This is a genomic window from Actinocrinis sp., assembly GCF_035650855.1.
In the GTDB taxonomy this organism is placed as follows: domain Bacteria; phylum Actinomycetota; class Actinomycetes; order Streptomycetales; family Catenulisporaceae; genus Actinocrinis.
Genome location: NZ_DASRGV010000168.1, coordinates 1 through 45,795, shown reverse-complemented (window position 1 = coordinate 45,795; position 45,795 = coordinate 1). Strand labels below are relative to the sequence as shown.

Sequence of the window (45,795 nt, the reverse complement as noted above, 5' to 3'; positions counted from 1 at the left end):
CGCAGGTCGGCCGCCTGCGCCGACGGGCTGCGCGCGGCGCTCGACGAGCTCGACTCAGCGGACTGCGACTTTCGCATCGCCCTGACGCACTACTCCCCGGTGCCGGAGACCCTGGCCGGCGAGCCGCCGGAGATCTTCCCGTTCCTCGGCAGCTACCTGCTGGCGCAGGCCATCGACGAGGGCGGCGCGGACCTGGCCGTGCACGGTCACGCGCATTCCGGCTCCGAGCAGGGCATGACGAACGGCGGCGTGCGGGTGCGCAACGTCGCGCAGCCGTTGATCCGGCGTGCGTTCGCGCTCTTCCACGTGAATGAGGGCTCGCACTTGGCGGAGCACTCACATTCGACCGAACACTCAGATTCGGCAGGGCGCTCACATTCGGCAGGGCACTCGCGCCCGACCGAGCACTCGCGCCTCGCTTAGCGGGTCAGCCCGTCAGCGAGCCCTGACACGCTCGCGGCCGGTCACACGTACTTCGTGATGTCCGCCACGGTGAAGCCCTGCGCCTGGATGTGCTTGTAGAGGTTGATCATCATCTGCACCATGGTCTCGCCCTTGAGCTGGGCGGGGCCGCGGAAGTGGGCCAGGATGATGTCGCCGGGCTGCAGCTGGTGCGCGGCGGTCTGGTACTGCATGTCGTGGATCTCCATCGACTCCTTCCAGTTCATCATCCCCCGCAGGCCCGCCTGCTTGACCGCGGTGAGCGTGGCGTTGCTGTAGTTGCCGCCCGGCGCCCGGAACAGGTACGGGGTCGTGCCGTACTCCTTCTGCAGCTTCTGCTGCTGACCGGCGATCTCGTCGAGCTGGCGCTGCGGAGAAAGGCTCGGCATGTTGAGCGGGTGGTTGACGGTGTGGTTCTGGATGGAGACGAAGCCGGTCTGGTACAGCTTCTCGAAGTAGGCGTAGTCGTCGCGGATGAGCGTGTCGGCGAGGCTGATGGTGATCGGGATCTGGAAGTCCTTGACCATCTGGATGTACGCCGGGTCCTTCTCGATCCCGTCGTCGACCGTGACGAAGACCACCTTGTCGGTGATCGGCACCTTGGCGAAGACCTGTGGATGGTCCACGCTCAGCGCGATCGGCTTGACCGCGGGCGGCGCCGGGGCCGGGGCGAACGGTTTGAGGCCCTGGTAGCGCTGCGCCAGCAGCTGCGGGTCGGGACCGGCGCCGGCCGTGGCGCTCGGGCTCGCGTCGGCGCCGCCGGTCTGGATCCCGATCGGTCTGGGGCTGGCCGCGGAGGTGCTGGCGGCCGGGCTCGTGTCGCCCTGGCAGGCCGCGGCGAAGGAGCCCAGCGCGGCCAGCCCCACGGCGCCGCCCATGAAGCGGCGGCGGGAGACCTGCGGCGGGCGGGCGTCAGTGTTCGTCACGACTTCTGAGACGCGCATTCCTGAAGATTAGTTGAATGCGCCGCGGAGATTTTCTTCAGGTTGCCCGGACCGGCCGTCTCATCCAGCGCTCCTCATCCAGCCGTCCCGGCTGACGCCGTCTCAGCCCTCGGCGAGGAAGGCCTCGATGGCGTCGGTCACCGCCTGCGGGTTCTCCACCGGGCACTCGTGGCCGGTGTCGATGATCTCGACCTTCGCGTTCGCGCAGTTCGCCGCGATGCGCCGGGCCTGGGCCGGCGGGAACTGGATGTCGTGCCGGCCGTGCAGGATGAGAATCGGGACCTGGATCTCGCGGACCCGGTCGAGCACGTCGAAGCCGCGCATCGCGTCGTAGCAGGACATCACCACGTGCCTCGGCGTGGCCTGGGAGGCGGCGATGTACTGCTTGATCAGTTCTTTCGGGTAGCCCGGCTTGAACGCGCGCTGGATGTTGATCGCGACGAACGTGTTGTACGGCACGCTCTTCGAGAGGGTCATCACCAGGCCGCGGGAGCGGCTGTACACCATCTGACTGACCGAGTCGACCAGCACCAGCCGCTCGACCCGCTCCGGGTGGGCGAGGGCGAGCGTCTGCGCGATCATCCCGCCCATCGAGTGGCCGACTGGGATGAACCGGTCGACGCCGCGGTCGTCGAGCAGGCGCAGCACGTCCGCGGCGAGCCCGTCGATGCTGTAGCGCTCGACCGGCTTGTCGCTCTCGCCGTGGCCGCGCAGGTCCAGCCGCAGCACCCGCCGGGACTTGGCGAAGTGCTCGAACTGGTGGTCCCAGCGGTGCCGGTTGGCGGTCCAGCCGTGGATGAAGACCAGCGGCGTGGCCGCGCCGGAGCCGGCGTCCTCGTACACCAGGCCGACGCCGTCCACGTCGAAGCGGGACGGCTGTGTGGTGCTGCCGGCGTCCGTCACAGCAGTCTCCTGACTCCCGGGCCCTGACTCTTCGCTCCGATGCGTGAGCGCGGCGCGATCATAGCGCTCATGGCCGGCGCCGACGATGGTTACGAGCGCGTCGCGATGGCGAGGAAGCGGTGCTCCGGGTCGTCGTAGTAGTCGAGCTTCCAGCCGGCGTCTGCCAGCGCGGCGCCGAGCACGTGTTCGGCGAGCGGTTCGTGCGGGCCGAGGACCCGGCCGTGGCGGGCGGCGAGCGCGGCTCGGCCAGTCGGGTGGAAGACGATCAGCTGGCCGCCCGGCCTGGTGACCCGGGTCAACTCGCGCAGGCCGGCCGCAAGATCGTCGAGGTGGTTGAGCAGGCCGGCGGCGAAGGTGGCGTCGAGGGAGCCGGCCGCGAACGGAAGGCGCTGCGCGTCGCCGAGCAGCAGCGCGGTGGCGTCGCGGTCGCGGCCGCTCGACCGCACCGCGTCGAGCATCTGCCGCGTCACGTCGAGGCCGATCACGCGCCCGGACGGCCCGACCGCGGCGCGCAGCGCGGGCAGCGCGCGACCGGTGCCGCAGCCGAGGTCGAGCGCGGTGCCGCCGAGCGCGGGGGCGGCTTCGGCGACGGCGGCGGCGTAGGCGGGCAGGTCGTCGCCGAACTTGGTGTCCCACGCGGCCGCGCGTACCGCGAAGAAGGCCTGGTTCTCGGCGACGTACCAGTATTCGGGCACTGCGACGGCGCCGGAGACGCGCCGGATCACCGGCCAGGCCGGATCGCCCAGGTCGAGCACGACCTCCCCTGCGGGCTTCGTGCGGGAGTCCGGATCCGCGCGCCTGGCCGCGTGGTCGCCGGGGGCGCGCAGCCACACGGCCAATTCCCAGCGGCCGGTCGGCGGATGCTCGCGCCAGCGCGGGCCGTCAGCGAGGGCGATGGTGGCCGGCGTGCCCTCGACGCGCCAGGCGTCCTCGTCGGCGAGCGGGGTGCGATCGGTCAGGCGAAGGCAGTGCCGTCCGGCCGAGCGCAGCACGAGCGCGAACCGGTCGGCGACGGCCGCCGCGTGTTCGCCGTCGATGACGACGCCTGCGGCGTGCGCGGGGAGGGCGGCGGTAAGGGTGCCGAGCACGGCTTCCCAGCGCTCGTGCTGTGCGTCCGTCAGGCTCTGCCAGTCAGGGAACATCTCTCCATCATGCAAGTACCAGGTGTGGCCCACGCAGCCGCAGTCACGTTCGTGCAGAATCGGTGCGGCTGAAAGGATGCACCCCATGAGTAGGACCAAGTGCACGGGCGCGCAAAGGTCCGGTACAACGCGCCGATGGCCTTACGCACTATGTGCGGCGGTGGCCGTTCTATCTGTCGCTGGCTGCGGGGGCGGCAGCTCGGGCCCCGGAACCGACGGCACCGGGGTGAACATCGCGCTCAGCTCGATCCCCTCGCCGCTAGCGCCGAGTCCGTCCCCCTCGCCTTCCCCGAGCCCCTCGCCATCGGTCGATCCCGGCACGCTGCCGCAGACGCACGTCCTGCCGCGGCCCGACGACCCGATGTTCCAAGCCGGGGTAAAGGATCTCTGGCAGGCGATCGTGCAGGACAACCCCTCGATCGCGCTGCCGTTCTTCTTCCCGAAGAGCGCGTACCTGCAGGTGAAGGCGATCTCCAATGCCTCGGCCGACTATCAGAACCGGCTGATCAACTGGTACGACCTCGACATCCACGCCGCGCACAAGCTGCTCGGGTCGCACGCCTCCGCGGCGCAGTTCGTGAAGGTGTCGGTGCCTACCAGCCAAGCCGTCTGGATCAAGCCGGGCGTCGAGTACAACAAGGGTTCGTACTACCGGCTGTACGGCACTCGGCTGACTTATCAGATCAACGGTGTGGCGAAGTCCTTCGGCATCTTCTCGCTGATCTCGTGGCGCGGAGAGTGGTACTGCGTGCACCTCGGTCCGAGTGTTCGATCGTCGAATATCGGCATCGTGTACAACGCTCAGTAAGACCGCGTGTTCTGTCCCTCCCAGCTGGACAACTCATACCGCGGCCCCGGATGCGTGAATGCATCCGGGGCCGCCGCTTTTCATGGCCGCTACGGCATCGAGTGCAGGTGCGTGCCGACCGTGTTCGCGATCTGGTTGCCCGCGCTGGCGTCCCAGTTCGTCGACCAGGTCATCGCGCCTCCGATACCGGGCCAGGTCGTCGACGGCTTGAAGCTGCCGCAGTTCGTCCCGGAGGCCAGGCAGTCCAGTGCCGCGTCGACCACCGACGGGCTCACGAAGCCGCCGCCGGCCGCGCTGGTCGAGGCCGGGACGCCGAGGCCGACCTGGCTCGGGTTCAGGCCGTTCTGCAGCTGGATGCAGGCGAGGGCGACCAGGAAGTTCTCGGTGCCCTCCGAGTAGACGTTGCCGTCGCAGCCGTTCATCGAGCCGGAGTTGTAGTACTGCATGTTGACGATGGTCAGGATGTCCTTGACGTTCAGCGCGAGCTGGAAGTAGGCCATCCCGGTGCTCTGCATGTCGATGGTCTGCGGGGCCATGGTCAGGATGAAGCCCGAGCCGAGCCCGCTCTGGCTGGCCAGGGAGTGCAGCGCCTGTCCCATGTAGGTGGCGTTGACCCCGTTCTCCAGGTCGATGTCGATGCCGTCGAAGCCGTAGCTCTTGATGATCGAGGCCGCGCTGCTGGCGAAGTTGCTCGCCGAGGCGGAGTCGCTCACCGAGATGGCGCCGTTCTGGCCGCCGACCGAGACGATGACCTTCTGGCCGCGGCCGTGCAGCGTCGCGATGTCGGCCCGGAACTGCGCGTCGGAGTAGCCGCCGAGCGAGCTGGACAGGCCCGAGTCGACCGCGAAGGAGATCTGGCCGGGCGTGCCGGTCGCGTTGGCGAAGGCCACCGCGACGATGTCGTACTGGCTGCTCACGTCGCTGAGCCGCTGCACGGTCGCGCCGTTGACGAAGTCCTGCCAGTAGCCGGTCAGCACGTGCTTGTGCGGGCCGCCGTTACCGCCGCCGGTGCTGCTCGGGCTGGGCGACGGGCTGGTGCTCGGGCTGCTCGAGGGCGAGGGGCTGCCGCCGCCGCTGCACGCGCCGTTGTCGGTCCAGACGTTCTGGGAGTTGTTGCCGGGGATGTCGCCCTGGGTCCACCAGTTCGCGGTCCACTGGTGGCCGTTGTAGCTGACCACCGCGCCGCCGTTGTACGCGGTCGTGGACACCCACGCCGGAGCGGAACACGTCCCGCCGCCGGTGCCGCCGGTCGGGCTCGAGCTCGGCGTGCTGGACGGAACGGTGGTGGGCGGCGTCGCGCCGGCGAACTGCGTCGTGTACTTGGTGAAGTCCCAGCTGGCCTGCGAAACGCTGCTACACGAACTGGAGGTGGCGCCGTTGTTGTCCGGCGGGCTGCACTGCCGGTCCCGGTTGACGTCCCAGAAGGTGTACCTGCCGAGGTGGTTGTTCTCGACGTAGCTCAGCACGGTCTGGAAGTCCGACTGGTAGAAGTACTCGCCGGTGTCCGAGCGGCCGTTCATCATCGAGATGCCCTCGTGCGCGTAGGCCGTCGCGCTGTCCCAGCCCATGTGCGTCTCCAGCAGGCTGTGGAAGGCGTCGAGCGCCGCCGTCTGCGAGGAGCCGCCGTTGAACCCGCCGTCGAACGGCATGATCGAGAAGCTGGCCGGGGTGAACCCGAGCGACTTCGACTCGTCGAGCAGCTGGGTGCCGAACCAACCGGTGCCCGAGGTGGTGCCCGGCATGGTCACGGTGACGATCAGGCCGGAGTTGTTGCGCTGCAGGATCTGCGCCGCGCCCAGCTCGTTGGCGATCGCCGTGCTGTTCTCGTACTCCGGCTCTTCCAGGTCGAAGTCCATCGCGTGGATCGAGTACTTGCTGACCACCTGCTGGTACGCGGCGGCGGTGGCGGCCGGGGTGCCGCAGTCCTGGCCGAGCTTCGTGCCGCCGTAGCCGCCGATGGAGACCGAGACGTCCCCGCCCTTGCCGCGGATCTCGTTGATCAGGTTGCCGACGGAGGTGTCGCCGGAGACGTTGTCGGTGCCGTTCCAGGACGGGGTGCAGCCGCCGGAGTCGAGGATGAAGGCGAGCTCGAAGGCCTTCTGCCCGGTCGCGTCCATGACGGTGCCGGGGTCGGGCGTGGCGGTGTCGTTGACGAAGAGGTACGGCGCGGAGGCGTACCAGTTGCTCGACAGCGCGGTCGTCGCCGCGTTGCTCGACGTGGCCAGCGCGAAGGTGGTGCCGGTGGCGATCCCGACCGCGGCCACCGCGCCCAGCGCCGCGAATTGCTTCCTTTTCAAGGACTACTCCTGTTCACGTTCGCGCCCGGGCTGCGCGACGTGGGTGCGGCGCAGGCGGGCGGAGGGGAGCGGGGCGGACCGGGGCGCCGTCCGGTCCGAGCCGCATCGCGGTCCGAGGGTGGAGCGGCCCGGGGCGCGCGGGGGAGGGGAGAGATACCGTCGCGTGCGGTCCGGGCGAATTCTTACAGTGGACTAGACCAATTCACAGGTCAAGAGCCCGGCGGGGGCGTTTTCCCGTCAATATCCGCGCCGGTATGTCGCCCACCTGCGCATCCTGCCGCGCCCTCGGCGCGCAGAGGTCTAGAGCGCCGCCCCGATAACGCCTCATTGAGCTTCGCTTAGGGCAACGGGCCCGCAGCTCAGGACGCGGTAGCTCCGCCGTCCACCGGCACGACGATTCCGCTGAGATGGCTCGCGCGGGCCGACGCCAGGAACACGACGACGTCCGCCACCTGATCCGACGTGCCCGGTGGAGTATCGGCGGGGATCATCTCCCGCCACCGCTCCGCATCGCCGAGCTTCGCGTTCGCGTAGAGCCGGGCCTGGGATATAAGCCGGTCGGTGAGAATCAGCCCCGGATGCACGCCGAGGACGCGCACGCCGCGCTTGAGCGAGTTGCTGCCGAGCGCGCGCGTGAACGCGTCGAGCGCTGCGTTACCGGATGACACGGCGATGAAGTCCGGTGTTGGGCGCAGCGCGGAGGTACCGATCACGTTGACGATCACGCCGCTTCCCTGCGCTTCTAGCCGCGGCAGGAGCAGTCGCGTGAGGTTGATGTACCCGAAGATCTTCAGATCCCAGGCGCGGCGCCAGCTTTCCTCGTCGACGCGGGAGACGTCCCCGGCCGGTACCGCGCCGGCGTTGTTCACGACGACGTCCACGGCGTCCAGCCGCTCGGCGAGCTCGCGCTGATCCGCCGACGAGCTCAGGTCGAGCGCATGGGTGCGCACCTTCGCCGCATGTGCTTCGCGCAGCTCGTCCGCGGCCCGCTCAAGATCCGCCGCGCTGCGGGCGACCAGGTCGAGCACGGCGCCCTCGGCAGCAAATACCTCGGCGCACGCGCGCCCGATCCCCTTGGAGGCGCCCGTGATCAGCACCGTGCGGCCGCGCAGTTCGAGGTCCATCGGCATGGTCGAATTCTGCTATGGCCGGCCAAGGCTCGGCTTAAGCAGGCGCCAAGACGTCCGGATCGCGCCGTACGGACCCGGGGTCAGGAGCCGCGCTTGACCGCCTCGGAGAGCCGCGCCGCGGCCTCGACCACGGCCTCGCCGTGCAACTTTCCGGGCTGGCGGGTCAGCCGCTCGATCGGCCCGGAGACGGACACCGCCGCGATCACCCGGTTGTTCGGGCCGCGCACCGGCGCCGAGACCGACGCGACACCCATCTCGCGTTCCGCGACCGACTGCGCCCAGCCGCGCCTGCGCACGCCGGCCAGCGTCGTGGCCGTGTACCGCGCACCCTGAAGGCCGCGGTGCATCCGGTCCGGCTCCTCCCAGGCCAGCAGCACCTGTGCGCCGGAACCCGCGGCCATGGGCAGCGCGGTGCCGACCGGGACCGTGTCGCGCAGGCCGGAGAGCCGCTCCGCGGCCGCGACGCACACGCGCATGTCGCCCTGCCGCCGGTAGAGCTGCGCCGACTCGCCGGTGATGTCGCGCAGATGGGTCAGCACCGGCCCGGCCGCCGCGAGCAGCCGGTCCTCGCCCGCCGCGACCGCCAGCTCGGACAGGCGCGGGCCGAGGATGAACCGGCCCTGCATGTCCCGCGAGACCAGGCGGTGGTGCTCGAGCGCCACCGCCAAGCGGTGCGCGGTCGGCCGGGCCAGGCCGGTCGCGGAGACCAGCGAGGCGAGGGTGGCCGGGCCGGCCTCCAGCGCGGAGAGCACGGCGGCGGCCTTGTCCAGCACTCCGACCCCGCTGGAACCGGAGTCGAGCGAGCGGGCACCCTCCATCGAGCGCAGGCTGTCCGCCGGTCGGGCGTGCGGGTCGGCGAGGCGGCCCGGGTCCCCGGCGCGGGGCGATTCCGCTGCTCTGGCAAGCGGATCGAGGGCGCGGGCCGGATCCACGGTGCGGAGGCTGTCCACGGAGCGGGCTGTGTCCATGGAACGATATTGCCATCTCAAATCACGAGACACAAATGCGATGGCCATTGAGACGGTGCCAGGCTCGTCCCACCGACCGAGTTCGACGAGCGCAGCGCCGGGCAGATGGTGTTGATCCGCCGAGCAGCCGGTGTGACTGTGCCTATCGCCCATCGCCGGAACAACCCCAACGGCGGGGCCGGCGAAGCCGAAGGAGAGAAAACCGATGGCAGCCAATGCCTCAGGGACCGCGGCCGACAAGGGCCGCACCCTGGCCGAGAAGGTCTGGGAGGCGCACCTGGTGCGCCGCGCCGAAGGCGAGCCCGACCTGCTCTACATCGACATGCACTTCGTGCACGAGGTCACCAGCGCGCAGGCCTTCGACGGGCTGCGGCTCGCCGGCCGCCGGGTGCGCCGGCCGGACCTGACGATCGCCACCGAGGACCACAACACCCCCACCCTCGAGATCGACAAGCCGATCGCCGATCCGGTCTCCCGCACCCAGATCGAGACGCTGCGCCGCAACTGCGCCGAGTTCGGCGTCCGGCTGCACTCCCTCGGTGACGCGAACCAGGGCGTCGTGCACGTGATCGGACCGCAGCTCGGCCTCACCCAGCCCGGCATGACGATCGTCTGCGGCGACTCGCACACCTCGACCCACGGCGCGTTCGGCGCGCTCGCCTTCGGCATCGGCACCAGCGAGGTCGAGCACGTGCTCGCCACCCAGACGCTGCCGCTCAAGCCGTTCAAGACCATGGCGATCAACGTCACCGGACGGCTGCGGCCCGGGGTGACCGCGAAGGACGTCATCCTGGCCGTGATCGCGAAGATCGGCACCGGCGGCGGACAGGGCTACGTGCTCGAATACCGCGGCGAGGCGATCCGCGAGCTGTCCATGGAAGGCCGGATGACGGTCTGCAACATGTCGATCGAGGCCGGCGCCCGCGCGGGCATGATCGCGCCCGACGACACCACCTTCGGCTACCTCAAGGACCGGCCGCACGCCCCGCAGGGCGCGGACTGGGAGGCGGCCGTCAACTACTGGTCGACGCTCAAGACCGACGAGGGCGCCGTCTTCGACGCCGAGGTCGAGATCGACGCCGACGCGCTGACCCCGTTCGTCACCTGGGGCACCAACCCCGGCCAGGGCGCGCCGCTCGGCGACCGCGTGCCGGACCCGGCCTCGTATGCCGACCCGAACGAGCGCACCGCGGCTGAGCGCGCGTTGGAATACATGGGCCTGACCGCTGGAACGCCGCTGCGCGAGATCGCCGTCGACACGGTCTTCGTGGGCTCATGCACCAACGGCCGGATCGAGGACCTGCGCGCGGCCGCCGAGGTGATCAAGGGCCGCAAGGTGGCCGAGGGCGTGCGGATGCTGGTCGTGCCCGGTTCGGCGCGGGTGCGCCTTGAGGCCGAGGCCGAAGGGCTGGACAAGGTCTTCGAGGCCGCGGGCGCGGAGTGGCGCTTCGCGGGCTGCTCGATGTGCCTCGGCATGAACCCGGACCAGCTGGCCCCGGGCGAGCGCTCCGCCTCCACCTCGAACCGCAACTTCGAGGGCCGGCAGGGCAAGGGCGGGCGCACCCACCTGGTCTCGCCGCTGGTCGCCGCGGCCACCGCGGTCACCGGCCACCTGTCCGCCCCGTCCGATCTGCTGGAGGTCTGAGAGCCGTGGAGAAGTTCATCAGCCACACCGGCACCGCGGTTCCGCTGCGCCGCTCGAACGTGGACACCGACCAGATCATCCCGGCCGTGTACCTGAAGCGGGTCACCCGCACCGGTTTCGAGGACGGGCTGTTCGCCGCGTGGCGCAACGACCCGGAGTTCGTGCTCAACAAGCCGGAGCGGGCTGGCGCCTCGGTCCTGGTCGCAGGGCCCGACTTCGGCACCGGCTCGTCCCGCGAGCACGCCGTCTGGGCCCTGCAGAACTACGGGTTCAAGGCGGTCATCTCCTCCCGCTTCGCCGACATCTTCCGCGGCAACTCGCTCAAGGGCGGGCTGCTGACCGTCGTGCTGCCGCAGCAGACCGTCGAGCAGATCTGGGAGCTGATCGAGGCGGACCCGAAGGCGGAGGTGACCGTCGACCTGGAGGCACGCGAGGTGCGCGCCGGCGAACTGGTCGCGGCCTTCGAGATCGACGATTACACGCGCTGGCGGCTGCTGGAAGGGCTCGACGACATCGGCCTGACCCTGCGGCACGTGGACGCGATCGACACCTTTGAGACGGAGCGCCCGTCGTTCAAGCCGGTTACGCAGCCCATTCCGGCCTAACCGATCAAGCAGATCACAAGCGGCGCGTCGTACCGGTCAGCACCGGTGCGACGCGCCGCTTCCGTGTTGGACGCGGCCGCGTGGATGTCTGTGCGCCGCGGCCAGCCCGTGGCTGGAGCATGCCCCAACTCGGGGCACAATGGACGAGTGCAGGTGGAGCAGCGCGGCGCGGATCAGGACGGTGACGAAACCGGCCATGGCGCCGCGTCCTCGGCCGAGCTGTTCGATTCCGAGGAACTGCGCCAGCTTTCCGGTTACGCGCGGCTGGCCGAGCTGCTGAAGGAAGCGCACGGCGTGTTGCGCGGAATGGATCTGGAACTGCCGGACCGGGCTGATTTCGTGAGGCGGCTGCTCGTCATCACCGCCGCTTCCCGACACGATCAGGATGACGCCATGCGCCGTCTCGAGCGATTTTTGAGCGCGGTAGACGAGAAGCGCGGCGCCGCGCCCGAGCTTTAACGGCCGCCACAGAACCCGGATAGCGCGCGGTTCGAAGCGGATAGTCCGACTTCCGGCGTTCCTCCCTCGGTGGAAACCATTGCGACACAAGGGTGATTAGGGCCGTCGGTGATTGATTCGTCCGATTCATCGCTCTACGGTGCGGAAAAGGTCGTTACGACCGGAGGGAAATCCGGGCGCGGCGGCCCAGGTTTCCACCCGTGCGGCGCGTACCGCGCACCGCACCCTCCCCAAAGGGAAGCAACGTGAACAAGGCGCAGCTCATCGACGCGGTTGCCGAGAAGCTCGAGGTGTCGCGGCGGGCGGCCGGCGAAGCGGTCGACGCGGTACTCGACGGGATCACCGGGGCGGTGGTGGCCGGTGAGAAGGTCTCGCTGACCGGGTTCGGCACCTTCGAGTCGGCGAGGCGGCCGGCCCGGATCGCGCGCAACCCGCGCACCGGCGAGCAGGTCAAGGTGGCGGCGGCGACCGTGCCGAAGTTCCGCGCCGGCCAGGCTTTCAAGGACGAGGTCAACGGCGCCAAGAAGACCGCCAAGAGCGCCGCGGCGAAGAAGGCCGCTGCCAAGCGCACCGGCGCGGCCGCCGCGAAGAAGACCGCGACCGCCTCGCGCGCCACCCCGGCCCCCGCCCGCGCCGCCGCCGCCAAGAAGGCCGCGCCGGCGAAGAAGGCAGCCGTACGCAAGACCACCGCCACCAAGGCGGCGGCCACCACCCGCGGCACCACCGCGAAGAAGGCGGCGGTGACCAAGGCCGCGGCGAAGAGCACCGCGAAGAGCACGGCGAAGAAGGCGGTCACCAAGAAGGCCGCAGCCCGGCCGGTCTCCCGCAAGACCGCGGCCGTCGCCCCGGCGACCAAGACCGCCGCGAAGAAGACCGCGGCCAAGAAGGCGACCGCTAAGAAGACCACCGCCAAGAAGCGCTAAGGCGCGGCGGCGCTGGTAGCAGCGCTGACAGAACTGCGGGGCTGGAGCACTGCAGGACTGAAGCCTGCGGCGCTGAAAGGCTGCAGGACTGGAGCACTGCGGGGCTGAAACACTGCGGGGCTGAAACAGCGTGGCGTTGAAAGGCTGCGGCGTTGAGAGGGCGCGGCTTCGAAAGCCAGCGACTCTGAGCGCCGCCACCACTAAGCCGGCGCACCGCCGGTAGACCGACGACAAGCGGCCCGGGTATCGCGCGATACCCGGGCCGCTGTCTGTCGTTTCCGCGGCCGGTTCCTGACTTTCTGTTAGTTCGACGGTGCGTCAGTTCCGGCGCCGGATATCAGAAATCGCCAAACGCGGATTTGCCGCCGGCGATTCGCAATCGCGCCGGGCTAATTCGGCAGCGGCAAAGTGGCCAGAGTCAGCGCCGTGATGCGCCCTTCCGCATCGACGCGCAGCGCGACGCGCTGTCCGGGACGCGCGAGACGCAGTCCGCCGGCGTTGAAAGCGGCGGCGTCATAAGCCAACTCGGTTCCGTCGTCGAGCACTACGGAGCCGGCTCTGGTCTCGGGGTCGAAAACGCGAACGGTCCCTTGCATACGATCAGCGTAGTGCCCGGTCGGAGGTCAGCGTAGGGCGCAGTCGCCCAGCCGAGGCACGCAGTCCAGAAGCTTGAGCGCGGCTGTTGTGTGCGCGCCGACGCCGAGTCCGATCGCGTCTGCCAGGTCTTCCATGGTGTCCACGTCGCGCCGCAGCGAGCGACCCGCGCCGGCCAGCAACAGCGCGCCGCTCGCCTCGTGCGCGTAGCGGGAGTCGACCCCGAAACGCGCGGCGAGCGTGCCGTGCGCGTCCGAGAGCAACAAGGTCGTTCCGCTTCCCGGGGCGTCGGCGACGAACGCCCGGCCGTCCGGAGCGGAGACCAGAGCCTCGGTCAGATCCACGGTACGCAGGCCCGGCAGATCGGCGGTGAGAGCGGCTACGCGGCGCCGCGGATCGTCCGCGAGCGCGCGGATCCGCCCCGCCTCGATCGCGCCGTTGAGTCCGCCCGAAGCGTCATCGGGCACGATGCGCGCACCGAGTGCACGGAGCCGCCGTGCCACCCGCCGGTCATCGGTGACCACGAAAACCGCCGCCACCGCCGGCGAGGCGACGGCCGCGACGACCGTGTCGCTGGCGAAGGCCAGGGCCAGCGCGGCGCGGTGCTCGCCGGAAAGCGGCGCCAGCCGGGACTTGGCCTCCGGCAGCCGCTTGACGGGAATCACCACGGACCACACCCGAAGATCTTCCCACGCCCCGGCGGCGCAGTGCGCGGGAACCGGTCGAGCTTGGCACCCGAGCACCTGGCGCGGGACACTGAAGCGCTGTGCTCCGGCCGGTCCGTGCGATCAACCGCCGAGCACCACTCCACTGGCCAGCACAACGGAAGAAGGATCGACGGTGGCCCGCGCATCGCGCCGCAATCCCCGGCCCGGGGCAGCGTTCAAGTTCATCGAGGCGATCTGCCGGCCGCTGCTGGTGGTCCTGGTCAAACGGGACTGGCGCGGAATGCAGAACGTGCCGCGCGAGGGCGGGGTCATCGTGGTGGCGAACCACTATTCGTTCTTCGACCCGATCTCGGTGGGCCACTTCCTGGTCGCCGCGGGCCGCACGCCGCGCTTCCTGGCCAAGGCCGGGGTGTTCAAGCAGCCGACGCTCGGCAAGCTGTTCCGCGCGGCCGGCCAGATCCCGGTGTACCGCGAGTCCCGCGACGCGGCGCTGGCGTTCAAGGACGCGCTGGCGGCGGTCGAACGCGGCGAGACGATCATCGTGTATCCGGAAGGCACGATGACCAAGGACCCGAACCTGTGGCCGATGGTCGGCAAGACCGGAGCGGCCCGCATCGCGCTGCGCACCGGGGCTCCGGTGCTGCCGATCGCGCAGTGGGGCGCCCAGGAGGTCTTCGCCCACTACTCGAAGAAGCCGGACTTCTTCCCGCGCAAAACCTTGAAGGTGACCGCCGGCAAGCCGATCGACCTGCGCGCCGAGTTCGGTCCCGAAGTCACCAGTGAGGCGCTGCGCACCGCGACCGAGCACATCATGGACGTGATCACCGGGATGCTGGCCGAACTGCGCGGCGAACAGCCCCCGGCGGAGCGCTTCGATCCGGACGCGAAGCCGAAGCCGAGCACTGAGACGAGCGCTCAGAACACCGCGAAGTCGGCTGCGACCGCCACGGACCCCGGGGCGCAGGCGTGACCCGAGCCGCCATCTTCGGAACCGGCAACTGGGGGACCGCCTTCTCCCTCGTGCTCGCCGACGCGGGCACCGACACCGTGCTGTGCGGACGGCGCGCCGAGGTGGTCGACCGGATCGAGCGCGAGCACCACAATCCCGAGTATCTGCCCGGGATCACGCTGCCCGAGGCGGTGCACGCGACCACCGATCCGGCCGCCGCGCTCGACGGCGCCGACTTCCTCGTGCTCACCATCCCGGCGCAGAGCCTGCGCGAGAGCCTGACCCGCTGGGCGCCGCTCATCCCCCCGCAGACCGTTCTCGTCTCGCTCATGAAGGGCATCGAGCTGGGCACCTGCATGCGGATGAGCCAGGTCATCGCGGAGGTGACCGGGGCGGCGCCGGACCGGATCGCAGTGGTCAGCGGGCCGAACCTGGCCCAGGAGATCGCCGAGCGGCACCCGGCGGCCTGCGTGGTGGCCTGCGCGGACCAGTCGGTGGCCGAGCGGCTCCAGAAGGCCTGCCACAGCCCTTACTTCCGGCCGTACACCAACACCGACGTGATCGGCTGCGAACTCGGCGGCGCGGTCAAGAACGTGATCGGCCTGGCCGCCGGAAACGCCGACGGCATGGGCCTCGGCGACAACACCAAGGCGTCGCTGATCACCCGGGGCCTGGCCGAGACCACGCGGCTCGGCCTCGCGCTCGGCGCGGACCCGTACACCTTCTCCGGGCTGGCCGGCCTCGGCGACCTGGTGGCCACCTGCGCCTCCCAGCTCTCCCGCAACCACCGCTTCGGCAGCCTGCTCGGCAGCGGGCGCACGGTGGCCGAGGCGCAGCAGGAGGTGCGGCAGACCACCGAGGGCGTCAAGTCCTGCGCGTCAGTGCTCGAACTCGCGCGGCGGCACGGCGTGGAGATGCCGCTGGTGGAAACCGTGGTGGCGGTCGTGCACGACGGCCGCTCGCCGCGCGAGATGCTGGCCGCGCTGATGGCGCGCTCTGCCAAGTCCGAGTCGCTCTACTGAGGAGTCCGTACGGCGAAGACGGTAAGGTCTCGTTGCTATGAGCGAGTCCCTGCCTTCCGTGCCGCCGACGCAGCAGCGCAAGATCCGGATCGCCGTCGTGTTCGGCGGCCGTTCCTCCGAACACGCGATCTCCTGCGTCACCGCGGGCAGCGTGCTGCGCGTCCTGGATCCGGAGCGCTACGAGGTGCTGCCGATCGGCATCTCCACCGACGGGCGCTGGGTGCTGATGGCGGGGGAGGAGACCGCGCAGCTGGCGATCACCGGCGGGAACCTGCCGGCCAGGATCGACGAGACCAGCGGCGCGCTGGTCACCATGGCCGCCGACCCGACCGCCCGCGAGCTGACCGTGCACGAGCCCGGTTCGGTGCCCAAGGCGCTGGGCGAGGTGGACGTCGTCTTCCCGCTGCTGCACGGCCCTTACGGCGAGGACGGCACGTTGCAGGGCCTGCTGGACCTGGCGGGCGTGGCCTATGTCGGCTCCGGGGTGCTTTCCTCCGCGGTCAGCATGGACAAGGAGTTCATGAAGCGGCTGCTGGCCTCCGCGGGCCTGCCGGTCGGGCCGTACGTGGCGGTGCGCCGCGGCGAGTGGCTCCGGAACCCGGGGGGCGTCGCGGCGGCGGTCGCGGAATTGGGCTTCCCGGTGTTCGTGAAGCCCGCCCGCGCGGGCTCCTCGATGGGTATTTCGAAGGTGCACGGTCCCGAGGAGCTCGCCGCCGCGATGGAGGTCGCGCAGCAGCACGATCCGAAGGTCATCGTCGAGGCGATGGTGCGGGGCCGGGAGATCGAGATCGGCGTGCTGGCCGGGCCCGGCGAGGGCCCGCGCACCTCGGTTCCGGCCGAGATCAAGGTGCGCGGCAGCCACGAGTTCTACGACTTCCAAGCCAAATATCTGGACGACTCCACGGACATCGGCCTGCCCGCTGAGCTGACCGACGAGCAGTCGGCCGAGCTGCGCCGGCTTGCCCTGGCCGCCTTTGAGGCGCTGGAGTGCGAGGGCCTGGCCCGCGTCGACTTCTTCCTGGCCGACGAGGGCCCGGACCAGCCGGCGCGCTGGCTGGTCAACGAGGTCAACACGATGCCCGGTTTCACGCCGACCTCGATGTTCCCGCAAATGTGGGCCGCGTCAGGGGTCTCCTATGCGCAGCTGGTGGACCGGCTCATCAGCGAGGCGCTGTCCCGCCCGACCGGCCTGCGCTAGCGCTACCGGGAAGCCGACGGCGACGGGTCGGGAGACGCGGAAGCCGAAGCGGACGCGGAAGCGGAAGCCGTCGCGGAAGCCGAAGGAGAAGCCGTCGAACTCGCGCCGGCAGCCGGCGACGTGTCCGGCCCCGAAGCGCCGTCATTGCGCGGGATGGCCTTGATGACGGCCGGGGAGAGGTCGATGACAGCGCCAGTCTGCGGGCTGTACGCGTTGGGCACGTCCACTTCGACGTAGACGGCGCGCTGGGCGGCGGTGAATCGGTAGCCGTCGCCGGTCTTCTCGATCAGCCAGGCGACGCCGTTGAAATAACCCTCTTCGGCGGTCGGGTCATAAGTCTTTGACCCTGGTCGCAGAAGTTCGGGCTCCGGTACGCCGCAGCGCAGCGTGATCGCCGGATCGCCCCAGGCTGCGGTAAGCGGTGAAGACGGATCGGTACCGCGGCGCTTCTCGTTGTCCACAATCTGCGGCACGGCCTTCGTCAGCGCGGCGCATTCGGACTGCGCGCTCGACGAGGTCGGTGTGGGCGCGGCGACGGCGACCGCGTTGCCGGAGTTGAACAGCAGCCAGACGGCGCCGCCGGTCAGGGCGGTCACCCCGAGCGCGACGGCCGCCTGGAGTGGAACGGGAAGCCTTGCGTACTGCACGTCAGAGCCGCACCACCGGACAGGTCAAGGTACGGGTGATGCCGTCGATCGTCTGAATGCGGGCGACCACGAGCTTGCCAAGGTCGTCCATCGTCTCCGCCTCTGCGCGCACGATGACATCGTACGGTCCGGTGACGTCCTCGGAGTTGGTGACCCCGGTCAGGCCCGCGATCTTCTGAGCGACCGCAGCCGCCCGGCCGACCTCGGTCTGAATGAGGATGTACGCCTGCACCATGCGGTCCTCCCTGCCCCTCTATCCGGTTGGACTAGTGAGAGTAGTCAATTAGAACTATGCGACGGCGAAACGTTACCCGCCTGATACCTCTCCGGCGCAAGGGGGAGGCGGCGCGTTACCACCTGCGGGTGGCCATAAGCTTTGAAAGTGAGCGAACGGGCGGCCGAGGCGAGCGGCGAAACCGGTAAAGCGGACGCCGGGGCAAGGGCCAGGAGCAGGGCCGGCCATGTCGGCGCGTCCGGCGAAATGCGGCGCGCGGCCGAGTTCGCTGCTGAGACGGAGCACGACGCTCAGGGCGCTGGCCAGTCGGGCGGAATGCGTCGTGGCGGCGCTGGAATCGCTCGTGACGCTGCGGCGGACGTCGAAGGCGACGCCCGAGGCGCTGGCCAGTCGGGCGGAATGCGCCGTGGCGGCGCTGGAATCGCTCGTGACGCTGCGGCGGACGTCGAAGGCGACGCCCGGGGCGCTGGCTACTTGGCTGCGAATGCGGGAGCTCTTGGCGTACCCGCGCGCGATCTCGGTGACAGCGGCGAAACGCTGCGCGACGTCGGCGAATTCGGACTGATCGACCGGGTGGCGCGGCACTCCGCCCAGAGCCCGACCGTGCTGCTCGGCCCCGGGGACGACGCCGCCGTGATCGCCGCGCCGGACGGCCGTGTGGTCGCCTCCACGGACCTGCTCCTCGAAGGCCGCCACTTCCGCACCGACTGGTCCACCGCCTACCAGGTCGGCCGAAAAGCCGCCGCGCAGAATCTCGCCGACATCGCCGCGATGGGCGCCGTGCCGACCGCGCTGCTGGTCGGCCTGGCCGCGCCGGCCGACCTGCCCTTCACCTGGGCGCGGGAGCTCGCCGCCGGCCTGGCTGACGAATGCGCGCTGGTCGGAGTCTCCGTCGCGGGCGGGGACACGACCCGGGCTGAGACGATCATGATCGCCGTGACCGCACTCGGCGACCTGCGCGGCTGGGCGCCGCTCACGCGTTCAGGCGCCCATCCGGGGGACAAGGTTGCGGTTGTCGGAGAACTCGGCTGGTCCGCTTGCGGCTACACGTTGCTGGCGAACGGTTCCGACGGACCGGAAAAGGCATTCTCGAGGCACCGCATGCCCGAACCGCCTTACGCGCAGGGCCCCCTCGCAGCCGAGGCCGGCGCGACGGCGATGATCGACGTCAGCGACGGCCTGCTCGCGGACCTCGGGCACATTGCCCGGGAGAGCGACGTCGGGATCGATCTCGAGCCCGAAGCGTTCGCGATCCCCGACGAAATGCGCGCTGTTGCGGACCGTCTCGGGATCGATCCGCTCGGCTGGATTCTCACCGGCGGTGAGGACCACGCACTCGCCGCGTGTTATCCCGCCGCCGTCGACGTACCGCAGGGCTGGACGGTGATAGGCACGGTGGCCAAGCGATCCGTCGATCACGCTGCGCCACGCATCACCGTTGCGGGTAAGGCGTGGCGCGGCAGCCAAGGGTGGGATCACTTTGCCTGATGCGGAGGGCACGCGGCGGTACGCCGACTATCTCAACGCGGACGTGGAATCGGACGTTGACGCGGACAAGGAAATTCGGGGCTGGGTGCGGCTAGGCCAGCGGCCGAGACCTCGTGTCCTCACGATTGCGGGTTCTGATTCAGGCGGTGGGGCCGGAATTCAAGCCGATCTCAAGACGATGCTGGCCCTTCGCGTGCACGGCATGAGCGTCATCACGGCCGTCACCGCGCAGAACTCCATCGGCGTGCACGGTGTCTGGCAATTGCCGACCGAAGCCATTGCCACGCAATTCACCGCCGTCGTCGAGGACATCGGCGTCGAGGCGGTGAAAGTCGGCATGCTCGGCACCAGGGACGCGGTCGCCGAGGTGGCACGACTGCTCGCGACACTCGATCCGTCGATCCCCGTGGTCGTCGATCCGGTAGCCGTTTCCAAGCACGGCAATGCGCTGCTCGCCGATGACGCCCTCGACGCTCTGCGAACCGAACTGCTGCCGCGTGCGACGATCATCACACCGAACCTCGACGAGGCTCGCGCCCTTACCGGCCTTCCCGTCGCGGATCTCGACGGGATGCGCGAAGCCGCGGCGAACCTGCTCGACCTCGGCCCGGGGTGGGTGCTGGTGAAAGGCGGGCACCTGGGTTCGGATTGGTGCACGGATCTGCTCACCAACGGCCCGGACGAAGTCACGCTCACTGCCGAGCGTGACGTGAACCACCACACGCACGGCACGGGGTGCACACTCGCCAGCGCCATCGCGTCATACCTCGCGCTTGGCCGCACCATGCCCGAGGCTGTACGCGCCGCGAAGCTATACGTCACCGGCGCGATCAGGGCCGGATTCCCGCTCGGCGCCGGTATCGGGCCGGTGGATCACGGCTGGAAACGCTGACGCGCAAGGCGATCGCGCAACGCAATCGCGTCAAGCAGTCCCCACGTGCAACCGGCGCAAGCAGAAGGCCCCGCGCTCGTCGCGAGGACGATGCGGGGCCTTAGCCGTTGTGCCTAGCGGGAAACCTTGCCCGCCTTCAGGCACTTGGTGCAGACGTTCTGACGCTTCGGCGTCCCGTTGGGCAGCGTGGTGCGGACCCGCTGGATGTTCGGGTTGAACCGGCGCTTGGTGCGGCGGTGCGAGTGCGAGACATTCATGCCGAAGCCCGGACCCTTGCCGCAGACATCGCAGGTGGCAGCCACGGGAGACACTCCAAAAGACCGATGGTTACGTACGAGAGCTTGTCGCCGGAGCCGAGTCGTCTCCGTCGTGGGACGCAGACGCCGATAGGCAACCTGGTCAGGGTAACCCAACCGGCCCGGCAAGAGCCAATCCGGTCCGTGTCGCGAACCCGCTCCAGCGGTATGGGTAGCACATATCCTCGGGTACAGATTGTTTCCGACCCCGGCGGACAGAGAGGCACAGCGTGCTTGAGACGCTCGACGGGCCGGCGGTACGACTGTGGGCCAGGGCCTGCCTGGCCGCGTTGGGCCGTGCCCGCGAGGAGCTCGACGCGCTGAACGTCTTCCCGGTGCCCGACGCGGACACCGGCACCAACCTCTTCCTCACCTTCGAATCCGCGTGCGAAGGACTCGACGCGCTCGATCCCGGCGCCGAGGCGGAGGCCGGGGAGGCGGGCGCGGCTGCGGCGCTCGGCGCTCTCGCCGCCGGCGCGCTCAAAGGCGCGCACGGCAACTCCGGGGTGATTCTCAGTCAGCTGCTGCGCGGACTCGCCGACGAGGTCGGGGCCGCGATCCGGGACGGTCAGCCGACCGGTCCGCGCGTGCTCGCCGCCGCGCTCGCCGACGCCGCGGAACTCGCCTGGCAGGCGGTCGCCGTCCCGGTCGAGGGGACGATGCTCACGGTCGCCAGGGCCGCTGCCGACGCCGCGTGCGCCGTGGTGGACGGTACGAGCCTGCCGGGGGACTGGACTCTCGAACCCACCTTCGCCGCCGTCGCCGAGGCCGCGCGTGACGCAGCGGAGGCCGCCCTCGCCCTCACACCCTCGCAGCTGCCGGTGCTTGGCCAAGCGGGCGTCGTCGACGCCGGTGGTCGCGGCGTGTGCATCCTGCTCGACGTACTCGCCGCACTGCTCGGCGGTTACGACCCCACGCGTGCGGTAAGAGTGGGGCGTGTGCGTGTTCCGCCGAGGGTTGTCTCGGCCATGAGCAACGGAGCCGCCCGTACCGAGCCGGTCGCGTCCCCGTCCTTCGAGGTCCTCTACATGCTCGAGACGAGCGAGCCGCAGCTCGCGCAGCTGCGCACCACGCTCGAAGAGCTCTGTGAACAGGGCGATGGCGACTCGCTGGTGATCGCAGGCGGCGACGGTGCTTACCGCGTACACATCCACGTAGACCAGCCGGGACCGGCTATCGAGGCCGGGATCCGGCTCGGTAAGCCCTACGACCTACGCGTAACCGCACTGGCCAACTGCTCCGTCGAAACGCTAAGCGGTACCGCATCGGACGGAGAGCTGATCGGCGCGCACTCCGCCGAACCGCAGCCAGCCGGCCACACCGCAGCCGCCCCGCACTACCGCGCCGCGCCAGGCCGCGCAGTACTCGCCGCCGCGCCCGGACCCGGCATCGCGGAGCTGTTCGCGGAGGCCGGAGCGATCCCGCTGGCCTGCCCCAGTGGGCGCCCGCCGAACAGCGCCCAGCTCAGCCGGGCCATCGCCGACGCCGGGGTCGAGGAGATCATCATTCTGGTGAACGACCCGGACGGCCTCGCCGCCGCGTCCGCAGCTGCCGAGCAGGTGCACCGCGGTTCCTCCGGTGCCCGCGTCGCCGTCGTACCGAGCAAGGCCGTGGTGCAGGGCATCGCTGCGGTAGCCGTGCACGAGCCGGGCCGCCGCTTCGACGCCGACATAGTCGCCATGACCGCCGCCGCCGGAGCCACCCGGCACGCCGCCCTCCAGGTCGCCGTGGAGGACGCGTGGACCATGGCCGGGGTCTGCCACGCCGGCGACGTGCTCGGCTTCATCGAGGGCGACGTCGCGCTGATCCGCTCGACCCTGCTGGAAGCGGCGCTCGCGGTGGTCGATCGCATGGTGTCGGCGGGCGGTGAGATGGTGACCTTAGTCACCGGTGACGGGCTCGACGAGGCCGCCGGCGGACCGGACGGAACCCGCCTGGACGCCGCGGAACTGGTCGAGGCCGTGCGGGCACGTGTACACGCGACCAGGCCGGAGATGGACGTAGTCGCCTACGAGGGCGGCCAGGGCGGCTGGCCGCTGCTGATCGGGGTGGAGTGAGCACGGCGGGAGCGAGGAGCGCGATGGTCGAAACGGTCCGGGGGCGTCCGGCCGGTGCCGCCGACCCTCTGGCCGAGCCCCTCAAAGACCTGGTCGGCGGGCGTACCGCGAAGGTGCTCGAACGCAACCTCGAGCTGCGCACGGTCGGTGAGCTGCTGCGGCACTATCCGCGCCGGTACGCCAAGCGCGGCGAGCTCAGCGACCTGGCGAGCCTGACGCTCGACGACTACGTCACCGTGCTGGCCGAGGTGGAGAAGGTCGCCAAACGCCCGTTCAAGGGCCGCCGCGGCTCGCTGACCGAGGTCACGGTCACCGACGGCACCTCCTCGCTCGCGCTCACCTTCTTCAACCAGCCCTGGCTGGAGCGGGACCTGCGGCCGGGACGCGTGGGGCTCTTCTCCGGCCGGGTCACCGAGTTCCGCAGGCACCGCCAGCTCGCCCAGCCCGAGTTCGAGCTGCTCAAGGACGACCAGGACGCCGAGGCCGAGGCCGAGCGCTACGCGAACGAGCTGATCCCGTTCTATCCGGCGACCGCGGGCTTCTCGACCCGCAAGATCCAAGCCTGCGTCAGACTCGCGCTCGACAGCCTCAAGTCCGTGCCCGATCCGCTGCCGCAGCAGGTGCGCGACCGGCACCGGCTGCTGGGCCTGCGTGAGGCGTTCGAGAAGGTGCACCGGCCCGAGGAGCGCTCGGATTATCAGCTCGCGAAGAACCGGCTGAAGTGGGACGAGGCGCTGCCGCTGCAAGTGGTGCTGGCCCAGCGCCGCCGGGCCGCGCTCGCCCTGCCGGCCGTGCCGAGGCCGGTGCGCACCGGCGGCCTGCTGGACCGCTTCGACGAACGGCTGCCCTTCCAGCTGACGGCCGGTCAGCGCGAGGTCTGCCGCCAGATCGAGCAGGACCTGGCGGCCACGCACCCGATGCACCGGCTGCTGCAAGGCGAGGTCGGCTCGGGAAAGACCGTGGTCGCGTTGCGCGCCATGTTGACCGTCGTCGACGCGGGCGGCCAGGCGGTGCTGCTCGCGCCCACCGAGGTGCTGGCCCAGCAGCACCACCGCTCGATCCTCGACCTGCTCGGCCCGCTCGCCCGCGCCGGCCAGCTCGACGGCGATCCCGACGGCACCCGTGTCGCGCTGCTCACCGGATCGCAGGGCGCGAAGGAACGGCGCGCCAACCTGCTCGACGCGGCGAGCGGCGCGGCCGGGATCGTGGTCGGCACGCACGCGGTGATCGAGGACACCGTCCAGTTCGCCGACCTCGGCCTCGTCGTGGTGGACGAACAGCACCGATTCGGCGTGGAACAGCGCGACGCCTTGCGCGCGAAGGCGGAGAAGCCTCCGCACCTGCTCGTGATGACGGCGACGCCGATTCCGCGCACCGTGGCCATGACCGTGTTCGGCGACCTGGAGACCTCCGTGCTCGCGGAGTTGCCGCGCGGCCGCTCGCCGATCTCCACCTTCGTCGTACCCGCCGCCGACAAGCCGCACTACCTCGCGCGCGCCTGGGACCGGATCCGCGAGGAGGTCGCCGCCGGGCACCAGGCCTATGTGGTCTGTCCGCGGATCGGGGACGGCGCGGAGACCGGCAGCGACGAGGCGGGCGGCTATGAGGCGCAGACCGATGAGCAACCGAAGGCGAGGCGGCGGCGCAATCAACACGAACCGGACCCGGACGACCGCGGTGACGGCGAGAGCGCCAGCGACGGTCACGGTCACGGCGACGACGACGCGGACGCCGAGTCGGCGCTCGAAGGGCAGGCGCAGCTCTCCTTTGACGACCTCGCCTCGCCCGCCTCGGCAGCACGAGCGCCGCTGTCCGTCGTCGACATGGCCCGGCAGCTGAACGAGCAGCAGCTCGCCGGTCTGCGCATCGGTGTGCTGCACGGCAGGCTGCCGCCGGAAGAGAAGGACTCGGTGATGACCGCCTTCGCCGCGGGCGAGGTCGACGTGCTGGTCGCGACGACCGTCATCGAAGTCGGCGTCAACGTGCCCAACGCGACCGTCATGGCCGTACTCGACGCCGACCGCTTCGGCGTCTCGCAGCTGCACCAGCTGCGCGGCCGGGTCGGCCGCGGCACGGCGCCCGGACTCTGCCTGCTGGTCACCGAGGCACCGGCCGACTCGCCCGCGCGCGAGCGGCTCGACGCGGTCGCCGGAACCCTCGACGGCTTCGAGCTCTCCCGCATCGACCTGGAGCAGCGCCGGGAGGGCGACGTGCTGGGCGCGAGCCAGTCCGGGCGCCGCTCCTCGCTCAAACTGCTCCGCGTCCTGCACGACGAGGACATCCTTCGCGACGCCCGCGAGGCCGCGACCGAGCTGGTGGATCGCGACCCGGAGCTGACCGGGGAACCCGCGCTCGCCGCCGCGGTCGCCGCGTTGGTCACCTCCGATCGGGCGACGTTCCTCGAGAAGTCCTGAGCGCCCAACGGAGCCAGAGGACGTCACCACGGCCTCCATTACGCATTCACCAGGTGCATACGGGCAGAATCGGCGCCATGACACGCATCATCGCCGGGAGCGCGCGGGGGCGACGCCTCGCCGTGCCTGACGGCCGCAGCACCCGACCCACCTCCGACCGCACCCGCGAGGGCCTTTTCTCCGCGCTCGACGCCGCCCTCAACGGCTTCGGCGGACTGCGGGTCCTCGACCTCTACGCGGGCTCCGGAGCGGTCGGGCTCGAAGCGCTGTCCCGCGGTGCCGGTGCCGCGCTGCTGGTCGATTCGGATCGCGCGGCGGTCCGCGTCATGCACGCGAACCTCGACACGCTCGGTCTGCCCGGCGCGCGCATCGCGATCGAGCGGGTCGAGCACCTCGCCGCGACCCCGTGCGCGGACGAACCGTACGACCTCGTGTACCTCGACCCGCCGTACGCGATGCCCGCCGAGGATCTGGCCGCGGTGCTGGTCGCGCTCGCGGACAACGGCTGGATCGCCCCCGGCGCGATGGTCGCGGTAGAGCGCGCTTCGCGCGGTCCCGAATGGCACTGGCCTGCGGGGTTCGGCGCCCTGCGGTCCCGCGCGTACGGCGAGGGCACGGTCTGGTACGGTCGCCGCCAAACCAGCTCGCCGCACCCGGACGGGGCGGCGGCGAAAGACCGGCGGCGGTGAAGCGCAGCTTCTCTCCCGCCGCCGGGCTACAGCCGCCCTGAAGCCCCGTCCGGGTGCGGCGAGCAATCAGGCACTGCCGACGATGACAAGGACTGTCTCGTGGACCCCAATCCCGGCCTCCCGGAGAAGTCGAAGCCGTGCCGCGTGGCGTGTCCCGGCTCCTTCGATCCCGTGACCAACGGCCACCTCGACGTGATCGGCCGGATGGCGCAGCTGTTCGACGAGGTGGTCGTCGCGGTCGGCAAGAACGCCGGCAAGAACGGCCTGTTCCCCTACGGCGAGCGGATGGACATGCTGCGCGAGGTCACCGCGCACCTGCCCAACGTCAAGGTCGAGGTCGTCGACGGGCTGCTGGTCGACTTCTGCCGGGAGCGCGGCATCCGGGGCATCGTCAAGGGCCTGCGCGCGGTCGGTGACTTCGACTACGAGCTGCAGATGTCCCAGATGAACCACCGGCTGGCCGACGTCGAGACGCTCTTCGTGGCCACCAACCCGCTCTACAGCTTCCTGTCCTCCTCGTTGATCAAGGAGGTCTGCGCGCTCGGCGGGGATGTGGCGGGCCTGGTTCCCGACGCGGTGTTGGAGCGTTTGATCGAGCGTCTGCGCAAGTAACGCACCACTGAGGTGCGTGATAAGTGACCGATACGTGACGGTACGTCATATCTATAGCTAGCCTTTCGGGCATTACCGGCGATAGCGCCATTCACGGCAGAGCAGCCATTCCCGGCGCGGCACTCGCACACTGAGCCGTACGGGGTACCGTTGGCGGGACGCCCGCTTCCGGGCGCCGCCCGTGAAACAGGGAGTGCCAGTCCGGTGGACGTGAATGCCAAGATCGACGAACTCATCGAGATCGTGGAGAGCGCACGCGCTATGCCGATGTCGGCCTCGTGTGTGATCAACCGCGCCCAGGTGCTCGAGCTGCTCGACGACCTGCGGCGGGGGCTTCCGGAAGAGATGGACCATGCCCGCCGGGTGCTCGCCGACCGCGAGTCCGTGCTCGAAGACGGCCGCCGCGAGGCAGAGCGGCTGCTCGAGCGCACCCGCAGCGAGCGCGAGTCCATCATCGGGAACACCGACGTGTCCCGGGAGGCGCGCGGCGCGGCCGAGCGCATCCTGGCCGAGGCCAGGCGCGAGGCCGAGCAGATGCGCGCCGAGGCCGAGGACTGGGTCGACCAGAAGCTGGCCAACTTCGAGGTGGTGCTCACCAAGACCATCCAGGCGGTCGGCCGCGGTCGCGAGAAGATGCGCGGCAGCAGCAACCCGATGGAGGAGCTCGGCCGGCACGTCGAAGAGCAGGACGCGGTCGCCGAGGAGCGCCGCCGCTCGCGGGACTTCTCCGGCGGGGAGGGCTCCTTCGACGGGTACGAGAGCCAGGACTTCACCGTGGACGCCTTCGCCGAGGCGGAGCGCCCGTACGAGCAGCACGAGTACGGCGAGGGGTACCCGGAGCGGCAGGGCGACTACGCGGCCGCGGGTGCGTACGGCTCGGACCAGCACGACGGCTACAGCTACGAGCAGGGTGCGTACGACCAGGGCGCGGCCCACGGGTACGGCACCGGTGAGTTCCACACCGACCCGCAGGGCGGCGGCTACGGCTCCGAGTACGGCGACGACTACGGCCACCAGTCCGGGCAGTACGGTCAGCCGCCGGCGCAGCGCCAGGCCCCGCCGTCGCAGTACCCGGCCGACGAGACCTCGTACTTCGACACCGGCCTGATCGACGTGCGGCAGTTCCAGCACGACGGATACGGCCGCTAAACCGAGCCGATCCTCGCTGAGCTGGGCCGTTCCTCGAACGGCCCAGCTTTTTGCTACTCTGGACGGCCGGTCGCGCTACGTCGAATCGTCTGCTCGACCACCCCACCCCCTCGAGCTGGAAGCCGTCATGCCTGCCGCACCCAAGCCACGCCGTCTCGACGCGCGGTCCCCGTTCGTCTTCGACGCGCGGGAGCTCGGCCGTCGCCCCGGAGCGATGCGCGAGTTCGACCGGGACCTGCCGGCCGCGGACCTGCTCGGCGGCGAGAAGGCGGCCACGCTCGACGGCCTCTACTCGGCCGAGGGCGCGGATCTGCGGCTCACCCTGCGGGTCGAGTCGGTGGTGGAAGGCATACTGGCCACCGGACGGGTTTCCGGCTCGCTGGTCGGGGAGTGCGTGCGCTGCCTCGACCCGGTCGAGGTGGACCTCGACGCCGAGTTCCAGGAGCTGTTCTACTACGACCTCGAGGACCTGACCGCCGAGGAGGCGGAAGAGGCCCAGCGCGTGGTGGAGGACCTGATCGACGTCGGCCCGCTGGTGCACGACGCGGTGATGCTGGAACTGCCGCTTCAGCCGCTGTGCGAGGAGGACTGCCCGGGGTTGTGCGCTCAGTGCGGCGCCAGGCTGGCCGACGACCCGGACCACGGGCACGAGACCGTGGACCCGCGCTGGGCGGCGCTGAGCAGCCTGGCGCAGGGCGGCCTGCCGGGCGGCCCGGAATCCGCCGAATCCGGCCAACAGCGCGGGAACGGCGGGTAAATCAGCAGTACGACGCAGTAGGTAAGTACCAGTCGGCGCTGTCCAGTACAGTCGTCTGAGCAAGAAGGAGCCGGTCGGCCCGTCGAGCGGCTCCACGCGGAAACGCGAGCCCCGGGATCCTCGCGGGGCACGGTAAAATCGCAGCAGTTTTTCCCTACCCGCTGCCGGCTTGGCGGCCTGCGGCGGGCGATCACCAGGAGAGTTCGAACCGTGGCCGTTCCGAAGCGCAAGAAGTCCCGCAGCCGCACCCGTTCGCGGCGTGCCCAGTGGAAGGCCGCGCCGCTGACCCTGGCCAACTGCGACCGCTGCGGCGAGACCAAGCTCCCGCACACGCTGTGCGAGAACTGCGGCACCTACAACAAGCGCCAGGTCGTCGCAGTCTGACGGCTGGAAGCCGCTCGTGACCGATTCCCAGGTGCCCCCGGCCGTGCTGGAGCAGCGGCTCGGCGTTCCGCTTGACGCGAAGCTGCTCGAGCGCGCGCTGACCCACCGGTCGTTCAGCTACGAGAACGGCAATGTGCCGACCAACGAGCGCCTCGAGTTCCTCGGCGACTCGGTACTCGGCCTTGTCGTCACAAGCACGCTGTACGACACGCACCCCGACCTGCCCGAGGGGCAGCTGGCCAAGTTCCGCTCGCACGTGGTCAACTCGCGCGCGCTCGCGGACGTGGCCCGCTCGCTCGGGCTCGGGGAGTTTCTGCGCCTGGGCAAGGGCGAGGAGGCCACCGGCGGCCGGGACAAGTCCTCGATCCTCGCCGACACCATGGAGGCGCTGATCGGCGCGGTCTACCTGGACCACGACCTGGAGACCGCAGGGGCCCTCATCCACCGGCTCTTCGACGGGCTGATCGAGGCCTCCGCGGGCCTCGGCGCGGGCCTGGACTGGAAGACCTCGCTGCAGGAGCTGACCGCCGAGCACGGGCTCGGCGTGCCGGTGTATCTGGTCACCGAGGACGGCCCGGACCACGACAAGTTCTTCGAGGCCCGGGTGCGGGTCGCGGACAAGGAGTACCCGTCCGGCCGCGGCCGCTCGAAGAAGGTCGCCGAGCAGATCGCCGCGGAGCACGCCTACCGGGCCATCCGCGCGGTCTACGGCTCGGCGAAGGCGGAACCCGATGCCGGAGCTGCCTGAAGTCGAGGTCGTCCGCCGGGGCTTGGAGCGCTGGACGGCGGGACGCACGGTCGCGACCGTCGAGGCGCTGCACCCCCGGGCGATCCGGCGACACGTCGCCGGCCCGGACGACTTCGCCTCCAGACTCGTCGGTCGCACCCTCGGCGTCGCGCAGCGGCGCGGCAAGTACCTGTGGATTCCGCTCGGAGAGGATGAGGCGGTACTCGGCCACCTCGGCATGAGCGGCCAGCTGCTCATCCAGCCGGTCGGCGCCCCGGACGAGATCCACCTGCGCGTACGGGTGACGTTCACCGACGACGGTCCCGAGCTGCGCTTCGTCGATCAGCGCACCTTCGGCGGCCTCAGCCTCGAGCCGCTCAAGGACGGCGTCCCGGCACCGATCGCGCACATCGCCCGCGATCCGCTGGACGCCGAGTTCCAGGACGCGAAGTTCCTCGCCGCGCTGCGCGCCAAGAGCACCGGCATCAAGCGCGCGCTGCTCGACCAGTCGCTGATCAGCGGGGTCGGCAACATCTACGCCGACGAGGCGCTGTGGCGCGCCAAGCTGCACTTCGAGCGGCCAGGAACCTCGCTGACCCGGCCCGAGGCCAAGCGGCTGCTCGCCGCCGCCCGCGAGGTGATGGCCGAGGCGCTGGAGGTCGGCGGCACGTCGTTCGACTCGCTGTACGTCAACGTCAACGGCGAGTCAGGCTACTTCTCCCGCTCCCTCAACGCCTACGGCCAGGCCGGCCTGCCGTGCGGCCGCTGCACCACGCCGATCACCCGCGTCGCCTTCATGAACCGATCGTCGTACTTCTGCCCGCGCTGTCAGAAGGCGGGCGGTAACAAGGCGGTCGGTCAGAAGGCGGGCGCGCGCGTCCCGGCCGCGCGGAAGAATCCAGTCGCGCAGTAAGAGAAGATGAGCCCATGAGCGCGCGACAGGGGCAGGACGGGATCGAGGCGGAGTACCGGGCGGTCGAGGGGGAGCTGCTGCGGCGCTGGCCGGAGACCAGGCTCGAACCCTCACGGGACCGGATCGAAGACCTCGTGGACGTGCTCGGCTCGCCGCAGCGCTCCTACCCGTCGATCCACATCACCGGCACCAACGGCAAGACCACCACCGCGCGGATGATCGACGAACTGCTGCGCGCGCTGAACCTGCGCACCGGCCGCTACACCAGCCCGCACCTGGAGGAGATGCGCGAGCGGATCTGCCTCGACGGCGAGCCGATCAGCCGCGAGCGGTTCGTCGAGGTGTACCGGGACGTGCAGCCGTTCGCCGAACTGGTGGACAAGCGCCAGCCCTTCCCGCTCTCCTTCTTCGAGATGATCACCGGCATGGCCTACGCGGCCTTCGCGGACGCCCCGGTGGACGCCGCGGTCGTCGAGGTCGGGCTCGGCGGCACCTGGGACTCGACCAACGTGATCGACGCGCAGGTCGCGGTGGTCACCCCGATCTCGCTCGACCACACCCACCTGCTCGGCGACGCGGTCGAGGACATCGCCTGGGAGAAGGCCGGGATCATCAAGGCCGGCGCGCTGGTCGTGCTCGCCCAGCAGCCGCTGGAGGCCGCGCAGGTGCTGCTGCGGCAGGCCGCCGAGGTCGGCGCGACCGTGGCCCGCGAGGGCATCGAGTTCGGCGTGATGGACCGTCAGCTCGCGGTCGGCGGCCAGCAGCTCGTCATCAAGGGTCTCTCGCAGGAGTACGACGACGTCTACCTCCCGCTGTACGGCGCGCACCAAGCGCACAACGCCGCCTGCGCCATCGCCGCCGTCGAGGCCTTCCTCGGCGCGGGCCAGGGCGGCGGCACGCTGGAGCCGCAGATCGTGCGCGAGGCCATGGCCGCGGTCCGCTCGCCGGGCCGGCTGGAGGTGGTGCGCCGCAGCCCGACCGTCCTGATCGACGCCGCGCACAACCCCGGCGGCGCGCTGGCCACCGCGGAGGCCGTCGCCGAGGAGTTCTCTTTCGACCACCTCGTCGGCGTGGTCGCGGCGATGCGGGACAAGGACGTGCGCGGCGTGCTCGAGGCCTTCGAACCGGTACTGGCCGAGGTGGTGGTCACCCGCAACTCCACCGAGCGCGCGATGCCGGTCGCCGAACTGGCCGCGATCGCCGGGGACGTGTTCGGTCCGGACCGGGTCACCGCGGTGGACCGGCTCGACGACGCGATCGAGCGGGCGATCGGCCTGGCCGAGGAGGGGGTGCCGGACGCCTCGCTCGGCGGCACCGGCGTCCTGATCACCGGTTCCGTGGTCACCGCGGGCGAGGCCGGGCGGTTGCTGCGCCACTAGGCCGTGTGCGAGAGGTAGCGGCGCGACTGCTTCAATGGAGGTTCGAACGGCCGACAGGTCAGCCTCGGTCACTGAAGCAGAAAGGGCGATCCGATGCGCCGGATGGCCGCCTCCGTACTCGTCTTCGAGGCGTTCATCGCCCTGTTCTTCGGTCTGGTCGCGGCGAAGCTGCACCCTTCCGACGACTGGATCGTCGCCGTCGTCCTAGGCGGCGTGTGCATCCTGCTGTCCGGAATGATGCGCTACCGCTGGGCGTACGGCGTCGGGTGGGCGCTGCAGATCGGCTTCATCGCGGCCGGATTCCTGGTCACCGACATGTTCGTGCTCGGCGTCATCTTCACCGCCATCTGGTGGGCCGGACTGCACTTCGGCGCGAAGGCGGAGCAGATCAAGGCGCAGCGGATGGCCGATCAGGACGCCGGATCGGACGGGCAGACCGCCGAAGCGGACCCCGAAGCCGACACCGAAGCGCCAACTTCTACAGAGCGTCCTGGAGTGAAGACCCGCTGATCCGGGTCATACCATCGAGAGAACCACAGACGTCGAATCAGACGTCGCGCGACTGCTTGAGGAGATGATGGTGGCGACCCCCGTGGAACGCTCGCTCGTGCTGGTGAAGCCGGACGGCGTGCGCCGCGCGCTGACCGGGGAGATCATCCGGCGGATCGAAGCCAAGGGGATCAGAGTGGTCGCGCTGGACCTGCGGGCGCTGCCCCGCGAACTGGTCGAGGAGCACTACGCCGAGCACGAGGGCAAGCCCTTCTTCGAGCCGCTGGTCTCCTTCATGATGTCCGGACCGGTCGTCGCCATGATCATCGAGGGGCACCGCTGCATCGAGGCCTTCCGCACCCTCGCCGGCGCCACCGACCCGGTCAAGGCCGCGCCCGGGACCATCCGCGGCGACCTGGCCACCGACATCGGCACCACCGTGGTGCAGAACCTGGTGCACGGCTCGGACTCGCCCGCCTCCGCCGAGCGCGAGATCAAGCTCTTCTTCCCCGAGCAGGGCTGAGGCGGACCGGGAAGCACCCGCTTCCCGGTCACTCCAACCAGACCAGATCCGGTCCCTCGTCCGGTGGAACCTCCGTTTCCTTGCCGCGAATCGGCGGGAAGCACCCGTACTGTCTGAAGACGGGCGTGGGTGATCGCGGAAGGTAACTGGTACGAATATGGGCATGTCGGTCGTCGGCCGTGACATCGCGGTGGACCTCGGAACGGCGAACACGCTGGTCTACGTGCGCGGCAAGGGGATCGTGCTCAACGAACCCTCGGTCGTCGCGGTCAACACGCACAACGGGGCGGTGCTCGCGGTCGGCGCCGAGGCGAAGAAGATGATGGGCCGCACCCCCGGCAACATCGTCGCCATCCGCCCGCTCAAAGACGGGGTCATCGCCGACTTCGAGATTGCCGAGCGGATGCTGCGGTACTTCATCCGCAAGGTGCACCACCGCCGGCTGCTCGCCCAGCCGCGCGTGGTCATCTGCGTGCCGAGCGGGATCACCGGGGTCGAGCGGCGCGCGGTCGAGGACGCCGCCGACGCCGCGGGCGCCCGCCAGGTGCACCTGATCGAGGAGCCGATGGCCGCAGCGATCGGGGCCGGCCTGCCGATCCAGGAGGCCACCGGGAACATGGTGGTGGACATCGGCGGCGGCACCACCGAGGTCGCGGTCATCTCCTACGCCGGCATCGTGACCGCCTCCTCCATCCGCACCGCCGGGGACGAGCTGGACAACGCGATCATCCAGTACGCCAAGAAGGAGTACTCGATGCTGCTCGGCGAGCGCACCGCCGAGGAGCTGAAGATCACCATCGGCTCGGCCGACGACCAGGACTCCGAGCTGCACGCCGAGGTGCGCGGCCGGGACCTGGTCTCCGGCCTGCCGAAGGTCATCGTGCTGACCTCCACCGAGCTGCGCCGCGCGATCGACGAGCCGGTGGCCGCGATCGTGGACGCGGTCAAGGACACCCTGGACAAGTGCCCGCCCGAGCTGTCCGGCGACATCATGGACCGCGGCATCGTGCTCACCGGCGGCGGCGCGCTGCTGCGCGGGCTGGATCAGCGGCTGCGCCGGGAGACCGGGATGCCGGTGCTGATCGCGGAGAACCCGCTGGACTCGGTGGTGCTCGGCTCGGGCCGCTGCGTGGACGAGTTCGACGCGCTGCAGCCGGTGCTCGGTGCGCAGAGCCGCAGGTGACCGGGGGAGTGCGGGCATGAAGGACGCCGCTATATGCGTGACACGCGCCGTACCCGGATCGTGCTGGTCGGGCTGCTGCTGGCCGGCTTCGCGCTGATCACCGTCGACGCGCACGGCGACCGCCCCGGCGCGCCGGGCCCGCTGGGCAAGGTCCGCTCCGTCGGCCAGTCCGTGCTCGGACCGGTGCAGCGCGCCGCGGACAGCGGGATGCGCGGCGTCGGGTCACTGCTGAGCGGCTGGGGCCACTCGGCCGCGGACCAGCAGCGCATCACGCAGCTCAACGCGCAGGTCGCCGCGCTCAAGGCGCAGCTGGAGACCGGTCCGCAGAACCGCACACGGGCCGACCAGCTCGACAAGCTGCTGCGGCTGACCGCGCTCGGCGGCCTGAAGACCGTGCCCGCGCGGCTGGTCGGCCTTTCCCCCGCCCAGGACGGAACCTGGTCGGCCACGATCGACGCCGGGGCGCGCGACGGCATCTCCGAGAACCAGACCGTCGTCACCGGCGACGGGCTGGTCGGCCGCACCACCGCGGTCGGCCCGTACACCGCGACCGTGCTGCTGGCCGTGGACCCGGCCTCCACGGTCGGGGTCCGGCTCGCCGGTTCCGGCACCATCGGCACCGCGACCGGTCAGGACCCGCATACGCTGCGCGTCGAATTCCTGGACCCGCAGCTCGAGGTCAAGCCGGGTGCCGTGGTCGTCACCCTCGGCTCGGCCGGTGACACGCCATTCGTGCCCGGAGTGCCGGTCGGGACGGTGCGTCAGGTCGTTTCGACGCCTGGCGCGCTGACGCGCACGGTGTTGGTTGCCCCGTACGTCAACGCGACGTCCGTCGACACAGTGGCCGTGGTTGTGCAGCCTCCGCGGACAGACCCGCGCGACGCGATGGTGCCGGGACCCGCTGCATCTGACCTCCAGTCAGCCAGCGCGACGCAGCCATAGCAGCCCATACCGCGCCGGAAGAGGTCAGGAGACCATGCGAACCCTGCTGCGTGCCGCGCTGACCGCTGCCGCCGCGATCCTCGCGCTCACGCTCGAGTCATCCGTCGTGCCGAAGCTACACCTGCCCTACGCGGTGCCCGATCTGGTCCTGCTCGTCACACTGGCCCTCGCCGCCGAGTGGGGGACCGCCAGCGGCGCGGCGGCCGGCTTCCTGGTCGGCCTCATCCAGGACCTCGCGCCGCCCTCACTCGGCGCGGTCGGACGGCACGCCCTGGTGCTGACTGTCGTCGGCGCACTCGCCGGCCGCGCCGCCCGCGAGGTGCGCCGCTCCGCGCTGCGCACCAGCTTCCGGGCCGGCTGCTACGCCGCGCTCGCCCTGATCCTCAACACCGTGATCGGCCTGGCGCTCGGCGACGGCATCGGCCTTTCCCGCCCCGGCCTGCTGCTCGCCCTCGGCGCCGCCGCGCTGTACACCGCCGTCGCCACGCCCCTGGTCGTTCCCGGCCTGGCCGCCCTGGCCCGCCGCGCGGGCGGCGCGGGCGCCCGATACCTCGCCCCGGTCGGCAACGCCGTCCAGGGCCCCGTTTTCCCCGGCCCGGCGCACACCAGCCCCGGGCTGCGTTCCGAGGCCGAGAGGGTGTGAACCGTCCGTTGTCCGTGCCGCAACTCGCGCGCAGCCGCGTGTCCGTCGTGCAGGTGCTGGTGCTGGCCCTGCTGTGCACGCTCGGTGTCCGGCTCTGGTACCTCCAGGTGCGCTCCGGGCCGCAGTTCCAGCAGGCGGCCGCGGCCAACGACCTGCGCACGGTGGCGACCGCGGCGGTGCGCGGCTCGATCCTCGACGACCAGGGCCGGCCGCTGGTGGACAACCGCACCGTGCTCGAAGTCACCGTCGACCTCAGCACGCTGACGCAGCAGCCGCACCAGGGCAAGGCCGTGCTCGAACGGCTCGCCGGCACCCTCGGCGTACCCGTGGCGCAGCTCGAGCAGCGCGCCAGGCTCTGCTCGCCGACGGTTTCCCAGCCCTGCTGGACCGGCTCGCCGTACCAGCCGATCCCGGTCGCGCAGGACGTGCCGCCCCCGCTCGCCGTCAAGATCATGGAGGAGCACGACCAGTTCCCCGGAATCGCGGTCGTGCCCGCCGCGCAGCGCGCCTACCCCGAGCCATACGGCGTCCAGGCCTCGCAGGTACTCGGCTACCTTTCCCCGGTCAGCCCGGACGAGCTGAGCGCCCCCGGTTCCACCTATCAGCCCACGGACATGGTCGGCCGCTCCGGTCTTGAGCAGACCTATGACAAGGAGCTGCGCGGCGTCTCCGGGGCGTCCGAGGTGGCGGTCGACAACCTCGGCCGCGCCGTACGCACCGTCTCCTCCACCGCACCGGTCGCCGGCGACGACGTGGTCACCACCCTCGACGCGCACATTCAGGCCGTCGCCGAACAGCAGCTCGCCGCGGCGATCAAGTCAGCGCGCGGCGGCTGGGACAAGAACAGCAGCGCGCACTACAAGGCCGACTCGGGCGCGGTCGTCGTGCTCGACGTGAATACCGGCGGAGTGGTCGCGATGGCCACCTATCCGAGCTACGACCCGACCGTGTGGAGCGGCGGGATCAGCGCGGCCGACTACGCGCACCTGACCGACCCGAACGCCGGCGTCCCGCTGCTCGACCGCGCGTATCAGGGCCAGTTCGCCCCCGGTTCGACGTTCAAGCTGGTCACCGCCTCGGCGATGCTCCAAGACGGCTTCCCGGCGCACGGCACCTACGACTGCTCGCCCTCCTTCGAGGTCGGCAGCCAGTCCTTCCACAACTTCGAGGGCGAGGCCTTCGGCCCCATCTCGCTCAAGCGCACCATCGAAGTCTCCTGCGACACGGTGTTCTACCGCGCCGCCTACCAGATGTGGCTGCACGACGGCGGCAACCGCCCGGTCGCGCACCCGGCCGACCCGGTCCAGACCATGGCCGCGCAGTACGGCTTCGGCCGCGCGACCGGGATCGACCTGCCCGGCGAGGCCGGCGGCGACGTGCAGACCCGCCAGGAGAAGCTGGCCACCTGGAAGCAGATGAAGGACGTCTGGTGCCGCCGCGCGCAGACCGGCTATCCCGAGGTGGCCGCCTCCGACCCGACCCGCGCCGCGTACCTCAAGCAGATCGCGTACGAGAACTGCCAGGACGGCTGGCAGTTCCGCGGCGGCGACGCCGTGATCGAGGCGATCGGCCAGGGCGGCATCCTGGTCACTCCGCTGCAACTCGCGCGCGCCTACTCGGCGCTGGCCAACGGCGGGACGCTCTACCAGCCGCACCTGGAGAAGGCGGTCATCTCCCCGGACGGGCACGTGGTCGCGACGTATCAGCCGAAGGTGGTCGGGCACGTGCCGGTCTCGCCGGCCGCGCGCTCGTTCCTGGTGAACGCCTTCGAGGGCGTAGCGCAGGAAGGCACCGCGTCGGGCGTGTTCGGCGGCTGGCCGCTGGACAAGATCGCGGTCGGCGCGAAGACCGGGACCGCGGACGTCTACGGCAAGCAGGCCACCTCCGTGTTCGCCTCGTTCCTCCCGGCGAACCACCCGCAGTACGCGGTCGCGATGATGGTCTCGCAGGGTGGGCAGGGCGCGATGACCTCGGGCCCGGCGGTGGAGAAGATCGAGGAGGCGCTGTACGGCGTCCAGAAGGGCGCGATCGACCCGCAGGCCGCCATGCTGCCGCAGCCCCCCGCGTCGCTTCCGCAGATCCGCTCGGACGGCACGCTGGTCACTCCCGCGGACCAGATCCTCCCGCCGCCATACCTCCCGCCGCCGGCATACGGAGTCTCCGCGGTCCTGCCCTCGCTGCACGGCGCCCCCTCAATTCACACGGCGCCACCGGTCCTCCCCGCCGCCGCGTACTTCCTCCCGGAACGACGCTTCGCAGAGCTCTACCGCGCGAACTGGTCCAGAGGGATCCCGTACCGAGTGGGAACAGCCACATGATCATCGGTGAGAAGGCCGGCGTCCCCGCAGTCGCCGTCGCGCCGGCCGAATCCCCGACCGAACGCGTGCGGGCCGCCGCCCGCCGCGGCGGAGCGCTGCGCCGGTTCGACTGGCCGCTGGCCGGATCCGCGGTCGCGCTCGCCCTGATCGGTGCGGTCCTGGTCTGGTCCGCCACGCGGGAACGCAGCGCGCTGACCGGCGGCGATCCGCAGTACTTCCTCAAGCGCCACCTGCTGAACCTCGGCGTCGGCCTCGTCCTGGCCGTCGCGGTCAGCGCCCTCGACCACAAGCGGATGCGCGCGCTGACCCCGGCGGTGTACCTGTTCGCCGTCCTCGGCCTGTTCGCGGTGCTCTCCCCGCTCGGCTCGACCGTCAACGGCGCCCGCTCCTGGATCGAACTCGGCGCCGGTTTCTCCATCCAGCCCGCCGAATTCGCCAAGGTGGGCGTCGTGATGGCGGTGGCGATGACGCTGGCGGCCCGGCCCACCGTCCGGCGCGCCCCCGACCTGCTCGCCCCGGTCTTCGACGCGCGCCGACCCGGGGACGTGCCCTCCGCCCGGCTGCTGTGCCTCGCGCTGCTGGCCGCCGCCGCGCCGATGGGCCTGATCGCGCTGCTGCCCGACCTGGGCACCACCATGGTCATCGTGGCGACCGTGGTCGGCATGATCGTGGTCTCCGGCGTCCGGCTGCGGGTGCTCGCGCTGCTCACGATCGCCGCGTCCGGCGGCGTGGTCGCGATCGTCAAGCTGCACCTGCTGGCCGCGCACCAGGTCAACCGGTTCGCCGCGTTCGCCGACCCCAACCTCGATCCGCAGGGCGTCGGCTACAACACGCACCAGGCGCGGCTGGCGATCGGCTCCGGCGGCATCTTCGGCCAGGGCCTCTTCCACGGCGCGCAGACCAACGGCCAGTTCGTGCCCGAGCAGCAGACCGACTTCGTGTTCACGGTCGCCGGGGAGGAGCTCGGCCTGGTCGGCGGCCTGCTGATCATCGCGCTGTTCGCGGTGCTGCTCTGGCGCGCCTGCGCGATCGCCCGCCTGGCCACCGAGCCCTTCCCGCTGCTGCTGGCGGCCGGCGTGCTGTGCTGGTTCACCTTCCAGACCTTCGAGAACATCGGGATGACGCTCGGGATCATGCCGGTGGCCGGGATCCCGCTGCCGTTCGTCTCCTACGGCGGCTCCTCGATGTTCGCCAACTTCATCGCCGTCGGCCTGCTGGAGAACGTCAGGCTGCGCTCGACCAGATAGGCTCCGCCGGACCAGGTAGCCTGGGACGGTGGTGAACTCCGTCTGGCCCCGTCTAGAAGCCCTGCTGCCCTCCGTGCGCAAGCCGATCCAGTACGTCGGCGGCGAACTGAACTCCACGGTGAAGGACTGGGACGCCTGCGACGTGCGCTGGGCGCTGATGTACCCCGACGCCTACGAGGTCGGCCTGCCCAACCAGGGCACCATGATCCTCTACGAGGTGCTCAACGAGCGCGAGGGCGTGCTGGCCGAGCGCACCTACTCGGTCTGGCCGGACCTCGAAGCGCTGATGCGCGAGCACGACGTACCCCAGTTCACCGTGGACGGGCACCGGCCGGTCGGCGCGTTCGACCTGTTCGGCGTCTCCTTCTCCACTGAACTCGGCTACACCAACCTGCTCACCGCGCTGGACCTGGCCGGCATCCCGCTGGAGGCCAAGGACCGCGACGAGTCGCACCCGGTGGTCATCGCCGGCGGCCACGCCGCCTTCAACCCCGAGCCGATCGCGGACTTCATCGACGCGGCCGTGCTCGGCGACGGCGAGCAGGCGGTGCTCACGATCACCGACATCGTGCGCGCCTGGAAGGCCGAGGGCAGGCCGGGCGGCCGCGACGAGCTGCTGATGCGCCTCGCGCAGAGTATTAACGATGGACACAGTGGCGGCGTGTACATCCCGCGCTTCTACGACGTCGAATACCTGCCGGACGGCCGGATCAAGCGCGTGGTGCCGAACCGGCCGGGCGTGCCGTGGCGCGTGTCGAAGCACACGGTCATGGACCTGGACGAGTGGGCGTACCCGAAGCAGCCGCTGGTCCCGCTGGCGGAAACCGTGCACGAGCGCATGTCGGTCGAGATCTTCCGCGGCTGCACCCGCGGCTGCCGGTTCTGCCAGGCCGGCATGATCACCCGGCCGGTGCGCGAGCGCTCGATCACCGGCATCGGCGAGATGGTCGAGCGCGGCCTGTCCGCCACCGGATACGAAGAGGTCGGCCTGCTCTCGCTCTCCTCCGCCGACCACAGCGAGATCGCGGACATCGCCAAGGGCCTGGCCGACCGGTACGAGGGCACGAACACCTCGCTCTCGCTGCCCTCCACCCGGGTCGACGCGTTCAACATCGACCTGGCCAACGAGCTGTCCCGCAACGGCCGTCGCAGCGGCCTGACGTTCGCGCCCGAGGGCGGCAGCGAGCGGATCCGCAAGGTCATCAACAAGATGGTCAGCGAGGAAGACCTGATTCGCACGGTCAGCGCCGCCTACTCGGCGGGTTGGCGCCAGGTCAAGCTGTACTTCATGTGCGGCCTGCCCACCGAGACCGACGAGGACGTGCTGCAGATCGCCGAGATGGCCCGCAACGTCATCAAGGCCGGCCGCGAAGCCTCGGGCAGCCGCGACATCCGCTGCACCGTCAGCATCGGCGGCTTCGTGCCCAAGCCGCACACCCCCTTCCAGTGGGCCGGACAGCTCGGCGCCGAGGAGACGGACGCACGCCTGGCCAGGCTGCGCGACGCGATCCGCGCCGACCGCGACTACGGCCGCGCCATCGGCTTCCGCTACCACGACGGCAAGCCCGGCATCGTCGAGGGCCTGCTCTCCCGCGGCGACCGGCGGATCGGCAAGGTCATCCGCGCCGTCTACGAGGACGGCGGCCGCTTCGACGGCTGGAGCGAGTTCTTCTCCTACGAGCGCTGGATGCAGGCCGCCGAGCGCGCGCTCAAGGACGAGCCGGTCGACGTGGCCTGGTACACCACCCGCGAGCGCGACCAGGTCGAGGTGCTGCCCTGGGACCACCTGGACTCCGGCCTCGACCGCGAATGGCTGTGGGAGGACTGGCAGGACGCGCTGCGCGAGGTCGAGGTGGACGACTGCCGGTGGACCCCGTGCTTCGACTGCGGCGTCTGCCCCCAGATGCAGACCGAGATCCAGATCGGCCCGACCGGGAAGAAGCTGCTCCCGCTCACCGTGGTCTGATCGTCGATTACCTGCCGGTAACCTGGTCTGGATTCAGCGAGGTGGCCGCTCTAGTCTGTGCGCTATGACGACGAGCGGTGTGACTCCCCAGGCGGCGCAGAGCCAAGCGGCGGGAGGGGGGCCGGGCGCTGGCGCCGGAACGGGCGCGAACGGCGGCCCGGCGGCGAGACTCGACTCCATACGCCCGCACCTGCCCCGCGAGTTCGTCGCCCGGCTGGTCGAGGACGTCGTGGTCGGCTCCAAAGCCGCATCGACCCCGATCCACGCCCCGCTGACCGGCGAGGTCATCGTCGACCTGCCGCAGTCCGCGCCCGGCGACGTGCGGCTGGCCTTCCAGAAGGCCCGCGCCGCGCAGCCGGCCTGGGCCGCGCGGCCGGTGCGGGAACGCGCCGCGGTGCTGCGCCGCATGCACGACCTGCTGTTCGACAACGAACCGCACCTGCTCAACCTCGTCCAGATCGAGACCGGCAAGGCCCGGCTGCACGCCTACGAAGAGCTGGCCGGCTCGGCCGCCGCGCTGCGCCACTACGCCGCCGCGGCCGCCGGCTACCTCAAGGACCGGCACCGCCCCGGCATCCTGCCCGGCCTCACCAAGGTCTCCGAGGTGCGCCACCCCAAGGGCGTCGTCGGGCTGATCACGCCGTGGAACTACCCGCTCGCCCTGGTCGTCATGGACATCGCCCCGGCCCTGGTCGCGGGCAACGCGGTCGTGCACAAGCCGGACAACGCCACCACGCTGACCGCGCTCTACGTCCGCCAGTTCGCGGTCCGCGCCGGATTGCCTGAGGACGTGTGGCAGATCGTCACCGGCGAAGGCCCGGTGACCGGACCGGCCGTGGTCGACCACGCCGACTACGTCGCCTTCACCGGCTCGACGCGCACCGGCCGCCAGGTCGCCCAGCAGGCCGCCGGCCGGCTGATCGGCTGCTCGCTCGAGCTCGGCGGCAAGAACTCGATGGTCGTGTTCGACGACGCCGACGTGGAGAAAGCGGTCCAGGGCGCGCTGCGCGGCTGCTTCTCGTCCGCCGGCCAGCTGTGCGTGTCCTTCGAGCGCATCTACGTGCACTACTCGCTGTACGACCAGTTCGTCGAGCGCTTCGTGACCGAGACGAAGGCGATGCGGCTCGGCGGCGCCCTCGACTACTCGGCGGAGATCGGCTCGCTCGCCTCGACCAAGCAGCTCGAAGCGGTCACGCTGCACGTGGAGGACGCGCGGGCCAAGGGCGCCAAGGTGCTGGCCGGCGGCCGGCGCCGGCCGGACATCGGCTCGCTGTTCTACGAGCCCACCATCCTGTCCGGGGTGACTCCGGCCATGTCCGTGTACGGCGAGGAGACCTTCGGGCCGGTCGTGTCAGTGTACGGATTCAAGAACGAGGCCGAGGTCCTGGAGCTGGCCAACGACACCCCGTACGGCCTCAACGCGGCCGTGTGGACCCGGGACACGAAGCGCGCGCGAGAGGCCGCGCTGCGCCTGCACTCCGGAATGGTCAACGTGAACGAGGCGTACGCCGCGGCGTTCGGCTCCGTCGGCGCGGCCATCGGCGGAATGGGCGACTCCGGGCTCGGCCGCCGCAACGGGGTCGAAGGCATCCACCGCTACACCGAGGTGCAGACGATCGCCCGGCAGACGGTGCTTCCGCTCGCCCCCTGGTTCGGATTCTCCGCCGAGCGTTACACCAAGCAGTTGAGCTTCTCGCTGCGGTTGCTCAAGCGGCTCGGGATGAAGTAGCCGACCGGGTCGGCGCGCACGCCCACAAGGCGCTGACCTGATCCAGAGCGCTGACAGCGGGCCGCGGCAGACGGCTGCGTCCCGCCGATCACGACGCGCCGGAAGGGGGTAAAGACTTGGTAATGTCTGTTACCCCGCTTTCTGCCGCCGCGCTCGTGCCAGTAGCGTGTAGGGGCAGATGGCACCGAACCGTCACCTCTGCGAGGGCCTTGGAGCTTGGGGGAGCGCGGGAATGGTGGATCTGACAACCTCACAGTTGTCCTATACGCAGATTTCCTGATTTGACGGGGATGGTGAACGATGGCCGGAGCTTTCACAACCGACGCTGCGACGATGCAGAAGGCGGCGCAGCAGGTTCAGCAGGTCAGCGAGGAGATCCAGTCGGAGCTCAACTCGCTGATGAACAACCTCTCGCCGGTCGCCGCTTCCTGGAAGGGCAACGCGGCCAGCGCGTTCCAGCAGCTGATGGAGCGCTGGCAGAGCGACGCCACCAAGCTGCAGCAGGCGCTGGCGGACATCGCCCAGATGCTCGACCAGACCACCAAGACCTACTCGTCCACGGAAGAGCAGAACTCGTCGCAGATCGGCGCGATTCTCAGGGGTCTCCAGTAAGAGACGGCGGCAGGGTTCTCATATCCGCCGCAGGGCGGGTCTCCAATTCACGAGGGGAGTAGGAAATGTCTTACGAAGCGGGTCAGGTTGCGGTCACCTTCGCGACCATCGCGGAGGCCGCGCAGAACACTCAGCGCACGTACCAGAACCTGGAGCAGAAGCTCAACGACCTGCACAGCTTCCTGCAGCCGATGGTCCAGAGCTGGACCGGCCAGGCGGCGGAGCAGTACCAGCAGAAGCAGGCGGCCTGGACCTCGGCGCAGAACGACCTCGGCAACGTGCTGCAGACGATCGGCCGGGTGCTCGACGAGACCGAGCAGGCCTACCGGAGCACCGAGTCGTCCAACGCCCAGAGCTGGGGCTGAGCCTTCGCTCAAGCGCGGATGAGTCCGGCTCGTGGACGCGGGCCGGACTCTTCGCGTGTTCTGCTAGGGTGACGAACGTGCTTCAGTCCCGGCGATTTAGCTATGGCTTTCCGGCAGGTCCGGCAAGCCAGGCGGTCGCGCGCTGACGAACACGGCGAGACCACTTACGGCGCCCCGGACCCCGCAGGGTCCGGGGCGCCGTCGCGTTCGCCTCGGGTCGTGCGGGCCCGCCGGCGCCTTCCCACACCGCCCGCAAGGACCACCCGGAAGGACCGACCGACCATGACCGCCACCGAGCTTTCGCCCCAGTCCCCGGCGTCGCCCGCCTCGCACGCCGAGCCCGCGGCGCAGCATTCCGCAGTGCCGGGCAGCGCCCCGTCACCCGCCGAAGCGGTGGCCTCCGAAGCCGCCGCCGGCCCTGACGGCCTCGGTGGCGCCGACGGCCCCGAGGGCGTGCTGTCCGGCCGTGAACGCATTGACGCGCTGGACGCCCAGATCGCCGCGTTGGTACAACGCCGGATCGACGTCTCCCGGCAGATCCAGGCCGCCCGGATCGCCGACGGCGGCCGCCGGGTGGACCTGCGCCGGGAGACCGAGATCATCGCCCGCTACTCCGCCACCCTCGGCCGCCCCGGCACGGCGATCGCCATGGCCCTGCTCGAACTCGGCCGCGGACGCGCGTAACCGGACGTCCGATCAGTCGTTGTCCACGGCGGATGGGCCGGGGCGAACGGCCGGGGCCGGGCCGAGCGACAACCGACCCGCGGCTGTGGGACCTCGCCTCGGTGCGTGTCCGCCGGCAGGGGACAGCCGGCAGCGTCCGCGTACCATTCCCGTCCCCGTGCCAGACCGCCGGGATCACTCCTGACCGGCCAGGCACGGGGACTCCTCGTTCGCTCTTCGCGACGGAACGGCCGCTTTCCGCCGGTCCCCTAAACTGGTCGCACTATGGACTCCACTTCCCCCCTGGTCCTCGTCATCGACTTCGGCGCCCAGTACGCCCAGCTCATCGCGCGCCGGGTCCGCGAAGCGCGGGTCTACAGCGAGATCGTGCCGCACGACACGTCCGTCGCCGAGCTGCTGGCCAAGCGCCCGGCCGCGATCATCCTGTCCGGCGGCCCCTCCTCGGTCTACGCCGACGGCGCGCCGAACGTGGCCGCGGAGCTGTTCCGCGCCGGAGTGCCCACGTTCGGCATCTGCTACGGCTTCCAGGCCATGGCGCGGGCGCTCGGCGGCGTGGTCGACAAGACCGGGACGCGCGAGTACGGCGGCACCGACCTGGCCGTGCGCGAATCCTCCTCGACGCTGTTCGCCGGGACCCCGGCCGCGCAGTCGGTGTGGATGTCGCACGGCGACTCGGTCGTCGCCGCGCCCGAGGGCTTCCTGGTCAGCGCGAGCACGTACGGAACGCCGGTCGCAGCCTTCGAAGACGACGAGCGGCGGCTGTACGGCGTGCAGTACCACCCCGAGGTGCTGCACTCGGCGCACGGCCAGAAGGTGCTGGAGAACTTCCTGTACCACGGCGCCGGGATCACCCCGAGCTGGACGATGGTCAACATCGTCGATGAGGCCGTGGAGTCGGTGCGCGCCCAGGTCGGCGACCGCCGCGCGATCTGCGGCCTGTCCGGCGGGGTGGACTCCGCGGTCGCGGCCGCGCTCGTGCAGCGGGCTATCGGCCACCGGCTGACCTGCGTGTTCGTAGACCACGGGCTGCTGCGCAAGGGCGAGGCCGAGCAGGTGGAGAAGGACTTCGTCGCGGCCACCGGAGTGGAGCTCAAGGTCGTCGACGCCAGGCAGCGCTTCCTCGACGCGCTGTCCGGGGTGACCGATCCGGAGGAGAAGCGCAAGATCATCGGCCGGGAGTTCATCCGGGTCTTCGAGCAGGCGCAGGCCGAGATCGTCGCCGGTGACTCAGAGTCCGCACACAGCGCCTCGCCCTCCGACTGGTGCCTCGTGCAGGGCACCCTGTACCCGGACGTGGTCGAGTCCGGCGGCGGCGCCGGCACCGCGAACATCAAGTCGCACCACAACGTCGGCGGCCTGCCCGACGACCTCGAATTCGAGCTCGTGGAACCGCTGCGCAAGCTGTTCAAGGACGAGGTGCGCCGGGTCGGCGAGGAACTCGGCCTGCCTGCCGAGATCGTCTGGCGCCAGCCCTTCCCCGGCCCCGGCCTCGGCATCCGCATCGTCGGCGAGGTCACCGAGGAGCGGCTGGAGTTGCTGCGCGAGGCCGACGCGATCGCCCGCGAGGAACTGACGAAGGCCGGGCTCGACCGGGCGATTTGGCAGTGCCCGGTGGTGCTGCTGGCGGATGTGCGCTCGGTTGGCGTCCAGGGCGACGGCCGTACGTACGGGCACCCGATCGTGCTGCGCCCGGTCTCGTCCGAGGACGCGATGACCGCCGACTGGACCAGGCTGCCGTATGACGTGCTGGCCCGGATCT

44 protein-coding genes and 2 pseudogenes are annotated in these 45,795 nt (G+C 70.5%); 34 read left to right on the top strand and 12 right to left on the bottom strand.

Annotated elements, in window-relative coordinates; all coding sequences use genetic code 11:
* On the top strand, window positions 1-423 hold a 423-nt coding region (locus VFB40_RS12865; protein WP_324850282.1), incomplete at its 5' end, for a metallophosphoesterase family protein.
* Between the two features lie 41 nt (window positions 424-464).
* On the opposite strand, the gene VFB40_RS12860 is transcribed toward VFB40_RS12865, so the two are convergent.
* The 3 genes from VFB40_RS12860 to VFB40_RS12850 all read right to left on the bottom strand — a co-directional run bounded on the left by VFB40_RS12860 (window position 465) and on the right by VFB40_RS12850 (window position 3,430).
* Window positions 465-1,385, bottom strand: a complete 921-nt coding sequence (locus VFB40_RS12860) for a polysaccharide deacetylase family protein (protein WP_324850281.1) — start codon at window positions 1,383-1,385, stop codon at window positions 465-467.
* A gap of 102 nt (window positions 1,386-1,487) precedes the next feature.
* A complete protein-coding gene (locus VFB40_RS12855; RefSeq protein WP_324850280.1) occupies window positions 1,488-2,288 on the bottom strand; it encodes an alpha/beta fold hydrolase in 801 nt (266 codons plus the stop codon).
* Between the two features lie 89 nt (window positions 2,289-2,377).
* On the bottom strand, window positions 2,378-3,430 hold the full coding sequence (locus VFB40_RS12850; RefSeq protein WP_324850278.1) for a methyltransferase domain-containing protein: 1,053 nt from the start codon (window positions 3,428-3,430) through the stop codon (window positions 2,378-2,380).
* Between the two features lie 160 nt (window positions 3,431-3,590).
* On the opposite strand from VFB40_RS12850, the gene VFB40_RS12845 reads away from it, so the two are divergent.
* Complete coding sequence (locus tag VFB40_RS12845; protein ID WP_324850276.1) at window positions 3,591-4,238, top strand: hypothetical protein; 648 nt, start codon at window positions 3,591-3,593, stop codon at window positions 4,236-4,238.
* Window positions 4,239-4,327: 89 nt separating this feature from the next.
* Here the strand turns inward: VFB40_RS12845 and VFB40_RS28565 are convergent, their stop codons facing one another.
* From VFB40_RS28565 to VFB40_RS12830, 4 genes and pseudogenes are all read right to left on the bottom strand, one after another.
* Window positions 4,328-5,215, bottom strand: a complete 888-nt coding sequence (locus VFB40_RS28565) for a chitinase (protein ID WP_349261460.1) — start codon at window positions 5,213-5,215, stop codon at window positions 4,328-4,330.
* Window positions 5,216-5,314: 99 nt separating this feature from the next.
* Window positions 5,315-6,535 (bottom strand): annotated as a pseudogene (locus VFB40_RS28560) (carbohydrate-binding protein); the annotation flags it as partial.
* A 359-nt stretch (window positions 6,536-6,894) separates the two neighbouring features.
* Window positions 6,895-7,665 carry a short-chain dehydrogenase/reductase gene (locus VFB40_RS12835; RefSeq protein WP_324850271.1) on the bottom strand — a complete coding sequence of 257 codons (771 nt, stop codon included), beginning with the start codon at window positions 7,663-7,665 and terminating at the stop codon, window positions 6,895-6,897.
* Window positions 7,666-7,745: 80 nt separating this feature from the next.
* Entirely contained in the window at window positions 7,746-8,483 is a 738-nt protein-coding gene (locus VFB40_RS12830) for an IclR family transcriptional regulator (RefSeq protein WP_324850288.1), read from the bottom strand.
* A gap of 355 nt (window positions 8,484-8,838) precedes the next feature.
* Between VFB40_RS12830 and leuC the strand changes: the two genes are divergently transcribed.
* From leuC to VFB40_RS28555, 4 genes are all read left to right on the top strand, one after another.
* Window positions 8,839-10,278, top strand: coding sequence for a 3-isopropylmalate dehydratase large subunit (leuC, locus tag VFB40_RS12825; protein ID WP_324850270.1), 1,440 nt, complete (start codon window positions 8,839-8,841; stop codon window positions 10,276-10,278).
* A gap of 5 nt (window positions 10,279-10,283) precedes the next feature.
* Window positions 10,284-10,883 (top strand): 3-isopropylmalate dehydratase small subunit, encoded by a 600-nt coding sequence (leuD, locus tag VFB40_RS12820; RefSeq protein WP_324850268.1) that lies wholly within the window; start codon window positions 10,284-10,286, stop codon window positions 10,881-10,883.
* A 147-nt stretch (window positions 10,884-11,030) separates the two neighbouring features.
* Window positions 11,031-11,342: an SCO5555 family protein gene (locus VFB40_RS12815; RefSeq protein ID WP_324850266.1), complete on the top strand. Its 312-nt coding sequence runs from the start codon at window positions 11,031-11,033 to the stop codon at window positions 11,340-11,342.
* Window positions 11,343-11,587: 245 nt separating this feature from the next.
* Window positions 11,588-12,265 carry an HU family DNA-binding protein gene (locus VFB40_RS28555; RefSeq protein WP_349261457.1) on the top strand — a complete coding sequence of 226 codons (678 nt, stop codon included), beginning with the start codon at window positions 11,588-11,590 and terminating at the stop codon, window positions 12,263-12,265.
* Window positions 12,266-12,654: 389 nt separating this feature from the next.
* Here the strand turns inward: VFB40_RS28555 and VFB40_RS12805 are convergent, their stop codons facing one another.
* On the bottom strand, window positions 12,655-12,861 hold the full coding sequence (locus VFB40_RS12805) for a hypothetical protein (protein ID WP_324850264.1): 207 nt from the start codon (window positions 12,859-12,861) through the stop codon (window positions 12,655-12,657).
* 27 nt (window positions 12,862-12,888) lie between these two features.
* Window positions 12,889-13,527 (bottom strand): 2-phospho-L-lactate guanylyltransferase, encoded by a 639-nt coding sequence (cofC, locus tag VFB40_RS12800; protein WP_324850262.1) that lies wholly within the window; start codon window positions 13,525-13,527, stop codon window positions 12,889-12,891.
* A 172-nt stretch (window positions 13,528-13,699) separates the two neighbouring features.
* Here cofC and VFB40_RS12795 point away from each other — a divergent pair, with 172 nt between their 5' ends.
* From VFB40_RS12795 to VFB40_RS12785, 3 genes are read left to right on the top strand one after another with little or no spacing between them, the layout of a single operon-like run.
* Complete coding sequence (locus VFB40_RS12795; RefSeq protein WP_324850260.1) at window positions 13,700-14,497, top strand: lysophospholipid acyltransferase family protein; 798 nt, start codon at window positions 13,700-13,702, stop codon at window positions 14,495-14,497.
* Entirely contained in the window at window positions 14,494-15,498 is a 1,005-nt protein-coding gene (locus VFB40_RS12790) for an NAD(P)H-dependent glycerol-3-phosphate dehydrogenase (protein ID WP_324850258.1), read from the top strand. The genes VFB40_RS12795 and VFB40_RS12790 overlap by 4 nt, the downstream gene beginning before the upstream one ends.
* A gap of 37 nt (window positions 15,499-15,535) precedes the next feature.
* Window positions 15,536-16,696, top strand: coding sequence for a D-alanine--D-alanine ligase family protein (locus VFB40_RS12785; protein ID WP_324850256.1), 1,161 nt, complete (start codon window positions 15,536-15,538; stop codon window positions 16,694-16,696).
* 2 nt (window positions 16,697-16,698) lie between these two features.
* Here VFB40_RS12785 and VFB40_RS12780 read toward each other — a convergent pair whose 3' ends face one another.
* Together VFB40_RS12780 and VFB40_RS12775 are read right to left on the bottom strand one after the other, a co-directional pair.
* Window positions 16,699-17,343 (bottom strand): DUF3515 domain-containing protein, encoded by a 645-nt coding sequence (locus VFB40_RS12780; protein WP_324850254.1) that lies wholly within the window; start codon window positions 17,341-17,343, stop codon window positions 16,699-16,701.
* A 1-nt stretch (window position 17,344) separates the two neighbouring features.
* Window positions 17,345-17,578, bottom strand: a complete 234-nt coding sequence (locus VFB40_RS12775; RefSeq protein WP_324841305.1) for an Lrp/AsnC family transcriptional regulator — start codon at window positions 17,576-17,578, stop codon at window positions 17,345-17,347.
* A 537-nt stretch (window positions 17,579-18,115) separates the two neighbouring features.
* Here VFB40_RS12775 and VFB40_RS12770 point away from each other — a divergent pair.
* Both VFB40_RS12770 and thiD read left to right on the top strand, forming a co-directional pair.
* Window positions 18,116-19,066, top strand: coding sequence for a thiamine-phosphate kinase (locus VFB40_RS12770; RefSeq protein ID WP_349261459.1), 951 nt, complete (start codon window positions 18,116-18,118; stop codon window positions 19,064-19,066).
* Between the two features lie 85 nt (window positions 19,067-19,151).
* Complete coding sequence (gene thiD, locus VFB40_RS12765) at window positions 19,152-19,958, top strand: bifunctional hydroxymethylpyrimidine kinase/phosphomethylpyrimidine kinase (protein WP_349261458.1); 807 nt, start codon at window positions 19,152-19,154, stop codon at window positions 19,956-19,958.
* Window positions 19,959-20,071: 113 nt separating this feature from the next.
* Here thiD and rpmB read toward each other — a convergent pair whose 3' ends face one another.
* Window positions 20,072-20,260 (bottom strand): 50S ribosomal protein L28, encoded by a 189-nt coding sequence (rpmB, locus tag VFB40_RS12760; RefSeq protein WP_324841302.1) that lies wholly within the window; start codon window positions 20,258-20,260, stop codon window positions 20,072-20,074.
* A gap of 224 nt (window positions 20,261-20,484) precedes the next feature.
* Between rpmB and VFB40_RS12755 the strand changes: the two genes are divergently transcribed.
* From VFB40_RS12755 to guaA, 23 genes and pseudogenes are all read left to right on the top strand, one after another.
* The gene (locus VFB40_RS12755) at window positions 20,485-22,311 is read left to right on the top strand and encodes a DAK2 domain-containing protein (RefSeq protein WP_324850250.1); all 1,827 of its coding nucleotides are present in this window, start codon (window positions 20,485-20,487) and stop codon (window positions 22,309-22,311) included.
* A gap of 23 nt (window positions 22,312-22,334) precedes the next feature.
* The gene (locus tag VFB40_RS12750; RefSeq protein WP_324850248.1) at window positions 22,335-24,725 is read left to right on the top strand and encodes an ATP-dependent DNA helicase RecG; all 2,391 of its coding nucleotides are present in this window, start codon (window positions 22,335-22,337) and stop codon (window positions 24,723-24,725) included.
* Window positions 24,726-24,802: 77 nt separating this feature from the next.
* On the top strand, window positions 24,803-25,414 hold the full coding sequence (gene rsmD, locus VFB40_RS12745; RefSeq protein WP_324850246.1) for a 16S rRNA (guanine(966)-N(2))-methyltransferase RsmD: 612 nt from the start codon (window positions 24,803-24,805) through the stop codon (window positions 25,412-25,414).
* Between the two features lie 99 nt (window positions 25,415-25,513).
* Window positions 25,514-26,026 (top strand): pantetheine-phosphate adenylyltransferase, encoded by a 513-nt coding sequence (gene coaD / locus VFB40_RS12740; protein ID WP_324850244.1) that lies wholly within the window; start codon window positions 25,514-25,516, stop codon window positions 26,024-26,026.
* 204 nt (window positions 26,027-26,230) lie between these two features.
* Window positions 26,231-27,175 (top strand): ATP synthase F0 subunit B, encoded by a 945-nt coding sequence (locus VFB40_RS12735; protein ID WP_324850242.1) that lies wholly within the window; start codon window positions 26,231-26,233, stop codon window positions 27,173-27,175.
* A 127-nt stretch (window positions 27,176-27,302) separates the two neighbouring features.
* Window positions 27,303-27,932, top strand: a complete 630-nt coding sequence (locus VFB40_RS12730; protein ID WP_324850240.1) for a YceD family protein — start codon at window positions 27,303-27,305, stop codon at window positions 27,930-27,932.
* Window positions 27,933-28,142: 210 nt separating this feature from the next.
* Window positions 28,143-28,316: a 50S ribosomal protein L32 gene (gene rpmF, locus VFB40_RS12725; protein WP_324850238.1), complete on the top strand. Its 174-nt coding sequence runs from the start codon at window positions 28,143-28,145 to the stop codon at window positions 28,314-28,316.
* A gap of 16 nt (window positions 28,317-28,332) precedes the next feature.
* Complete coding sequence (gene rnc, locus VFB40_RS12720; protein ID WP_324841294.1) at window positions 28,333-29,064, top strand: ribonuclease III; 732 nt, start codon at window positions 28,333-28,335, stop codon at window positions 29,062-29,064.
* Entirely contained in the window at window positions 29,048-29,956 is a 909-nt protein-coding gene (gene mutM, locus VFB40_RS12715) for a bifunctional DNA-formamidopyrimidine glycosylase/DNA-(apurinic or apyrimidinic site) lyase (RefSeq protein ID WP_324850236.1), read from the top strand. The genes rnc and mutM overlap by 17 nt, the downstream gene beginning before the upstream one ends.
* Window positions 29,935-31,335 (top strand): annotated as a pseudogene (folC, locus tag VFB40_RS12710) (bifunctional tetrahydrofolate synthase/dihydrofolate synthase); the annotation flags it as partial. The gene mutM and the pseudogene folC, both read left to right, overlap by 22 nt.
* Window positions 31,336-31,437: 102 nt before the next feature.
* Complete coding sequence (locus tag VFB40_RS12705; protein WP_324850231.1) at window positions 31,438-31,845, top strand: DUF4233 domain-containing protein; 408 nt, start codon at window positions 31,438-31,440, stop codon at window positions 31,843-31,845.
* A 67-nt stretch (window positions 31,846-31,912) separates the two neighbouring features.
* Window positions 31,913-32,347, top strand: coding sequence for a nucleoside-diphosphate kinase (gene ndk, locus VFB40_RS12700; protein WP_414642085.1), 435 nt, complete (start codon window positions 31,913-31,915; stop codon window positions 32,345-32,347).
* 163 nt (window positions 32,348-32,510) lie between these two features.
* The gene (locus VFB40_RS12695; protein ID WP_324850227.1) at window positions 32,511-33,530 is read left to right on the top strand and encodes a rod shape-determining protein; all 1,020 of its coding nucleotides are present in this window, start codon (window positions 32,511-32,513) and stop codon (window positions 33,528-33,530) included.
* 33 nt (window positions 33,531-33,563) lie between these two features.
* The gene (gene mreC / locus VFB40_RS12690; RefSeq protein ID WP_324850225.1) at window positions 33,564-34,472 is read left to right on the top strand and encodes a rod shape-determining protein MreC; all 909 of its coding nucleotides are present in this window, start codon (window positions 33,564-33,566) and stop codon (window positions 34,470-34,472) included.
* 34 nt (window positions 34,473-34,506) lie between these two features.
* On the top strand, window positions 34,507-35,115 hold the full coding sequence (mreD, locus tag VFB40_RS12685; RefSeq protein ID WP_324850223.1) for a rod shape-determining protein MreD: 609 nt from the start codon (window positions 34,507-34,509) through the stop codon (window positions 35,113-35,115).
* A gap of 14 nt (window positions 35,116-35,129) precedes the next feature.
* Window positions 35,130-37,433 carry a penicillin-binding protein 2 gene (mrdA, locus tag VFB40_RS12680; protein ID WP_324850284.1) on the top strand — a complete coding sequence of 768 codons (2,304 nt, stop codon included), beginning with the start codon at window positions 35,130-35,132 and terminating at the stop codon, window positions 37,431-37,433.
* Window positions 37,430-38,680: a rod shape-determining protein RodA gene (gene rodA, locus VFB40_RS12675; RefSeq protein ID WP_324850221.1), complete on the top strand. Its 1,251-nt coding sequence runs from the start codon at window positions 37,430-37,432 to the stop codon at window positions 38,678-38,680. The genes mrdA and rodA overlap by 4 nt, the downstream gene beginning before the upstream one ends.
* 28 nt (window positions 38,681-38,708) lie before the next feature.
* On the top strand, window positions 38,709-40,646 hold the full coding sequence (locus VFB40_RS12670) for a TIGR03960 family B12-binding radical SAM protein (RefSeq protein WP_324850219.1): 1,938 nt from the start codon (window positions 38,709-38,711) through the stop codon (window positions 40,644-40,646).
* A gap of 64 nt (window positions 40,647-40,710) precedes the next feature.
* A complete protein-coding gene (locus VFB40_RS12665) occupies window positions 40,711-42,375 on the top strand; it encodes a succinic semialdehyde dehydrogenase (protein WP_324850217.1) in 1,665 nt (554 codons plus the stop codon).
* Between the two features lie 300 nt (window positions 42,376-42,675).
* On the top strand, window positions 42,676-42,987 hold the full coding sequence (locus VFB40_RS12660) for a WXG100 family type VII secretion target (RefSeq protein ID WP_324850215.1): 312 nt from the start codon (window positions 42,676-42,678) through the stop codon (window positions 42,985-42,987).
* 65 nt (window positions 42,988-43,052) lie between these two features.
* A complete protein-coding gene (locus tag VFB40_RS12655) occupies window positions 43,053-43,352 on the top strand; it encodes a WXG100 family type VII secretion target (RefSeq protein WP_324850213.1) in 300 nt (99 codons plus the stop codon).
* Between the two features lie 282 nt (window positions 43,353-43,634).
* Window positions 43,635-44,036, top strand: a complete 402-nt coding sequence (locus VFB40_RS12650; protein ID WP_324850211.1) for a chorismate mutase — start codon at window positions 43,635-43,637, stop codon at window positions 44,034-44,036.
* A 264-nt stretch (window positions 44,037-44,300) separates the two neighbouring features.
* Window positions 44,301-45,795: glutamine-hydrolyzing GMP synthase (guaA, locus tag VFB40_RS12645; protein ID WP_324850209.1), on the top strand; the 1,495-nt coding region annotated here is incomplete at its 3' end.

Coding starts and splice junctions, on each gene's coding strand:
- VFB40_RS12830 (WP_324850288.1), bottom strand. CDS start 8,483: ATGGAGGGTGCCCGCTCGCTCGACTCCGGTTCCAGCGGGGTCGGAGTG.
- ndk (WP_414642085.1), top strand. CDS start 31,913: ATGGTGGCGACCCCCGTGGAACGCTCGCTCGTGCTGGTGAAGCCGGAC.
- VFB40_RS12655 (WP_324850213.1), top strand. CDS start 43,053: ATGTCTTACGAAGCGGGTCAGGTTGCGGTCACCTTCGCGACCATCGCG.
- VFB40_RS12650 (WP_324850211.1), top strand. CDS start 43,635: ATGACCGCCACCGAGCTTTCGCCCCAGTCCCCGGCGTCGCCCGCCTCG.
- mreD (WP_324850223.1), top strand. CDS start 34,507: ATGCGAACCCTGCTGCGTGCCGCGCTGACCGCTGCCGCCGCGATCCTC.
- VFB40_RS12785 (WP_324850256.1), top strand. CDS start 15,536: ATGAGCGAGTCCCTGCCTTCCGTGCCGCCGACGCAGCAGCGCAAGATC.
- VFB40_RS12860 (WP_324850281.1), bottom strand. CDS start 1,385: ATGCGCGTCTCAGAAGTCGTGACGAACACTGACGCCCGCCCGCCGCAG.
- mreC (WP_324850225.1), top strand. CDS start 33,564: ATGCGTGACACGCGCCGTACCCGGATCGTGCTGGTCGGGCTGCTGCTG.
- VFB40_RS12850 (WP_324850278.1), bottom strand. CDS start 3,430: ATGTTCCCTGACTGGCAGAGCCTGACGGACGCACAGCACGAGCGCTGG.
- VFB40_RS12660 (WP_324850215.1), top strand. CDS start 42,676: ATGGCCGGAGCTTTCACAACCGACGCTGCGACGATGCAGAAGGCGGCG.
- VFB40_RS12730 (WP_324850240.1), top strand. CDS start 27,303: ATGCCTGCCGCACCCAAGCCACGCCGTCTCGACGCGCGGTCCCCGTTC.
- VFB40_RS12665 (WP_324850217.1), top strand. CDS start 40,711: ATGACGACGAGCGGTGTGACTCCCCAGGCGGCGCAGAGCCAAGCGGCG.
- mutM (WP_324850236.1), top strand. CDS start 29,048: ATGCCGGAGCTGCCTGAAGTCGAGGTCGTCCGCCGGGGCTTGGAGCGC.
- rsmD (WP_324850246.1), top strand. CDS start 24,803: ATGACACGCATCATCGCCGGGAGCGCGCGGGGGCGACGCCTCGCCGTG.
- VFB40_RS12750 (WP_324850248.1), top strand. CDS start 22,335: ATGGTCGAAACGGTCCGGGGGCGTCCGGCCGGTGCCGCCGACCCTCTG.
- VFB40_RS12775 (WP_324841305.1), bottom strand. CDS start 17,578: ATGGTGCAGGCGTACATCCTCATTCAGACCGAGGTCGGCCGGGCGGCT.
- rodA (WP_324850221.1), top strand. CDS start 37,430: ATGATCATCGGTGAGAAGGCCGGCGTCCCCGCAGTCGCCGTCGCGCCG.
- VFB40_RS12695 (WP_324850227.1), top strand. CDS start 32,511: ATGTCGGTCGTCGGCCGTGACATCGCGGTGGACCTCGGAACGGCGAAC.
- VFB40_RS12705 (WP_324850231.1), top strand. CDS start 31,438: ATGGCCGCCTCCGTACTCGTCTTCGAGGCGTTCATCGCCCTGTTCTTC.
- leuC (WP_324850270.1), top strand. CDS start 8,839: ATGGCAGCCAATGCCTCAGGGACCGCGGCCGACAAGGGCCGCACCCTG.
- VFB40_RS12805 (WP_324850264.1), bottom strand. CDS start 12,861: ATGCAAGGGACCGTTCGCGTTTTCGACCCCGAGACCAGAGCCGGCTCC.
- VFB40_RS12835 (WP_324850271.1), bottom strand. CDS start 7,665: ATGCCGATGGACCTCGAACTGCGCGGCCGCACGGTGCTGATCACGGGC.